This window comes from Kitasatospora sp. NPDC058190, from assembly GCF_042883685.1.
Taxonomy (GTDB): domain Bacteria; phylum Actinomycetota; class Actinomycetes; order Streptomycetales; family Streptomycetaceae; genus Kitasatospora.
On sequence record NZ_JBHVVI010000020.1, the window covers coordinates 48,970 to 101,864 of the forward strand.

A 52,895-nucleotide genomic window follows, 5' to 3' on the forward strand; every position below is an offset into this window, starting at 1 on the left:
TTCAACCGTGACCGTGACGACCGACGTGCCGGTGGCTTCGGTGGCGGCCGCGACCGCGACGAGCGCCGTTCGGGCGGCTTCGACCGTGACGAGCGTCGTTCCGGTGGCTTCAACCGTGACCGTGACGACCGTCGTGCCGGTGGCTTCGGTGGCGGCCGCGACCGCGACGAGCGCCGTTCGGGCGGCTTCGACCGTGACGAGCGCCGTTCCGGTGGCTTCAACCGTGACCGTGACGACCGCGGCGGCCGCTCCTTCGGCGACCGTCCGGCCCGCTCCTTCGGCGACCGCCCGTCCTTCGGCCGGGACCGTGACGAGCGCGGCGGCAGCAGCCGTCCGTTCTCGCGCCGCGACGACCACCGTTCCGGCGGCCGTCCGCAGGCCGACCGCGGTGGCTTCAACCGTGACCGTGGCGGCTTCGACCGCGACCGCGGTGGCTTCGGCGGTGGCCGCGACGACCGCAAGCCGCGCTGGAAGAACTGACGTCGTACGGCCGGTGGTGGACCGCCGGCCGGACTGACTGACTGACCGACCACACGAAGGGCCCGCTCCGTCCCCCGGAGCGGGCCCTTCGCGTTCCCCCGATACCCCCCCGACACCTCCGTGTGCACGCCCCCCGAGGCGTTGTTCTGGAAGTGAGAATAACCTGTGGCGCGGCACGGCGGTAGTCCCGTAGCGTCACGGACATGAGCAGCAGACTGCATGACGTGGCACGGGTGAACGAGGAGATCGCCGAGCGGGGGAGCTACCGGACGGCCGGCGGCGAACTCGTGCCGGTGGGGGAGCAGTTGACGGCGGCGAAGGCCGGCACGGTGTCGTACGCGCCGCGCGCGCTGGGCGAGTTGCTGGCTTCCGGGGAGCCCGGGCCGGGTCCGGCCGCCGGGCGGATCGAGGTGACGGCCGAGGGGAGCATCGAGGCCGCCCGGCGGCTGGTCGCGGCCGGTGCCGGGTCGGTCGGGGTGCTGAACTTCGCCTCCGCGCGCAACCCCGGCGGCGGCTACCTGCGCGGCGCCCGCGCCCAGGAGGAGGACCTGTGCCGCAGCGCGCTGCTGTACTCCTGCCTGCTGGAGGCGCCCGACTACTACGAGGCGCACCGGGCCTCGACCGACCTGCGGTACAGCCACCGGGTGATCGTCTCGCCGGACGTCCCGGTGATCCGGGACGGGCGCGGGGCCCTGCTGGCCCGGCCGTACCCGGTCACCTTCCTGACCTCGCCCGCGCCCAACGCCGGTCAGCTGGAACGGCGTTCGCCCGGTACGGACGTCCGCGAGGTGCTCGCCGAGCGGGCCGTCCGGGTGCTCGCGGCGGCGGCCCGGCACGAGGTCCGCGCCCTGGTGCTCGGCGCCTGGGGCTGCGGGGTGTTCCGCAACGACCCGGCCGAGGTCGCCGAGGCCTTCGAGGGCGCGCTGGCCCGGTACGGGGCAGCCTTCGAGCAGGTGGTGTTCGCGGTCTGGGACCGCTCACCGGTCTCGGCGAACCGGGCGGCCTTCGAGGCCCGGTTCGGCGCGGCGGTCCGGTAGGCGGGGGCCGACTACCGCTTGCGGGCGGCCAGCACCGTCGCGGCCGTGGAGGCGGCCGCGACCACACCGGTGACCGCGAAGACGGACGGCCAGGCGCCGATCCGCTTCGCCAGCGGGTGCGAGCCGCCGAAGGCCGCCACGTACAGGCCGGTGAGCGCCGCCGCGGTGGCCGTGCCCGCGCTCCGGCGCCACTGCGCGGCCGCCCCGGCACCGGCCACCGCCAGCACCGCGCCGCCCAGTTCGCGCCGGCCGCTCCAGCGGGCGACGCCGTAACCGCCGACCAGACCGCTCGCCGCGGTCAGCGCCGCGGGCGCGGCGGCCGAGAGCACGTTCGGGACCTTCGCCATCGTCGACTCCACTCGTCACTCATCACTCGTCGCGGCTGCGGCCGGAGGGGCCGCGGCCGGAGGGGCTGCGTCGGCTTCCGACCCTAACCCGGCGAACGCGACGGCCGGCCGGGGCCTCTACCCGAAGGCCCCCACCACCGACATCCCCGGCACCATCCGGGCCAGCAGCCGCGCCGCCTCCGCCGGGTCGAGCACCCGCTCCAGCCGCAGGTCGCCCGGGATCTCCTGGATGAACCGCCCGGCCGACCAGGTGCGCTCGTACGGCAGCGGCTCCAGCACCAGGGTGCGCACCCCGTCCAGCACCGGGATGTCGTCGGGCGTCCCCTCGTTCCAGAGCCAGGAGCCGTCCGGCGCGACCAGGTTGAAGGCGCCGGTAGCGATCAGCCGGCGGCCGTCCAGGAACTCGGTCCGGGCCAGCGCCACCACCTCCGGGTCCTGCGGGGTGCCGGGCAGGTGGCCGCCGCCGATCAGCAGGTCGGCGAGCAGGGTGTGCAGCTGGAAGGTGTCGCTCAGGCCGCTCATCCGCAGCAGGTAGCCGGTGCCGGTGGGGCGGTCGAGCACCAGCAGCGGCTCGTCGTCGAGCACCTGCGCCAGGTGGGCCAGGCCCTTGAGGTCGTGCTGCCCGCCCTCGTACCGGTCCGCCAGCTCCAGCAGTACGGCCGTGACGCCCGAGGCACGGGCCTCGGCCCGGACCGGCGCGTGCGCGTAGACCGCCCAGGCGGCCTGCTGCCACAGGTGCAGCGTCCACCAGGCGACCACGGCCAGGTGCGCGTTCCACTCGTCGAGGTGCGCCGGGTCCTCGATCCGGGCGTGCGCCTCGGCCGGATCGTCCTCCTCCCGGTCGGGCAGCGGGCCGCCACCCGTCTGCGCCCAGCGCTCGACCAGCCGCTGCGCGCCGGTCAGCGCCCCGCGCAGGCCGGCCAGCACCGGGCCGGAGCAGGCCACCGGGTCGGCGCCGTACTCCACGCAGGCGCCCGTGATCATGGCCAGGTGGGCCCGGGGGAACGGCGGGGCGTCCGGCAGCAGCGCGGCCAGCCGGGGTCCGGCCGCCTGCCGCTCGGCCGGCTCGGCGGGGCCGAACAGTCCGCCGACCAGGCTCAGGGCCGGGCCGAGGCGCTCGTCGTCCCCGGCCGCGACCACCGCCTCCAACTCGGCCACCGCGTCGAGGAGGGTGGGCTGCTGACGCTGCGACGGGACGGGACCGGGGGTCTGCTCGGTGGACATTCGTCGCAGCATAGGCGGCGCTGCCCGTCCACCGGAAACGCCCCCGCGCTTCTCCACGGTGACGGATACTCGCGGCGTGAACGCGTCGCCTGTCGCCCCTGGTGCCTCTGTTGCTTCCGATGCCCGTGAGACCTCCGAGCCGGCCCTGAAGGTGGCGCCGCTCGAACTCTTCCTGGACCTCGTGTTCGTCTTCACCATCACCCAGCTCACCGGCAGCCTGGCCCACCACCTCACCCCGGGCGGGTTCGCCCAGGTGCTGGTGATGCTGGGGGTGATCTGGTGGATGTACGACGCCTTCATCTGGCTGACCAACGCGATGCCGCCGCGCACCCACGGGCGGCGCGGGCTGCTGATGCTGGCGATGGGCGCCTTCCTGGTGATCTCGCTGTCGGTGCCGCACGCCTTCGAGGGCAGCGGCGCCGCCTTCGGCTGGGCCTACCTGGTCGTGGTCGCCCTGCACACCGGGATGTTCATCGCCGCCGGGGTGACGCCCGCCGCGGTGCTGGGGATGGGCGCGTCCAACCTGGCCAGCGGCGCCCTGGTGGTGGCCGGCGGCTACCTCGCCGGGACCCTCCAACTCGGCTTCTGGGTGGCCGCCTTCGCCATGCAGTACGTCACCCCGAGGGCGGCCCGGCTGCCCGAGTTCCGGCTGCGCGCGGACCACTTCGTGGAGCGGCACGGGCTGATCGTGATCATCGCGTTCGGCGAGTCGGTGATCGCCATCGGGGTCGGCGCGGGAGCCAGCGACCTCGGGCCCGCGCTGATCGCCGTCGCGCTGCTCAGCCTGACCGTCTGCGTCGGGCTCTGGTGGGCGTACTTCGGGCACGACGACGACGAGCGCGCCGAGCACCACATGGCCGCACTGCCCTCCGCGGAACGCAACCGGGCGGCGGTGTCCGTCTACTACCTCGGCCACCTCGGGCTGCTGCTCGGCGTGCTGCTGTTCGCCGCCGGGGTGAAGTCGGCGACCGCCCACCCCGCCGCCGCGATCACCCCGTCGCAGGCCGCCGCGCTGGCCGGGGGCATCACGCTGTACCTGGTGGTGAACACCGCCATCCGGCGCTTCTTCGGGCTGGGGCCCAACCTGCCCCGGCTGATCGGCGCCGCCGCGGTCCTGGCGACCGTCCCGCTGGGCACCGCGGCCTCGGCGCTGGACCAGGTGGGCGCCGTGGTGGCGGTGCTGGCCGCTGTATTCGGGTACGAGTCCGCCTGTCGGCGCCCGGTGGGAGACTTCGGACATGACTGACCGAGCGACTGGCCGAGCGACTGACAGCGCGGGTGACGGCGCGGCCGACCCCGCGATCACCGACGGCCGCTACCGGATCCGCAACGTCGGCAGCGGCCTGCTGCTGGAGGTCGCCGGGGGCTCCCGGCGCAGCGGCGCCCGCGTCCGCGTGGGCGCGGAGGACGGCTCCGAGGCCCAGCTCTGGCAGCTCACCGCCGTGCACCCGGGCGGCGCGCTGTTCCACATCGAGAGCGCCGCCGGCGGCAAGCGCCTGGATGTCACCGGCGCCTCCCCGGAGGACGGCGTCCCGATCCAGCTGTGGTCCGCCAACGCCTTCGGCGCCCAGGAGTGGCTGCTGGAGGCCCACGTCGACGCGCCGGGGACGTACACCGTCACCAGCTTCATCAGCGGCAAGCCGCTGACCGCCCCGGCGGAGCCGGACGCGGGCGTCCAGCAGTGGGAGGACGTCGACGCGCCGACCCAGTGGTGGCGCTTCGAGCGTCGGTAGGAGCGCCCTCCGCGGTCAGGAGCGCCCTGTGGTCAGACCGAGAGGTTGGCGCGCAGGGCGTCCAGCTCGGCCTCGGTGACGCCGTGGGCGTGGAGGTAGGCCGGGACGGTGCCGTGGTGGGTGCGGATCCAGCCGATGGAGGAGGCGATGTGCGCGGCGCTGACCGGGCGTGAGAGCCGCTCGGAGCCGGTCTCGTCGACGTACGGGACGGGGCCCTGGTCCAGGCCGAGGCCGAGGTTGGACAGCAGGAAGTCGGCGGTGATGTCGGCGTCGGAGGCGCCCAGCAGGGACTGCAGGACGGCGATGGTGAGCCCGGTGCGGTCCTTGCCGACCGCGCAGTGCACGAGCACCGGCAGCGCCGCCGGGTCGGTCAGGCGCCGGATGAGCGCGGCGAGCGAGGGGCCGGCGGTCTCCGGCATGAAGGTGTAGAGGTCGGCCTGGCCCTCGGGCCAGGGCCGGTCCACGTCCTCGCGGTTGGCGGGCAGGGTCGGCAGGCTGAGGGTCTCGTGGTCGAGGCCGTGCCGCTGGTCCGGCCAGACCTCCAGCTCGAACGGGCTGCGCAGGTCGATCACCGTGCGCAGGCCGAGGTCCTTGAGCTTCTGGGCGCCCTCCTCGGTGAGCGTGTGGAAGGACCCGGAGCGGTACAGCACGCCCCGGCGGAGGGCGCCGATTCCGCCCGCGTCACGGAAGTTGCGCACACCGGGGATGTCGATGAAGGCGTCGGTCATGGCCTCCACCGTACGGGCGGGGACGGATCGGCGGAAGGAAACCGGAGAGGGCCGTCCGCTGAAGCCCCGCCCCCTGGGTACCGCCGAGCCGGCCCGGCCGGCGGGGGCCTCAGCGGCCCCCGGCGACCTCCAGGAACGCCCCCGTGGTGTACGAGGCGGCCGGGGAGAGCAGGAACAGGATCGCCTCGGCGACCTCCTCCGGCTGCCCGCCGCGCCGCATGGGCAGGTTCGGCGCGACCCGTTCGACCCGCCCGGGCTCGCCGCCGAGCGCGTGGATGTCGGTGTGGATCAGGCCCGGGCGGACGCAGTTGACCCGGATGCCCTCGGCGGCGACCTCCAGTGCCAGCCCGCGGGTCATCGAGTCCACCGCGCCCTTGGCGGCCGCGTAGTCGACGTACTCGTTCGGTGAGCCGATCCGAGAGGCGGCCGAGCCGACGTTGACGATCGCGCCGCCGCGCCCGCCGTAGCGGGTGGACATCCGGCGGACGGCCTGGGCGGCGCACAGGAACGGGCCGGTGATGTTGGCGGCCCAGATCCGGTTCAGCCGGTCCTCGTCGATGTCCTCCAGCCGGCACTGCTTCTCCAGCGTGCCCGCGTTGTTCACCAGCCCGGTGAGCTCCCCGAGTTGGGTGTCCACGGTGGTGAACAGCCGCTCCACCTCGGCGGTGCGGGTGACGTCGGCCCGGACGGCGAGGGCGGTGCCGCCCTCGGCCCGGATCGCGTCCACCACGGCGGCCGCCGAGGCCTCGTCCGTACGGTAGTTGACGCAGACCCGGTAGCCGCGGCGGGCGGCCAGCAGGGCGGTGGCGGCGCCGATGCCGCGGCCGGCGCCGGTGACGATCAGGACCTCGTCGGTGGTGGTGGTCGACATGATCGGTACGCTACCCGGCAGGTCGGCCGCGGACACCCGGGGACGCCGCCCGCAGCGCCGCGATCCTCGGCGCGCGGCTCTTCGGCGAGTCCAGGCCGAAGCCGCGGGCGTCGCCGAGTTCGTCCCGGACGAAGGCCGAGGTCCGGGCGACCGCGTCGCGCAGCGCGTCGTCGGGCGGGACGAACAGCTGGTGGACGATCTCGGCGCGCTCGGTGTCGTACTCCCACAGGCCGACGATCCGGCCGCGGTCGAGCACCAGGTGGGTCTGCGGGTCGGCCTCACCGCCGAAGGTGCGCCCGGCCTTTCCGGCCGGCAGCGGGCGGGCCGCGTCGGCGGGGTCTAGCAGCCGGGGCAGGTCGCGGTGCAGCAGGTGGATGCCGTCGATGCCGGCCAGCAGGGTGTAGTGCGGATCCTTCGGCACCTCGAACCCGGCGAACCGCTCGGCGAGTTCGGGCGGCAGCAGGAACTCGGAGCCGGGTGCGAGCGGGGCCAGTCCGGCCTCGGCGACGGCCCGTCTGGCGGTGGCGGCGGTGAAGCCGGAGAACCAGCGGAAGTGCTTGAGGGTGGCCGGGCCGGCCCAGGAGAAGTAGCGGCGGGCGAGGTCGACGGCGTCGCCGCGGACCGGCTGGTCCCAGCCGACGTAGCCGTAACGCTGTTGGTCCAGACGGCCGTTGACCGGCACCCGACGGATCCGCCCGCGCGACTGCATCAGCCCGAGGGCGAGCGGCAGGGTGGTCGCCAGCCCGCGCTTGCGGCCCGCCTCGCCGAGCGGGCGGACGGCGTCGCCGACCGCCTCCCGGATCGCGGTCGGGTCCAGCGGCCGGTCCGCGGTCAGCACCCGTTCGACGGCCAGGCAGAGTTGCTCGACCTCGTCCCTGGCGACCCCCAGGTGCTTCTGGGCCGCGGCCAGTTCACCCGCCGGGGCGGCCGCGCCGGCCGCCAGGCCGAGCGCGAAGTCGGCGGCCGGCAGCACGTACGTACAGCCGCGCGCGGACGGCAGCTCGTGCACCTCCAGGGCGGCCACCGCCGCGTCCACCGCCGCCCGGCCGAGCCCGGCCCGGGCGAACAGGCCCAGGTACGGGGCCGCGCCGCCCACCGAGCGGGCCCAACCGGTGGCGGCCAGCACCTCGGCGGCGGAGGCCCCGGTACGCGGGCGGTCCAGCCACTGCCGGTGCGACCACCAGGCCCGCAGCTTCTCGACGTCGACGGCTTGCCGGTGGGGATCGTGCTCCATGGGGCCAGTATCGGCGGCCGGGCGGACCCCGGGCCGGAAATCGCTCGCCCGGCGCGGCCCGTTCCGGAGAGGATTCCGGAGCGGGTGCGGTAGTCGCCCGTCCGTTCGAGAGGAGTCCGTCCGTGTCCGCCACCCCCGGCACCGTCCTGCTGTCCGGCATCGTCGGCTCCACCGCGTACGGCTTCGCCCGGGCCGGCTCGGACATCGACCGGCTGGGCCTGTTCGCCACCCCCACCGAGGAGTTGCACGGCCTGCACCGCCCGGCCGAGTCGCACGTCACCACCGCGCCGGACGTCACCCTGCACGAGGCCGCCAAGTGGTGCCGCCTGGCGCTGTCCTGCAACCCGACCGCCTCCGAACTCGTCTGGCTGCCGGAGGACCTGTACGAGACCGTGACCCCGCTCGGTCGCGAACTGGTCGGGATCCGCTCGACGTTCCTCAGCGGGCCGGCCGTCCGCAAGGCCTATCTCGGTTACGCCGACCAGCAGTTCCGCAAGCTGCTGACCCGTGACACCGGGGACCCGGTCACCCGCCGCCGGGCCGCCAAGCACGCCCGGCACCTGGTCCGGCTGGTCGAGCAGGCCGTCCGGCTGCACGAGACCGGCCACCACCTGATCCGGCTGACCGACCCCGAGCACGTCCGTGACCTCGGCGAACGCATCGCCGACCGCCCGGATACCGCCGAATCCCTGCTCGCCGACGCCGCCGAACGCCTCGCCCGCCCCGGCGTCCTGCCCGACGCCCCCGACCCGCGCCCCGCCGAAGCCTGGCTCCGCCGCGTCCGCGCCGCCCACTACACCCCGCCTCAAGCCCCGCCCCGGGAACCCGGCGCGTCCACCCAATCCACTGGCGGAGCCCTGGGCCCCACCGGGTAGGATCGCCGTGGCCCTCCCCGCTCGGGACCTCCGGGATCCAGCCGGGGCGAAGGGCCACGGGCCACTAGCTCAATTGGCAGAGCTGCGGACTTTTAATCCGTAGGTTCAGGGTTCGAGCCCCTGGTGGCCCACTCCTCCCGGAGGCGTTCTCACCCCCGCGGACCTGCGAATCAGCGCCCTGACTCGGCTTTGCCGGGCAGGGCGTTTCCGCTTTCCCGGGTGCGGGCGAGCCCGGAGCGGGTCCGACGGTCTCGCCGACCGCCGCAGCGTCTCGAGGAGACGAGACCCTTCGAGTGAAGAACCGGAGCAAGGCCGCCTGATTGGCGGTTCGCTGGCTGCCGGGGAGTTTTCCAGACCATACCTTCAACTCCGGCGCTCACGGTGGCGGCGCTCGTGCGCGGAGTTCGTCGACACCTGCCACAGACCACAGACCACAGAGCCAGGAGGAACAGTCATGCGCCTGACCCGCGGCGCTCTCGCTGCTGCGACGGTGGCGGCTTCCGTCTCGGCCTTCGGCCTGCCCCTCTTCCTCATGGACCGGACCTCCCACGGTTCCGATGCCACGCGGGTCCGCATGGTCGGTGTCTCCGGCACGTCGCTGAGCAACGCCGAATCGTCCTGGCCACTCTCCGCGAATCCGGGCTCGCAGGAACCAGCGCGTCCCTGTCACAGCTACGGCGGCCCCTACTGCGGCTGGGTGGGAGCGTACTGGGGCGGCTGTGACAGGGAGTGGGGCCTGAGCTTCGGGATCAAGAACCCCAACTGGATCTGCCCCCACGACCCCCGCCCGAGCCCCTCGGCCACGGCGGACTCCACCGAAAGCAGCAGTCCCTCCTGACCGGTTCCGCCGGGAGGCCGGCCGTTCGCCATCGCTACGGCTGGGTCGGCGGCACCTCAGGCTCCTGAGGTGATGTGACGTCAGGGGTCGAAGGTGCTGCCGCTTCCTGTTCCGGCCGAGCGGCACGCTGCCGACGGCGTCGGCGGAGCCAGGCCGTGGCCAGCGCTCCCAGAACCATCAGCAAGCCGCCGGTCGCGATCCCGATGCGCTTCGCGCCCAGACGACCGACGCTCCCGCCGACAGCCGCATCATCGGGCGGAAGAGGAAGGCCGGTGCCTCCGGAGCCGAGAGCGGGTGACGGCGAGCCGGACTCCTGGGGCGACGGGGCGGCGGACGGGCCACCCCCGTCGGCAGCCGCACCATCGTGCTGACGATCGTGGTCATCCTGGTCACCGTCGTGGTGGCGGTGGTCGTCGTCGTAGTAGTCGTCGACGCAGTGGGCGGCTGCGAAGAAGAAGGATCGCTCGTGGCGGCCGAAGGCCTTCACGGTGAAGACCGGGTGCTCCCTGTAAAAGGCGCGAATCTGAAACTGATACAGGCCGCTGGTGTTGGTGGGATAGTCCACGTTCAGATACGTCGCAATGGTGAAGTTGCTCCATGGCGCGTCCGGCGACGAGGACGAGGACGAGGACGAGGACGAGGAGGACGAGGGGGACGAGGGGGACGAGGGCGAGGACGAGGACGAGGACGGCGGGTCCTGGATAACGAGAGCCTCCGGCCCACGCCGGTTGTTGATCAGAATCGCCCTGAGATTCTTGTCGATGAGCACGACACGGCGGGCACTGAAACAGTGGCGCCAGGGATTGTGGTGATGGTGGCGGCCTTCCCCCTCTCCCTCCCCCTCCCCATCCCATTCCGGGGACCACGGGGAGCCGGGCGCGTGCCGTGTGGACGCCTGCGCGGCGACGCCTGCGGGCGCGGATGCGAGGACGATGGCCGCACCCGCCAGCGATGCTGCAACCCAGGGTCGAAGATTCATCCGATGGCCTCCATGGGTGGCGGACGCGGGCAACCGCCCGCAGGGCGACACAGTGGGGTATCAGAAGAAGTTAAGAGGGCTCGACTCGTCACATCGTGAACATCCTCGGGGAGCCGCACCCTTGTCACTCAGCCGCAGCAGTACGCCGAGCTGCGGAAACAACAGCAGGCAGCCTGTTCCAGCCGGCCGCACCGTGCTCAGGACCGATCGTCCGATCCGTGGGTTCAGGGTTCGAGCCCCTGGTGGCCCACGCGATGGAACCGTGCCCGACCCGGGCGTCCCCCCTTCGGGGAGGGACGCCCTTCGTCATGTGGCCGAGCGGCGGGCTCCCACGTCGAGCCGGGAGTTCGCTGCGGCAGGGCGGGCGCGCGCCGGTCGTTCCGGCGGACCTCCCGTCCGTCGGGCGTCGCGCTCAGCGGTCGACGCCGACGGCGACGGACTCGATGACGCCCTGCCAGGCCCGGTGGTATCCCTCGCGGAGCGGGCCGCCGACGAGGTCCAGAATCGCCGAGGCGGCCTCGACCAGCGGCGCGGGGTCCTGCGAGGTGCCCAGCCGGGCGTAGGCGTCGAGCAGCGCGGTGCCGCGCTCGGGATCCGCCGCCAGCAGGCGCCGCGCCAGCCACTTGCCGCTGCCCGTCCAGGCTCGGTGGTGGTCGCACAGCAGGTCGGCAGCGGTGTTGACCACCACTCCGGCGGTGATCAGCTGTTCGACCGGAGCGGTGGCGTCGAGCAGGTCGTCCAGCGCGTCCGTCAGGCCGTAGCGCTTGGTCTCCACGGTCTCCGGTTCGAGTGCGGGCGGGCCCTGGCGCAGGTCTGCCGCCGCCAGGGCCCGGGCCCGCCCGGCCTCCCCGTCCACGTCGACCAGGACCAGGCCGGTCGCGTACATGTTCTGCAGCACGGCGCGCCGGGTGGCGAGGTCCACCGCGAAGAGGTCGCGGAGACCGGCCCGGGTGTGGACGAACAGCTCCACGACCCGCCCCTCGAAGCGGAGCGTCTCCCGGTAGGTCCCGCCCCCGTCGGCGATCAGGACCGCGAGGTCCAGGTCACTGTTCGCGCCTGCCCGCCCCGAGACGGTGGATCCCGCCAGGACCACGGTGAGCGCTCCGGGGAAGCGGTCTCGGACGAGGCGGCGTGCTTGGTCGATCGGATCATGGTGCATCCGGCCACGCTCCCACAGGCCCTGGGGCCGTCACACCACCGGAGCCGGGTCCCGGTAGACGCAGGCGCCGGGCGCCGGGACCCGCTCGACGGGGGCGCCCCGACCTGCGGTCGCGGGCGCCGCCCCCTGGGGAGACGGGGCTGGGGAGGTACCCGGTGGGAGTGAGCGACGGTGACTCAACTATCTTGAGACCATGGGACCTTTGAAGCCGGACATGGCTCAGCTCGTCGTCGGACTTGTCTGTTTCTTTCTGATATTCGGGGTTCTCGGGGCGCTGCTGCTTCCGCGCATCGAGAAGACCCTGGAGGAGCGCCGGGACGCCACCGAGGGTGGTGTCGAGCGGGCCGAGGAGGCGCGGGCCGAGGCCCAGCGCGTGTACGAGGAGTTCCAGGCGGAGCTCTCCGCGGCGCGGCACGAGGCGGCGCTGATCCGGCAGACCGCCACTGAGGAGGGGGCGGCGCTGATCGCGCAGCTGCGGGCCGAGGGGCAGCAGCTGCGGGACCGGATGCTGGCGGAGGCGAAGGTCCAGCTGGAGGCCGACCGGGTGCTGGCCGAGGCCGAGCTGCGGGAGGACGTGGCCCGGCTGGCCGGCGAGCTCGCGGGCCGGGTCATCGGCGAGCCGGTCGCCGAGCTGCCGCGCACGCGGGCGATCGCCGACGAGTTCTTCGCCGAGCACGACGCGAAGGCGGGCGCGCGCGCCTGAGGCCCCGCAGCTGTCGTACTTCCCCCTGACGGACCGGGCCCTGGTCGGTGGCACAGCCACCGACCAGGGCCCGATCCGTTCGCGGTCAGCTCTCGGTCGCGAGGGGGCGGGCGGGGGTGCGCGGGGCCGGGGCGGGGGTCGGGGCCTCGGTGGCGCGGGAGAGGCGGAGGGTGAGGGCGATCATGGCGAGGACGGCGGCGAGGGCGAGCCAGGTGGCGGCGGCCGCGGCGGTGGCGTGGGTGTGATGGTCGAGGACCGCGAAGTAGGTGCCGCCGATGGTGGTGACGCCGGTGACGGCGGCGAACTGCTGGGTGGTGGAGAGGGTGCCGGAGGCGGTGCCGGCGCGCTCGGGGGTGATGCCGGCCATCGGGGCGCCGATCAGGGAGGGCAGCACGAGGCCGTTGCCGATGCCCATCAGGCCCATGGTGATCAGCAGGACGGGGAGGGCGTGCCGTTCGCCGCTGGTCTGCAGGGCGAGCGCGGTCAGCAGGAGGCTCAGGGCGGTGATCGCCCCGCCGGCGACCGGGACGCGCAGCCCGTGCCGGGGGAGCAGGCGCTTGCCGGTCAGCGAGGAGGCCATGGCCAGGACGGCCATGGGGGTGAAGACCAGGCCGGAGCGCAGCGGGCTGTAGCCGAAGCCGGTCTGCACGGTGAGGCTGATGACGAAGACGAAGCCGGCGAAGAAGGCCATGAAGGCGGCGTTGACGGCCAGTCCGGTCCGGAAGACCCGGCCGCGGAACAGCTCCGGGTCGAGCAGCGGCTGCCCGCCACGGGCGGCGAGGCGGCTCTCCCAGCGCAGGGCGGCGAGGAAGGCGGGGACGGCGGCGGCGAGCATCGTCCAGGCCCAGATCGGCCAGCCGGCCTCCCGGCCGAGGACGAGCGGGACGAGGGCCAGGGCCAGCGAGCCGGAGACGGCGAGCACGCCGATGCCGTCCAGGGCGGGGCGGCGGCCGGTGGTGGTGCGCGGCAGGACGGCGGCGGCGACGGCGAGGACGATCAGGCCGACCGGCAGGTTGACCAGGAAGACGGCGCGCCAGCCGAGGCCGAAGAGGTCGCCGTCGAGCAGTACCCCGCCGAGCAACTGGCCGCAGACGCCGCTGAGTCCGCCGGTGACGCCGAACCAGGCCAGGGCGCGCGGCCGGCCCTCGGCGGGGACGACGGTGGTGATCAGGGCGAGCACCTGGGGCACCATGGCGGCGGCGGTGAGGCCCTGGAGCATCCGGGCGAGCACCAGCTGGGTGGGGGACTGGGCCAGCCCGCAGAGCACGGAGGCCACGGTGAAGGCGACCATCCCGGACAGGAACATCCGCCGGTGGCCGAGGACGTCGCCGAGCCGCCCGCCGAGGACGAGCCCGGTGGCGTAGCTGAACACGTAGCCGGCGACGACCAGTTCCAGCGCGGCCTGGCCGGCGCCGAGGTCGGCGCGGATGGCGGGCAGGGCGACGTTCACGACGTTGCCGTCGAAGCCGTACATGAAGAAGGCCGCCAGGATGACGGGCAGGAGGGGTGGGCGGAACGGGCCGGACAGGACGGACATTGGGTGCGACCTCCGGTGAGGGCAGTTATTGGTGAATGCGCCAAAAACTTGGGCGGAAAAAGCGCCGGGGGTCGCCCGGCGGGAAGGCTCAGGGGCGCAGGTCGTCGACGACGGCGTCGATGGTCGCGTGCAGCGACTCGGACTCGAAGCCGGCCTTGGCCTGCAGCAGCAGTCCGTGGAAGGCGGCCATCACCTGGCGGGCCAGCACGCGGGCGGGGCGGTCCGAGCGGATCTCGCCGCCGAGCCGGCCGTCCTCGACCGCCGCCGTCAGCCGGGCCTCCAGCGGGATGAACGCCTGACGCGCCAGATCAGCCAACTCCGGTTCGCGCAGGGCCAGTTCGGTGACAGTGTTGACCGCGAGGCAGCCCCGGTGGTCGGCTGTGGCCTGGTCCACCCCGGTGCGCAGCAACTGCCGGATGCGCTCCAGCGGCGGCTGGTCGTCCGGCATGGTGCGGTCGCCGCCCGCGCCACCCTCCCGGTAGCGGCGCAGCGCCAGCTCGAACAGCTGTCGCTTGCCGCCGAAGGCGTTGTACAGGCTGCCGCGCAGCATGCCGGTGCTTTCGGCCAGGTCGTCGGTCGAGGTCGCGGTGTACCCCTTGGTCCAGAAGGTGTTCATGGCCGCGTCGATCGCGGCCTCGGTGTCGAACTTCCGCGGGCGTGCCATGGTGAGGATCGTGGCAGTTATTGTCTGACTTGTCAAAAACTCCGTCAGATCGCGCCCGCCTGACCGGAAGTCGGTCGCCTCGGCTCCGGCACCCCGCGGGCCATGGCGGATGTCATGTCGGCCGGGTGCCCGCCGACACTGACGCGGCCTCAGGAGCGGGCCGTAGCGTGGTGGTCATGGAGATCGTGAAGAGCACCTCGACCCCGGTCCGTCGCACCGAGTGGAGCCTCGCCCTGCTGGGCGGGCTGAAGCACCGGGGCGAGTTCGAGGCCCGCGAGCGCACGGTGCACGTCGCCGCGCTCGGCGGTGCCAAGCTCGACCACACCGAGGCCGCGCTGCCCGCCGCCCCGACCCACCTGGTCAAGGCGGCCCTGGTCGGCGGTGCGGAGCCGGCCTACCCCGGGGGCGCCTCGGCCGAGGTGGACGCCTTCTCGGTCTTCGGCGGCGTCGACCTGACCGTCCCGGTCGGCACCACGGTCGAGGTGAGCGGCTTCTCCCTGCTCGGCGGCCGCAGCAAGGGCGTGACCGGTGAGCCCGGCGGCCCGGTGGTCAAGGTCCGCTCCTACTCGCTGGTCGGCGGCGTCAAGGTGCGCCAGAGCGCCTGACCGTTCCGGCCGGGGCAGGTCCAGGGGCCTGCTGGAGTGGTCCGAGCTGTCCGCCAGGCGTTTCGACGGGTGGCAATGTGACGGAGATTCACTTCAGCCGGGTTCGCCACCGACGAACCGAGCACCCCCGCCGCCCCGTGACGGGCGACCCGGCGGCCGATCCGCCCATGCGGACCCCGAGCGAGGCCCGGTCCGACAGCAGGATCCCCTGGCGTCTTCCGGGCGGCGCGGGCCTGTCCGAATCAGGCGTTTTCGGGTGCTATGTCGGCAAACTGTCGCGTGGTGTCGGGGGTTGTAGGTGTACCTGAGGGCTGTGATCGTCTTCGCTCTCCATATGATCGGAAGCCACGATGGTCGGTCTGTATTGACCTTCGTACGTGCAACCTGGGAGGGGCCTCGTCCGTCTCTTCTGTGTGCGGTGCGCCAGATCGTCCGGGGCGTCGCTTCCGTCGGTGAAAGGTACGCGCATGTCAGGTCGGAAGGGCGAGAGCCCGGCTCGGGGCGAGGACGTGCCCACGACGGAAGGCGCTACGGGCTCCGTGCCCGGGCCGCGCGGCGGCGGCCGGGCGGAGGCCCGCCGCGCCGCGCAGAGCAAGGGCGGCGGCGGTTCCGGGGCCGCGGGCGGCGGCCGGGCGGCGGCGCGCAAGAACGCCAAGCCCAAGAAGAACGTGAAGAAGATCGTCGCCTGGTCGGCGGCGGGCGTGCTGGTGCTGATCGCGGGCACCGGCGGCGCGATCTACTTCAAGCTCAACGCCAACATCAAGTCCTTCGACGCGGACGCGATATCCACCGACCGCCCGCCGGAGGCCAAGGCCGACGCGGACGGCAACAAGCCGGTCAACGTGTTGCTGATCGGCTCCGACAGCCGGGGCGGCAACAACTCCGACCTCGGCGGCGGCGAGGACGGCGGCGCCCGCTCGGACACCACGATCCTGCTGCACGTCTACGCCGACCACAAGCACGCCGTGGGCATCTCGATCCCGCGCAACACGATCGTCCCGATCCCGCCGTGCAAGCTGCCCAACGGCAAGTGGACCAAGGGCGGCAACGACCTGTTCAACGCCGCCTTCTCGGTCGGCGGCAGCGACAGCGGCAACCCGGCCTGCACCCAGAACACCGTGGAGAAGGTCACCGGCATCCGGGTCGACCACACCATGGTGGTCGACTTCAACGGCTTCGCCGCGATGACCAAGGCCGTCAACGGCGTGGACATCTGCCTGCCGAAGCCGATCTACGAGGGCGACATCAACCCCAACCTGCACAAGAAGGGCGACCTCGTCCTGCCGCAGGGCAAGCAGACCGTGGACGGCCAGAAGGCGCTCGACTACGTGCGCCTGCGGCACGGCATCGGCGACGGCTCCGACATCGGCCGGATGAAGCGCCAGCAGGCCTTCATGAGCTCGCTCGCCACCAAGATGAAGAAGGAGGGGCTGAGCCCCACCAACCTGCTGCCGCTGGCCGACGCGGCGACCAAGTCGCTGACCGTCGACCCGGGGCTGGACTCCGCGGACAAGCTGCTCTCCTTCGGCCTGTCGCTGAAGAACATCGACATGCACGACCTCAAGTTCGTCACCGCGCCCTGGCGCTACCGCACCCAGGACGCCAACATCGACCTGGTCCAGCCGGACGCCAACAAGCTCTGGGAGACCCTCAAGGCCGACCAGACCATCGACGGCCAGAACGCCACCGGCCAGCAGCCGGACGCCACCGCCAGCACGAGTGCCGCGCCGTCGCAGGCCGCGCCCAGCACCCCGCCCGCCCCGGCCGGGGACGCCACCAACTCCGCGATCAAGGTGGCGGTCTACAACGGGACGACCGTCAACGGCCTGGCCGGCAAGGCGACCGACCAGCTGAAGGCCGCCAAGTTCACCGCCAGCACGGCGGGCCAGGCGGCGAGCACCAAGCAGAAGACCACCACGATCGAGTACAGCTCCAGCCAGAAGGCGAACGCCGAGAAGGTCGCCGCGCTGTTCCCGGGCGCCAGCCTGGAGCCCAGCAGCGCGCGGGGCATCTCGGTGGTCGTCGGCCAGGACTTCGCGGCGGCCAACGGCATGGGGGCGGGCACACCCGCCGCGGGCGCCACCCCCGGCACCCCGTCGGCCCCGCAGCCGCTGCCGACCACCGTCACCAACGACGCCCGCTCGGCCGACGACGACATCTGCGCGAACACCACCTACGGCAGCGGCGGCTGACCGCCACCACCGGACAGTGCGGGGACGACCCCCGGGACCGGCGCCCTCCGGGGCGCGTGGCCCCGGGGGTCGTGCCATGGTGGGCCTGGGGCCTGTGCGCCCAGGGAGGGGACCACCACGGCACCGAAAGGCGGACCCCATGCCCGAGATCGCCATGCAGATCGACATCGCCGCGCCCCGGGACGTCGTCCTCGCCGCGCTCAACACCCACGACGGGCTGACCAGCTGGTGGACGACCGCCGTGGACCGCGAGGACGACGTGCTGCTCTTCGACTTCCCCGGCGTCCCCGAGCCCTTCCGGCTGCGCCGCGAGCGGGCCGACCTGGAGCGGGTGGTGTGGGCCAACGCCGGGGCCTTCCCGCCGCACTGGGCGGGCACCTGGATCAGTTGGGACCTCGCCGACCAGCCCGACGAGCCCGGGCGCACCCGGCTGCTGTTCCGGCACGGCGGGTGGCAGCCGGGCAGCGAGGAGGGCGTGCCGATGGTGGCCGGCACCTGGGCCGAACTGCTGGTCCGGCTCAAGGACTACGCGCAGAGCGGCAAGGTGCAGCCGTACTTCGTCACCGCCAAGCGGCACGACCCCGAGTGAGCCCCGGCGGCCGGTCCGTGCCCCGGTCCGTGCGCCGACCCGTGCCCCGGTGACGGGCCCCCGTCGGGGCGCCGGTCGCCCGCCAGGGCGCCGTCCGGTGGCGGGAACGCGTCGGCGGGCCGAAGGTGGGCGGTGTACCCCCGTCGTACGGCCGTCCGCGCGGACGGCCGGACCGGTCCCGGCCGGGCCGCCGCCCGACCGACCGACACACCACAGCCGGCCACCACCGCCTCCGGGAGGCCCAACGATGCCCGTAGTGACCGATCCGTACAAGCCCGGCACCCCGTGCTGGATCGACCTGATGGCGAGCGACCAGCAGGCCGCGCTCGACTTCTACCGCGACCTGTTCGGCTGGCAGGGCGAGATCGGCCCGGCCGAGTTCGGCGGCTACGCCGTGTGCACGCTCAACGACCGCCCGGTCGCCGGGATCATGGCGCAGTCCGCGCCCGAGGGCCAGCCGGTGCCGCCCGTCGCCTGGACCACCTACATCGCCTCGGACGACGCCGACGAGGCCAACCGGTCCATCGCCGCGGCCGGCGGCACGATCCTCTACGAGCCGATGGACGTCGGCACGATCGGCCGGATGATGGTCGCCGCCGACCCGACCGGCGCGGTGTTCGGCGTCTGGCAGGCGATGGACTTCATCGGCGCGGGCGTGGTCAACGAGCCCGGCGCGCTGGTCTGGAACGAGCTCAACACCACCGACACCGACGCGGCCGGTCGCTTCTACCAGCCGGCGCTCGGGCTGCGCCCGGCCACCATCCAGGGCATGGACGGCTACTTCTCGCTGAACGTCGGCGACCGCACCGTCGGCGGCATGCAGAAGGTCCCCGGGTACCTGGGGGCCGGCACGCCCTCGCACTGGATGACGTACTTCTCGGTGGACGACACCGACTCCGTGGTGGACGCCCTGGTCAAGGCCGGTGGTGTGGTGATCCAGCCGCCGTTCGACATGCAGTCCGGCCGGATGGCCGTGGTCCGGGACCCGCAGGGTGCCGTCTTCTCGGTGATCCAGGCGCCCGAGGCGCAGATGCCCGACTCGCCGTAGTGACGACGGGCCGGGGCGGCCGCGACGGCCCGCCGACCGGAAGCCGCCCTTCCCGCGACGCGCCGCCGGGAATGGGCGGCTTCCCCCGCGTTCCCGGGTAAGACTGCACCCATGCTGGGGCTACCGGACGACATCCGTGCTTTCCTCTTCGACCTCGACGGGGTGCTCACCCAGACCGCCACGGTGCACGCCGCGGCCTGGAAGGACACCTTCGACGCCTTTCTGCGCGCCGAAGCCGCCCGCACCGGCGGGCAGTTCGTCCCCTTCGACGCCATCGACGACTACGACACCTACGTGGACGGCCGTCCACGCCTCGACGGCACCCGGGCCTTCCTGCACAGCCGGGGCATCGACCTGCCCGAGGGGGCCGAGGACGACCCGCCGAACGCCCGTACCGTGCAGGGGATCAGCCGGGCCAAGAACGACACCGTGCTGCGGCTGATCCGCGAGCAGGGGGTCGAGCCCTACGAGGGCTCGGTCGCCTACGTGCACCGGCTGCGCGCGCTCGGACTGCCCAGCGCGGTGGTCTCCTCCAGCGCCAACTGCCGGGACGTGCTGCGCTCGGCGGGCATCCTGGAACTGTTCGACGTGATCGTGGACGGCGTGGTCGCCAAGCAGCAGGGCCTGCCCGGCAAGCCCGCCCCCGACACCTACCTGTACGCCGCCCGCGAGCTCGGCGTCGACCCCGCGCACGCCGCCGTCTTCGAGGACGCGCTCGCCGGGGTCGCCTCCGGCCGGGCCGGCGGCTTCGGCGCGGTGGTCGGGGTCAACCGCACCGGGCAGGCCGCCGAACTGCGCCGCGACGGCGCCACCGTGGTCGTCGACGACCTTTCCGAGTTGCTGGGGGGAAAGTCATGAGTGAGCGAATCATCGGAAGGCGCGTGTGGGCGAATGCCCCTGCCGAGCGTAGCGAGGTGGGCTCATGAGTCCCGCCGACAACTTCACCATCGATCCGTGGCAGATCACCGAACACGGCCTGGACCTGGCCGCGTTGGCCCGGGCCGAATCCGTCTTCGCCCTGTCCAACGGCCACATCGGCCTGCGCGCCAACCTGGACGAGGGCGAGCCGCACGGCCTGCCCGGCACGTACCTCAACGGCGTGTTCGAACTGCGCCCGCTCCCGTACGGCGAGGGCGGCTACGGCTACCCCGAGTCCAGCCAGAGCGTCATCAACGTCACCAACGGAAAGATCATCCGGCTGCTGGTGGACGACGAGCCCTTCGACCTGCGCTACGGGGAACTCCTCAGCCACAAGCGCTGGTTGGACTTCCGCGAGGGCATACTGCACCGCGAGGCCGAGTGGATGTCCCCGGCCGGGCGGACCATCCGGGTGCGCTCCTCCCGGCTCGTCTCGCTCACCCAGCGCGCCATCGCCGCCGTGGAGTACAGCGTCGAGGCGGTGGACGGGCCGGTGCGGATCGTGCTCCAGTCCGAGCTGGTCGCCAACGAGCAGCTGCCCGGCGGCCCCGAGGGCGACCCGCGCGCCGCCGCCGTCCTGGAGGCCCCGCTGCAGGCCGAGGCGCACCACGCCAGCGGCACCAAGGCCGTCCTGGTGCACCGCACCCGCTTCAGCGGCATCCGGGTCGCGGCCGGGATGGACCACGTCATCGAGGGCCCGGAGAAGCTCGACACCGTCGCCGAGGCCGAGGCCGACCACTGCCGGATCAGCGTCACCACCGTGCTCGGGGCCGGGCAGCGGCTGCGACTGGTCAAGTTCATGTCCTACGGCTGGTCCGGCACCCGCTCGCTGCCCGCCGTCCGGGACCAGGTGGAGGCCGCGCTGACCGCCGCCCGGTACACCGGCTGGGACGGCCTGGTCGCCGAGCAGGCCGACTTCCTCCAGGAGTTCTGGAGGACCAGCGACGTCGAGATCGAGGGCGACGTCGAACTCCAGCAGGCCGTCCGGTTCGGCATCTTCCACGTCCTGCAGGCCGGCGCCCGCAGCGAGGAACGGGCCATCCCCGCCAAGGGGTTGACCGGCCCCGGCTACGACGGGCACAGCTTCTGGGACACCGAGACCTTCGTCCTGCCGGTGCTCACCTACTGCCTGCCCAACGCCGTCAACCAGGCCCTGCGCTGGCGGCACACCACCCTCCCGCTCGCCCGCGACCGGGCCGCCCAACTCGGCCTGGCCGGCGCGGTGTTCCCCTGGCGCACGATCCGCGGCGAGGAGTGCTCCGGCTACTGGCCGGCCGGCACCGCCGCCTTCCACATCGGCGCCGACATCGCCGTCGCCGTCGCCCGCTACGTCCGGGCCACCGGGGACGAGGAGTTCGAGCGCGAGTACGGTCTCGAACTCCTGGTGGAGACCGCCCGGATGTGGCGCTCGCTCGGCCACCACGACACCGCCGGGAAGTTCCGGATCGAGGGCGTCACCGGCCCCGACGAGTACAGCGCCGTCGCCGACAACAACGTCTTCACCAACCTGATGGCGCAGACGAACCTGCGCGCCGCCGCCGAGGCCGCCGTCCGCCACCCGCGCGAGGCCGGCGCCCTCGGCGTCGACACCGAGGAGACCGCCGCCTGGCGCGACGCCGCCGCCGCGATGTACATCCCGTACGACGCGGACCTCGGCGTCCACCCGCAGGCCGACGGGTTCACCCACCACCAGCTCTGGGACTTCGAGAACACCGAGCCGGAGAAGTACCCGCTGCTGCTGCACTTCCCGTACTTCGACCTGTACCGCAAGCAGGTGGTCAAGCAGGCCGACCTGGTGCTCGCCATGCAGGTGCGCGGCGACGCCTTCACCGACGAGCAGAAGGCCCGCAACTTCGCCTACTACGAGCGGCTGACCGTCCGCGACTCCTCGCTCTCCGCCTGTACCCAGGCCGTCATCGCCGCCGAGGTCGGCCAACTCGACCTCGCCTACGACTACACGGCGGAGGCGGCGTTGATGGACCTGCACGACCTCGGCGGCAACACCCGCGACGGCCTCCACATGGCCTCGCTCGCCGGCGCCTGCATCGCCCTGGTGGCCGGCTTCGGCGGCCTGCGCGACCACGGCGAGACGCTCGACTTCCGGCCCCGGCTGCCCTCCGGGCTGATGAAGCTCAGCTTCTCGCTGATGGTGCGCGGGCACCTGCTCGGCGTGCAGATCACCCACGACGGGACGACCTACACGCTGCGCCGCGGCGAGGTGATCCACCTGCGGCACGACGGCGAGACGGTGCAGGTCAAGGCCGGCTCCCCGGTCACCCTGCCCACCACCTCCCCGCCCGCCCAGGAACGCTGCGCCCAGCCCCCCGGCCGTGAGCCGGCCCGCCGCCAGCCCCAGGCGGGGCTGGCCGCGGGCAAGCTGGGGCAGCAGGACCACCTGGCGGCGGAGTAGCCGCCGGGGCCGCCCCCGGGCCGCTCAGGGCCCGCTCCCGTCGCGCGGAGCGGGCCCTCGCCCGTCCGTCGCCCTCACCCGTTCGTCCCACCCCGAGTGCGCCGTTCCACGGCCCGTCGGAGGGTGCAGGTGTCCTGCGGCGACCGAAGGAGTACTCCCGTGGCGAGCGTGGCCGAACAGATGGTGGAGGTGCTCCGGCAGGCCGGGGTGGAGCGGGTCTACGGCGTCGTCGGCGACAGCCTCAACCCCGTCGTCGACGCGATCCGCCGCGCCGAGGGCATCGGCTGGGTGCACGTCCGCAACGAGGAGGCCGGCGCCTTCGCGGCCGCCGCCGAAGCCGAGCTCTCCGGCCGCCTCGCGGTCTGCGCCGGCTCCTGCGGCCCCGGCAACACCCACCTCGTCCAGGGCCTGTACGACGCCCAGCGCAGCGGCCTGCCGGTGCTCGCGCTCGCCTCGCACATCCCGTCCGGGCAGATCGGCACCGGCTTCTTCCAGGAGACCCACCCCGAGCGGGTGTTCACCGACTGCAGCAACTGGTGCGAGATGCTCTCCACCCCCGCCCAGCTGCCCCGGCTGCTCCGGATCGCGATCCAGCACGCGATCGGCTCGCACGGCGTCTCGGTCTTCGCCTTCCCCGGGGACGTCGCCGCCCTCCCCGCCGCCGGGCCGACCGGCACCAGCCACTTCCTCACCGAGCAGGCCGTCGCCGCGCCGCCCTGGTCCCAGGTGCAGGAACTCGCCCGGCTGCTCAACGCGGCCCGCCGGGTCGCCCTGTTCTGCGGCGCCGGGGTGCGCGGGGCGCACACCGAGGTGATGGAGGCCGCACAGGCGCTGAAGGCACCGATCGGGCACTCGCTGCGCGGCAAGGAATGGATCCAGTACGACAACCCGTACGACGTCGGCATGAGCGGCCTGCTCGGCTACGGCGCCTGCCACGAGGCGCTGCACTCCGCCGACCTGGTGCTGCTGCTCGGCACCGACTTCCCGTACGACTCCTTCCTGCCGCAGATCCGTACCGTCCAGGTCGACCACGACGCCACCCGGCTGGGCCGGCGCACCGCGCTGGAGCTGGCCGTGCACGGGGACGTCGCGGCCACCCTGCGGGCCGTCCTGCCGCTGCTGGACGAGAAGAAGGACCGCTCCTTCCTGGACGGCATGCTGAGGAAGCACTGCCGGGCGCTGGAGGACGTGATCGGCGCCTACACCCGGGACATCGAGAAGCACCTGCCGATCCACCCCGAGTACGTCGCCTCGGTGCTCGACGAGGTGGCCGCCCCGGACGCGGTGTTCACCGTGGACACCGGCATGAACAACGTCTGGGCCGCCCGCTACCTGCAGCCGAACGGCCGCCGCCGGGTGATCGGCTCCTTCCTGCACGGCTCGATGGCCAACGCCCTCCCGCACGCGATCGGCGCCCAACTCGCCTGCCCCGGACGGCAGGTGGTCGCGATGGCGGGCGACGGCGGGATCGGCATGCTGCTCGGCGAACTGCTCACGGTGGCCAAGCACCGGCTGCCGGTGAAGACGGTGGTGTTCAACAACGGCGCGCTCGGCATGATCAAGCTGGAGATGCTGGTCTCCGGCTACCCCGAGTTCGAGATCGACAACGGCGACGTGGACTACGCGGGCATCGCCCGGGCCATGGGCATCCCGGCCAAGCGGGTCGCCGAGCCGGCCCGGGTCCGGGAGGTCCTGGCGGAGGCGCTGGAGCGGCCCGGCCCGGCCCTGGTGGACGTGGTCACCGACCCCAACGCGCTGTCCATCCCGCCGTACATCACCGCCGCCCAGTTGAAGGGCTTCGCGCTGGCGGCCGGGCGCACGGTGCTCTCCGGCGGCGTCGGGCGGATGATCGACCTGGCCCGCAGCAATCTGCGCAACATTCCCCGGCCGTGAGCGGCGCGAAAGGGCATTCGGGCGGGCTTTGCCTCTGAGGCAAAATTCTTGCCCGTGCGGCACGTGAGGTGTCCACTGGTCACATGACCACCAGCCCCACCGGCACCCCCGCCGCGGGTGACCAGCTCGACGACCAGGAAGTCGCCGGCCTCGCCGCCCGCCTCCGCGAGCACCGGCTCAGCAGCCGGCTCACCCTGGAGGTCGCGGCGGCGCGGGTCGGACTCTCCCCAGCCTATCTGTCCCGGCTGGAAACCGGCCGCCGCCAGCCCTCCCTGCCCGTCCTCCTCGGCCTCGCCCGCGCCTACGGCACCTCGGTCTCCGGGCTGCTCGGCGAGACCATGGCCGAGCCCGACCCGGTGGTCCGCGGCGGCGCCATAGAGCCCGGCCGGGCCGGCGGCTGGGGCTACCGCCGGGCCGGCGCCCCCGGCCGCGCCATGCAGGCCCTGCGGGTGCACGTCCCGCCGGGCGTCCAGGACGCGGTGGTCCGGGTGCACCCCGGCGAGGAGTGGCTGTACGTCCTGCGGGGCGATCTGCGGCTGACCCTCGGCGACCGCGTCCACCACCTCGCCTCCGGCGACTCCGCCCACTACGACTCGCTCACTCCGCACTGCATCGCCGCCGAGTCCGACACCGGCGTCGAACTGCTCTTCATCCACACCCTGCTGCAGAGCCCCGGCGGCGAACTCTGCCTCGGCGGCGGCCCCGCAGCGAACCACTGACCTACCGTCAGACCCCTGGAGGAGATCCCCATGGACGATCCCACCACCATCACCACGACCACGACTGCCGCCGTCGCCGACACCCCCACCGGTCCGAAGACCATGGATGCCGGCAAGTGGGCCAACAAGCGGGTCTACCACCGCCTGGTGATCTACACCGCGGGCATCCACGTCTTCGCCGGGTTCATCATCCTGCTGTTCGAACTGGGCAGCCGCAACAAGTAGTCGGCGCGGAGCAGCGGAGCTTTCCGCTGCTCTCCCGCCGCGGGTCGGGCGATCGGGCGGGGGGTGGCGGATCCCCCCGCCTCATGCCCGGCGCAGCAGATCGCACAGGGCGTCCAGGGCTGCCGGGAAGGCGTGTTCCGGAGGGGTGGCGTAGCCGATCACCAGGGCCGGCGCGGCGGCCTCGTCGGCCGGGGCGGCACGGTGCCAGCCGAGGCCGCTGAGGGCGAGGCCGGCGGCTTCGGCGCGGGCCAGGAGTTCGGGCTCGGGGGTGGAGCCGGGCGGGAGTTGGAGGACGGCGTGCAGGCCGGCGGCGATGCCGGTGACCCGGACGTGCGGGGCGTGCTCGGCGAGGGCGGCGACGAGGCGGTCGCGGCGGCGCCGGTAGTGCAGACGGCAGCGCCGTACGTGCCGGTCGTACGTGCCGGAGGTGATCAGTTCGGCGAGGGTCAGCTGGTCGAGCACCGGGGACATGGTGTCGGCCAGCACCTTCAGCCGGGCGACGGGTTCGACCAGCGCGTCCGGCAGGGCGAGCCAGGCCAGCCGCAGGCCGGGGGCGAGGCTCTTGGCGGCGGTGCCCGCGTACACCACCCGTTCCGGGTCGAGCGCCTGCATCGCGCCGAGCGGCTGCCGGTCGTAGCGGAACTCCCCGTCGTAGTCGTCCTCGATCACGTACCGGCCCTGTTCGCGCGCCCACCGCACCGCGGCCGCCCGCCGGTCGGCGGACAGCGGGGCGCCGGTGGGGTACTGGTGGGCCGGGGTGAGCAGCACGGCGCCGTTGCGGGGGCCGAGGTGCTCGACCTGTGCGCCCTCGCAGTCGAGCGGCAGCGGCGCGGTGGTCAGCCCCGCGGCCCGGACGACGGCGTGTTGCGGCGGCAGTCCGTACTCCTCGACCGCGAGCGAGCGGGCCCCGCGCTCCCGCAGGGCGGCGCAGAGCAGGCCGAGGCCCTGCTGGACGCCGTTGCAGACGAGCAGGTGGTCCGGGTCGGTGCGCACGCCGCGGACCCGGGCCAGGTAGTGGGTGAGGGCTTCCCGCAGTTCGATCCGGCCGAGCGGGCCGCCGTAGCCGAGGGCCTCGTGCGGCGCGGTGGCGAGGGCGCGGCGGGCGGCGGCGAGCCAGGCGGTGCGGGGGAAGAGCGAGAGGTCGGGCCGCCCGGACATCAGGTCGTGCCGGACGGTCCGCCGCCGGGTCTGCGGCCGGGCCGGCCGTACGGCGGGCGAGGGCGCGGCCCGCCGGGCGACGGTGGTGCCGGAGCCCTGCCGGGAGCTGAGCCAGCCCTCCGCGGTGAGCTGGCCGTACGCCTCGACGACGGTGTTGCGGGCGATGCCGAGGTCCTCGCCGAGGGCCCGGGAGGACGGCAGCCGGGTGCCGGGGGCGAGCCGGCCGGCCTGGACGGCTTCCCGCAGGGCGTCCTCCAGGGCGGTCCGCAGCCCGGTGCCGGCGGCGCGCCGCTCGGTGAGGTCCAGGTGCAGGTCGCCGCCGAAGGAGGTCCAGGAGCCGTTCATGGGCTCCATTCTCGCCTGTCGTCGGTCAGTTCCAGGTGGCGCCGGCGGGCTCCTCGACGGTGGTGTTGAGGCGGTTGAAGAAGTTGGTCAGCGCGATCATCAGGATGATCGCGGAGAGCTGCTCCTCGTTGAAGTGGTCGGCGGCGGCGTCCCAGACGTGGTCCGGGACGGCCTTGCCGGTGCGGTCGGCGATCCGGGTGGCGGCCTCGGTGAGTTCGAGGGCGGCGCGCTCCTCGTCGGTGAAGAACGGGGCCTCGCGCCAGGCGGCGACGGCGTGCAGCCGCTCGTGGGTCTCGCCGTGCTTCCTGGCGCCCTGGACGCCCGCGAACACGCAGGCGCCGCAGCCGTTGATCTGGCTGGCGCGCAGGTGGACGAGCTCCAGGATCTGCGGGGAGACACCGCCCTGGGACATGGCCTTGTAGATGTTCTGGATGCCCTTCATGGCGTCCGGCAGGACCAGGGCGGGGTTCTTCATGCGGGCGGTAGCGCGGGCGGTGGTCATCGTGGGCTCCTCGGGGTCGGTTAGCGTCCGTCACTGGTCCGACGGATGCCGACGTGAGGATGTGACAGGTGAGCGAGGAATTTTCCGGGACGGATCTCCTGGCCGATCGCTTCGAGGCCGAGCGCCCCCAACTGCGGTCCGTGGCCTACCGGATGCTCGGGGCGGTGGCCGAGGCCGAGGACGCCGTCCAGGAGGCATGGCTGAAGCTGAACCGCAGCGACGTGAGCGAGGTGAGGAACCTCGGGGCCTGGCTGACCACCGTGGTCGGCCGGGTCTGCCTGGACCAGCTGCGTTCCCGGGCCTCCCGCCGGGAGGACCCGCTGCCCGAGCAGGAGGGGCAGGTACGGCTGCCGGACCCGGTGGTCAGCGGGCTGGCGGCGCTGGACCCGGTGCACGAGATCCTGGTCGCGGACTCGGTCGGGATCGCGCTGATGGTGATCCTGGAGACGCTCTCCCCGGCGGAGCGGGTGGCCTTCGTGCTGCACGACATGTTCGACGTGCCCTTCGACGCGATCGCCGAGGTGCTCGGCCGCACCTCGGCCTCCACCCGCCAGCTGGCCAGCCGGGCCCGCCGCCGGGTGCAGGACGCCACCCCGGCAGCCGACTCCGACACCGCCCGCAAGCGCGAGGTGGTGGAGGCCTTCATGGCTGCCTCCCGGGGCGGTGACTTCGACGCCCTGTTGGCCGTGCTCGACCCCGAGGTGGTGGCTCGTTCCGACGGCGGGACGCTGGTGCCGAGCGTGCTGCGCCGCGGCGCAGCCGACGTCGCCTCGCAGGCGATCACCTTCGCCCGCTTCGCCGCCGCGGGGCGCCTGGTGCTGGTCAACGGCTCGCCCGGGGTGGTCTCCTTCGCCGAGGGCCGCCCGCTGTCGGTCATGTCCTTCACCATCCACGACGGTCGGATCACCGCCATGGACATCCTCACCGACCCGACCCGCCTGGCCGCCCTGGGCCTCACCGCGTAGACGCGGAACGGGCCGTCCGGCAGCCTGCCGGACGGCCCGTCGGACGCGAGGACTCAGATCGACAGGTAGACGGCGCTGCCGACGCCGGCCAGGAAGCAGTAGACGGCGAAGGGCGTCAGGCTGCGGGTCTCGAAGTACTTGGTGAGGAAGCGCACCGAGACGTAGCCCGCGACGAAGGCCGCGACGCTGCCCGCGGCGACGGGGCCGAGGACGGCGGAGTTCTCCGGCTTGAACAGCTCGGGCACCTTGAGCACCGAGGCGGCCAGGATGACCGGGGTGGCGAGCAGGAAGGAGAAGCGGGCGGCGTCCTCGTGGTGCAGTCCGCGCAGGATGCCGGCGCTCATGGTGACGCCGGAGCGGCTGATGCCGGGGAAGAGCGCGAGGATCTGGGCGGCGCCGATCAAGGTGCCCTGGCCGAAGCTGAGCCTGGTCAGCCGGGCGTCGGAGGCGATCGCCGGGTCCAGGCCCGGCTCGTCGATCGGGGCGGCGTGCCCGGCCCGGCGGCGGCCGGTGCCGCCGCGCTTGAGCCGCTCGGCGCCGAGCAGCACGAGCCCGTTGAGGGCGAGGAAGACCGCTGCCGGGACGGGCTTGCCGAGCGCGTGCCGCAGCGCCTTCTCCAGGGCCAGGCCGGCCACTCCGACCGGGATGGTGGAGATGATGAGCAGCCAGGCGAGCTTCTCGTCCCGGGTCTGCACCCGGCGGTGCCGGGCGGAGCTGATCAGGCCGCTGACCACCCGGACCCAGTCCCGCCAGAAGAAGACCACCAGGGCGAGCGCGGTGGCCAGGTGCAGGGCGACCAGGGCGGCGAGGTAGGAGGAGCCGTCGGCGGTCATGTCGAGGTCCTGCTGGATCTTTCCGCCGATCACGGCGGGGAGCAGGATGCTGTGGCCGAGGCTGGAGACCGGGAAGAGTTCCGTCACACCCTGTAGCAGGCCGACGCCTATCGCTTCCGGGTAGGTCAGGGTGGACATCGCGCACCTTCGCTCGGGGGTCTGCGGCCGGCCGATTCCGGGGGCCCCCGCGAAGCTACTACCGGCATGTAGACGCCCGGCAGCCCTGCCGCCAGAAGTTCATCGAGCGTACGTCCGGGCGACACCGGCCCCGAGCCGGCGTACCAGCATCCCGGCCACGGCGCCCGGGACGGCGTCGGCCGGAACCACCTGGTGCACGGCGCCGCCGATCAGCATTCCGGCGGTCGCCGTGAGCGGGGCGCCCACCAGCGGCAGGGTGACGGCGAGGACGGCGGGCAGCAGGGCGCAGGGGCGGCGGGGGCGGTCCGTCGCGGGCGGGGCGGGCATCGTGGGCATCGCTGGCCTCCTGCGGGGGCGAGGGGTCGACAGAGGCCCACGATGCCGCCTGCCGCAGCGTCAGGTTCAAGTCCTTTTCCGCGCCGTCCGGTTCATGCCACCACCTGTTGCCACCCCGGCCCGTCCGCCGGCACCGGCGCGGTCGCGAAGTCGTAGCGCAGCAGCTCCGGCCCGAGGGCCAGCAGGGAGATCGAGGAGGAGCCCCAGATCCGTCCGTCGCCGAAGTCCCGCCGCTGGATCAGCGCGGCGTCCTCGTCCAGCGCCAGCCCGTCACCGGTGATGATCGGCAGCCACGCGCCCCAGGCCCCGGCGGCCGTCCCGTCGGCGGTCGGCTCCGGCCTGGGCGCGGCGGCGAAGCGGGCCCGGAAGTGGTCGGCGCGCGCGGCCATCAGGGTCCGGATCCGTTCGGAGGCGGTGCGGTTGGCGGCCGTCCCCTCCAGTCCGTCGTTGACCACCACGCTGAGGCCGGTGGGCAGTTGGTGCTGTTCCAGCCGTCCGCCGCCCCAGCTGGTGACCCGGGCGCCGTCCGGGCTGACCTGGACGAGGTGGAAGGGGTCGTACGGGGTGAGGTCGAGGTGCCCGATCCCGTCCTGTCGGACGGCGGTGAGCGGCAGTTCGCCGCGGCTGAGCCGGGTGTCGGCGGGGGCGAGCGGGCCGAAGCCGTTCAGCAGGCAGGCGGCGGTGCGCCGGGCCGGGTCGACGGCCAGCCAGGTGCCGCCGGCCGCGAGGTCCAGCCCGCCGAGCAGCCCGGGCCGGTCCGGCCAGTGGTGGTCGGGCGGCAGCCAGCCGCGCCCGAGGTACTCGTCCCGGACGGACAGCAGCAGCACCGGTACCGCCGCCCCCGGCTCGATGCTGACGAACGCCGTGCACACGGTCCCGTCTCCCCCTACTCTCGTCCTGCCGGGGATCCCGGCGGGGACCCCCCTCAGCGATCATCGCACTCCTGTTCGCGCACCGGAAATGGCCCAAGGAACCCGGCGCCGAATGCACCAGGACGGCAGGCCACTGCGCTCCTACGCTGGTAGTCATGACGACGACGAACGAGACCCCGAACACCACCGACGGCCCGGTGCCGGCGCCGGAGCAGCGTCTGGCGATGCCGAGGCTCGCGCCCGACTACTACCAGGCCATGATCGCCGTGGACCGGGCGTCCCGGCAGGGCGTCGACCCGGTGATCGCCGAGCTGGTCAAGGTGCACGCCTCGATGATCAACGGCTGCGCCTTCTGCATCGACATGCACGCCACCGACGCCCGCAAGAACGGCGAGCAGGACCACCGTCTGGTCTCCCTCCCCGCCTGGCGCGAGACCCCCTGGTTCACCGCCCGCGAGCGCGCCGCGCTGGCCCTCACCGAGTCGGTCACCCTGCTGACCCAGGGCCACGTGCCGGACGCGGTGTACCAGGAGGCCGCCGCGCAGTTCGACGAGACCGAACTCGCCCAGCTGATCGCCCTGATCGCCACCATCAACGCCTGGAACCGGATCGGCGTGTCCACCCGCATGAGCCCGGCAGCGAAGTGAGCGGAGCCGAGATGACCACCCAGCAGGACAGGGCCCGGCTGCTCAAGGAACTGCACCGCCCTGGCGAGCCGGTGGTGCTGGCCAACGTCTGGGACGCGGCGAGCGCCCGGCTGGTGGCCGCGGCCGGGGCGAAGGCGGTGGCGACGGCCAGCGCCAGTGTCTCCTGGTCCCTCGGCAGCCCGGACGGCGGCGCCGACCGCGACCAGGTGCTGGCCCGGACCGCCGAGGTGGTCCGCTCGGTCGGCCTGCCGGTCACCGCGGACCTGGAGAGCGGCTACGCGGACACCGCCGCCGGGGTCGGCGAGACCGTCGCCGCGCTGCTCGCCACCGGCGCGGTGGGCGTGAACCTGGAGGACGCCGAGTACGCCCCGGAGCAGGCCGCCGAGCGGATCGCGGCCGCCCGGGCGGCGGCCGGGGCGGCGGGCGTGCACCTGTTCGTCAACGGCCGTACCGACGTGTTCCTGCACGGCCTGGGCGAGCCCGAGGGCCGGCTCGACGAGGCGGTCCGCCGACTGCGGATGTACGTCGAGGCGGGCGCGGACGGCGTGTTCGTCCCCGGCGTGGCCGACCCGGAGACCATCGCCGCCCTGGTCGCGGCCGTCCCGGCCCCGCTGAACGTGCTGGCCGCCCCCGGCTCCCCGTCGGTCGCCGAACTGGCGAAGCTCGGCGTGGCCCGGATCAGCCTGGGCCCCGGCCTGGCCAAGGCGGCGTACGCGGTCGTCCGCCGCGCGGCCGAGGAGGTGTACGCGAGCGGCACGTACACCTCCCTGGACGGCGGACTGACCTACCAGGAGCTCAACGCCCTCTCCGAGGGCTGAGCGGCGGAGGCGACCGGCTGACCGGACGGGGGTCGGTCAGCCGGTCACCGACCATCAGCCGATCTGTCCGCTGAGCCCCGGGTGGGACATCTGGTTGGTGCCGACGGCCTCCACCTCGTGGGCGGGGTGCCCGACCACCGGGAGCTTGCTCGCGGTCTGGAGGGCGATGTCGGCGGGGGACAGGTTGAGACCGTCGGTGAGGCCGCCGGTGGCGTCCGGCGAGCTGGCGGTCTGGGTGGTGGCGGAGGCCGCCGGGGCGGCGAGGGCGAGGCCCGCCATGGTGAGGGCGGCCAGGGTGGCGAGTTTCTTCATGCCCTGCCGAACGACCCGGGCCGCCCCCAGGTAACCGGGTGGCACGGACCGTCACCCTCCGAACACCGTCACCCTCCGAACACCGTCACCGTCCGGACGCCGTCACCGTCCGGACGCCGTCACCGTCCGGACGCCGTCACCGTCCGGACGCCGTCATCCTCTGGACGCTCAGAACCCTCAGGCCGTCACCCACAGCGTCCGCACGCTGTTGCTGACGAACGACCCGATCGGCTCGTTCACCCGCCCCGGCGCCGCCGCCAGCCCCGGGAACCGCGCGAACAGGTGCCGCAGCGCCGTCTCCGCCTCCAGCCGGGCCAGCCCCGAGCCGAGGCAGAAGTGCGGGCCGTGGCCCAGCGACAGGTGCCGGGCGGGCTGCCGGGTCAGGTCGAAGCGGTCGGCGTCCGGGTAGTGCCCGGCGTCGCGTCCGACCGCCGCGTAGGAGGCGAGCAGCGCCTCGCCGCGCCGGATCACCACGTCGCCGACCTCGATGTCCTCGCTCGCGTAGCGCAGCGGGAACTGGCCGACCGGCGAGTCGTGGCGCAGCGTCTCCTCCACCACCGCCGACCACGGCTGCGCGCCGTCCAGGACCAGCCGCAGCTGGTCGGGGTGGGCGAGCAGGGCCCGCACGGCGTTGGTGATCAGGTTGAGCGTGGTCTCGTGCCCGGCCACCAGCATCAGCAGCAGGGTGCCGACGAGTTCGGCCTCGCTGAGCCCCTCCCCGGCCTCCCGGGCGGCGATCAGGTCGGTGGTCAGGTCGTCGCCGGGATCGGCCCGCTTGGCCGCCACCACAGAGGCCAGCAGCGCGTTCAGGTCCCGCTGGGCGGCGACGGCCGCGGCCGGGGTGGCCGAGCTGGAGACCAGGGTGTCGGACAGCGCGTGCAGTTCGTCCTGCTGCTCCACCGCCAGGCCGAGCAGCTCGCCGATCACCTGCATCGGCAGCGGGTAGGCGAAGTGCTCGCGCAGGTCGAACGCGCCCTCCCGCTTCGCCACTTCGGCGAGCGAGTCGAGCAGCGCGACCGTCCGGGCCTCGATCGCGGGCGCCAGCGCGGCTATGCGGCGCGGGGTGAAGGCCTGGCTGACCAGCCCGCGCAGCCGCCGGTGGTCCTCGCCGTCGGCGGTGACCATGCCCGGTACGGTGACGAAGTTGAGCAGCGGCCAGCCCTCCGGCAGCCGCCCCTCCCGGAAGTCCGTCCAGAGCCGGGCGTTCTTGCCGACCCGGGGGTCGGCCAGCAGCGACTGCAGGGTGTCGTGGTGGGTTACCGCCCAGACCACCACCCCACCAGGGAGTTCCACCAGGACCGCTGGGCCGGCTGCCCGGAGTCGGGCGTTCTCTCCGTGCTGGTCGCGGCCGAAGGGGTCGAGCCGGACGGGTTCGGGGCGGGCTCCGGGGGAGCCGTCGGTGGTGTCCATGCGGGCCTCTCGGGGGCGGGCGGGCGGGGCGGGGTGAAGGCGCTGTACAGCACCGGCAGGGCGACCAGCGCCCGCGACCACGGGGACGGCCGCCAGGCCAGTTCGACCGACGGGACGGCGAGTTGGAGGTCCGGCAGGCGGTGCAGCAGGGTCTCGACGGCGGTCTCGACGATGATCCGCGCCGGGTGCTGGGCCGGGCAGACGTGCCGGCCCGCGCCCCAGGCGAGGTGCGCCCGGTTGCCGCCGAGCGAGCCCTGGGCGGCGGAGGCGGTGCCCTGGGCGGCCGGGTCGGCGTTGGCCGCGGCCAGGCCGAGCACCAGCATGTCGCCGGCGCTGATGTACTGGCCGCCGAGCACGGTGTCGCCGGTGGCCCAGCGGCCGGGGAAGTTCTGCGTCGGCGGGTCGCGCCAGAGCACCTCCTCCAGCGCGTCGGAGACGGTCAGCCGTCCACCGGTGAGGGTGGCCCGGAAACGCCGGTCGGTCAGCAGCAGCCGCAGGGTGTTGCCGATCCAGTTGATGCAGGTCTCGTTGCCCGCGACCATCAGCACCACCAGGTGGTGCACCGCCTCCTCGTCGGTCAGCCCGGCCGGGTGGGCGAGCAGCCAGGAGGTGAGGTCGGCGCTGGGCGCGGAGCGGCGGCGGCGCACCAGGTCGGCCAGGATCTCCTGGAACTCCCCGGCGGCGCGCACCGATTCGGGCCCGCTGTCCACGAAGTGGCTGATCAGCTCGATCATCCGCGGTCCGGCCCCGGTGGGCAGGCCGACCAGCTGGGTGGAGACCAGCAGCGGCAGCGCCCGGGCGTACTGGCCGATCAGGTCGGCGGTGCCGTCCGGACCCCAGCTGTCGATCAGGCCGTCGGCGGCGGTCTCGGTGGTCTCGCGCAGCTGCCGGTGGTCGATCTGGGCCAGGGTGTCCGAGACGGCGGCGCGCAGCCGCTGGTGCTCGGCGCCGTCCAGGTTGAGCAGGGTGGGCCGCCAGGCGGTCATCGGCTGGAGCCGCGAGTCGGGGGCGAGCCGGCCCTCGGCGGGTACCCGCCAGTGCCGCGAGTCCTTGGAGAACAGGGCCTCGTTGCGGGTGAGTTCGAGCAGCTCGCCGTAGCCGAGGACGAGCCAGGCCTCCACCCCGGGCTCCAACTCGATCGGCGCGACCGGCCCGTAGCGCTCGCGCAGCCGGGCGTACAGGCCGTGCGGGTCGTCGGCGACGGCCTGCCCGTACAGCGGGGTCAGCGGCACGCCGACCGGCAGCCCGCCGCCGTACGTGGCCGCGCCGTTGGAGACCCCGCCGTACGCCGCGCCGTTCGAGGCGCCGACGTGCGGGCCCCCGCCGTGCGCGACCGGGCAGCCGGCGGCCTGCGGCGGCTCGGGGGCGGTCATCGCTGCAGCTCCAGGAGTGAGCTGCGGTGCAGGTGGTCCACGAAGTCGATCAGCAGGTCGTAGGACTGTCGCCGGTCACGCGCGTCGCAGTAGAGGATCGGCACCTCCGGCAGCACGTCCAGCGCCGAGCGCAGCTCCTCCTCCGGGTAGGTCGGCGTGTCCGGGAAGGTGTTGACCGCCACCGCGAAGGGGATGTGCTGCTCCTCCAGCCGGCCGAGCACGTCGAAGCTCTCGTCCGGCCGCCGCAGGTCGACCATCGCGATGGCACCCAGCGCCCCGCGCGACAGGTCGTCCCACAGCGGCCAGAACCGCTGCTGCCCGGGCGTGCCGAACAGGTACAGCGCGAGCCGGGAGTTGAGCGTGATCCGGCCGAAGTCCAGCGCGACCGTGGTGGTGGTCTTGCCGCTGTGCCCGGTCAGATCGTCCACGCCGCTGCTGGCGGCGGTCATGGTCTCCTCGGTGCGCAGCGGGGTGATCTCGCTGAGCGAGCCGACCAGGGTGGTCTTGCCGACCCCGAACGGGCCGGTGACCAGGATCTTCACCGCGCCCTGCACCGAGGCCGGCAGGTACTGCGGCTCGGCCGGCACGTCGGCGGTGGCTTCAGCGGAGTTGGCGGAGGCCAACGAGCACCTCTTCCAGGAGGGTTGTGGGCAGGCGTTCGGCCTGCGGGACGGGCGGGAGCACCTGCACGGCGCCGAGGTCCCAGAGGTCGCCGACCAGCACCTTGACGACGCCGAGCGGCAGCCCCAGGTGGGCCGCCACCTCGGCGACGGAGAGCAGGCTGTGGCAGAGCCCGAGGATGCGCCGGTGCTCGCGGTTGAGCAGAACGTGCTCGGGCGGTTCCGGGGGGTCGGATAACGCGCTGACCAGGCTCTCGATGGCCAGGTCGGCCCGGGTGGGGCGGCTGCGTCCGCCGGTGATGACGTAGGGCCGGACGGGCCCGTTCACCGGTGGCCCCCCGCCGCGTGGTCGACCCGCGGCGGGCTGGTGAGGTGGGTTCCGATCCGCTCGACCAGGACCTGCATCTGGTACGCGACCAGCCCGGCGTCCACCGCCTCGCTGGTCACCACGGCCAGGTGCGCGCCGGCCCCGGCGGCGACGATGAAGAGGTAGCCGCCGCCGTACTCGATGATGATCTGGCGGGTGGCGCTGCCCGGTCCGCCGAAGCCCGCCGCGACGCCGCGGGCCAGCGACTGCAGTCCGGAGCAGGCGGCGGCGAGCCGTTCGGCGTCCTCGCGGGGGATGCCGGCGCTGCGGCCGATCTCCAGGCCGTCGTTGGAGACGACGACGGCGTGCTGGACCTGCGGGACGGCGATGATGTCGGCGAGCAGCCAGCCGAGATCAGGGGTGGTGGTCATGGAACTCTCCGGAGGGCTGGGGAAGTCGGGGGGACGGGGGGAGCAGGGCGGGAGGGGTCAGTGGGGGCCGGGCGGGGTCTGGGCCCGAGCCTGGGCGGCCGATCGGCCGCTGGCGGTCCCGGCCTGGAACATCGCCATGAACGCCTGCGCGTCCCGGGCCGAGCGGTACGGCGGGGCGGGCGGCGGGGGAGCGGCGTGCTGGGCGGGCCGGTTTGCGCGGTCGCGCCGGTGGCTCCGGCGGGGCAGGGGCGGCGGGGTGTCGCCGGTGGCGGGGGGCCGGCCGGTGGGCGGGGTCTCCACCAGCGGGTGGCCGGCCGTCGGGTGGCCGGCGGGAGCGGCCGGCCGGAAGTCGGGGCTGAACGCCCGGTCGTCCGGCCCGAGGCCGGGGACGGTGGGCGGCAGCGGCTCGGTGAGCAGGGCGTTCGGCAGCAGTATGACGACGCGCACGCCGCCGTACGGTGAGGGCGCCGAGCTGAGGGTGACCCGGAAGCCGTACTGCTCGGCGAGCCGGCCGACGGCGGCCAGGCCCAACTGCGGTACCTCGCCGAGCCGGGAGACCTCCAGGGTGCTGCCGCCGGCGAGCGCGGCGGCGGCCTTGGCGACGGCCTGTTCCGGCATGCCGACGCCGCCGTCGTCGATCTCGATCACCGCGCCGTTGTGCACCGGCATCAGGGTGACGAACACCTGGGTGCTGGGCGGGGAGTAGCGGGTGGCGTTGTCCAGCAGCTCGGCGATGGCGTGGATCAGCGCCTCGGCGGCGGCGCCGACCACCGCGGTCTCGATCCGGCTGCGGACCACCACCCGCTGGAACGGCAGGATCCGCGACTGGGCGCCGCGCACCACGTCCTCCAGCGTGACCGGTTCCGGCCAGTGCCGTCCGGCCCGGGCGCCGCACAGGACGGCCAGGGTCTGGGCCAGCCGCGCCTGTTGGGCGGCGGCGTGGTCGGCCTTGAGCAGGCCTTCCAGCAGGGCCGGGTCGTCGTGGGTGCGTTCCATCTCGTCGAGCAGGGCCTGCTGGTCGTGGGCCATGACGAGGATGCGGCGGGCGACGCTGAGGAAGGCCCGCTGGGTGGAGGCGGTGAGCTCCTGCTCCTGCTGGACGGCGGCCAGGTCGGCGCCCCGGCGGGAGAGTTCGGCGGTCAGCTGGTCCTGGAGCCGGGCGAGTTCCTCCTGCAGCCGGTCGGCCCGGCCGCGGTGGGTGACGGACACGGCGTGGTACCGCGCGGCGGCCACGAGGGCGAGGACGGCGAGTACGCCGGTTGCCGTTACGGACCACTGAGTCATCGTCACGCCGCGAATTCTAGGGTGATGATCCTACGTAGGCATGAACGGATCCCGCCAAGTGACCGGATCTCGTCAATATCGAGTCAATACACCGTCAATCCAGCGTCCTTCGCCCCCGATCGCGGGAGTCCGACGAGGTCCGTCATCGTTCGTCCAGGGTCTTCCGGCCCGGGTCGGCGGTACGGGTGATGGCTGATTCGCGTCCCGGGATGTGAGGGGCGCGTGTGCACGGTGTTGCGGAACGGACGGGGTCCGGTGCGGGAGCAGCGGCGCCACGTCGTCCGGCCGGGACCGGCGCCACCCGTTGCGGCCCCGTGCGGCTCAACCGGTCACGGCCGGACCGGCCGTACCGAGCCGCCGCACCAGTACCAGGGTGCGGTCGTCCGCGACGTCCTGCGCCACGGTGCGCACCAGCCTGCTCGCCGCGCCCCGGGCCAGCTGCTGCTGCGGCCGGTGCGTGCGCACCTCCGGCTCGGCGGCGGCCAGCAGCCGGCCCACCCCCTCGTCCAGGTCCCGGCCCGGCACCTCCACCAGGCCGTCGCTGAACAGCAGCAGCGAGTCGCCGTACCCCAGCCGCCCGGACACCGGCGGGTACGGTGCGCCCGGCACCAGGCCCAGCGCCGGGCCGCCGTGCTCGGAGGGCTGCCAGCCGTTCCTCCGGCAGTACCGCACGGGCGGCGGATGGCCCGCGTTGAACAGCCGGTAGCGGCCGGTCGCCGGGTGCAGCGCCAGGTGGACGGCGGTGGCGAAGTCGTCCTCCCAGCCCATGCGGACCAGGTGGTCGTTGGCGGCCGGCAGGAACGCCTCCGGCGGCACCCGGCCCAGCAGCATCGCGAAGGCGCCCGACAAGTGGGTCGACCGGGCGGCCGCCCGACTGCCCTTGCCCGACACGTCCACCAGCACCAGCTCCAGCAGGTCCTCCTCCGGGCGGTGGGCGCAGAGCAGGAAGTCCCCGGAGAAGGAGGCGCCACCGACCGGGGCCAGCTCGCTGTCGAAGTGCCAGTCCAGCAGCCGCTCCGGGAGGCGGGCCAGCGTCCGGTTGTGCTCGGCCAGCTCCAGCAGCATCGTGTCGCCCTGGGTGCCGCGCAGCCCCAGCCGGTGCCGGAACCGGTTCGCCGCCAGCACCGTCGCCCCCGTCGCGGCCAGCACCACCGTCACCCCCAGCCGCACCCCGCGCGGGTCCTGCACCGCCGCCCCCAGCCCGCTGCCCGCCAGCGCCGCGCACACCAGCACCAGCAGTTGGCCCCGCCGCAGCACCAGCCCGCCACCCACCACCGGCAGCACCAACGCCGACGGCGGCCACCCGTACGGCATCAGGATCGGCAGCACCCCCAGCACCACCGTCACCCCGAGCAGCGCCGCCAGCGCCACCCGCCCCGCCCGTATGTCCCCGTCCAGCAGCCGCCCGTACCACCGCCGCACCCTCGCTGTCAGTGCGGGCATCGGGACCTCCGCCAAACGTGGGCGGTCCCCTGTCATGACCACCGGTCAGCCCGCCACACTAGCCCGTCCACCCCCACTACCCCCCCAACCCCACGCGCCCCGCACCAGAACCCGGCTCACCCACCGGCTGGCTGTGCGCAGGAAGTCGGCCCGCCCGACTTCCTGCGCACAGCCGCCCCTCTCGACTGCGGGCTTTCCGGCTGTCCCGCGCAGGAAGGCGGCGGGCCCGACTTTCCACGGGCTTCCCTGCTCCGCCGGGCTTCCGGACGCTTCGGCGCCAGCCCGGCCCGGGTGTGCGTGGTCCGTCACCCGCCTCGCCCCTCTGGCGCCCCGCTGCCGCGCGAAGCCGGCCGGTTCGACTTCCTCGTACGTGCTCGGTGTCCCCGCTCCGCCCGCTCCGGCCGCGTGGCTGCGGGTGCGCCACCTCGGCCTTGCTGCGATGCCTGCCTTTCCGTGCCTCGCGGCCTCGCGCAGGAAGTCGGCGGGCCCGGCTTCCTACTCCTCCTCCTCCTCCTCCGCCTTCGGCCAGGTGCGGAGGCCGGTGGTGAGGGTGGTGATGAGGCGGTCGTGGGTGGTGGTGAGGTCTTCGGCGAGTTGGAAGGCGCCGGTGATGGAGAGGGAGGCGAAGCCGTGGGCGAGGGAGCGGACGGTGCGGGCGGCGTGGATGGCCTCGGGGCCGTCGAGGCCGTAGGAGCGGAGGACGGCGATGATGACGCCGACGAGGCGGGTGGCCGCGCGGGTGAGGTCGTCGTCGGGCTGGGGGGCCTGGGGGAGGGCGGTGTAGCGGTGCGGGTGTTCGGTGGCGTAGGCCTGGTAGGCGCGAAGAACGGCGGTGACGGCGTCGTCGCCGCTGCGGCCGACCGCGGCCTCGGCGAGCCGGTCGGCCAGTTCCTCGGTGACCCGGACGGCGATCAGCCGGCGCAGTTCGGCCAGGCCTCCGCTGACGTGCTTGTAGAGGGAGGGGGTGGCGACTCCCGCGCGGGCGGCGACGGAGGCCAGGGTGAGGGCCTCGGCGCCCTGCTCGTCGATGAGGGCGAGGGCGTGGTCGACGACCTGGTCCGGGGTCAGTCCTACTCGGGGCATGGGCTCGGTTTCTCCGTACGGCTGCGGTTCGGCGGGCTCGGCGGGATCGGCGGGTTCAGGCGAGCTCGGCGAGGAAGGGCAGCAGGGCGTCGGCGACGGCCTGCGGGTTGTCGGCCATCGGGTAGTGGCCGGACCCCTCGATCATCACCTTCCGGGTGCCGAGCGCCGCGGCCTGACGCTCGGCGACGGCCGCCGGGTCCGGGAAGTCGGGGTCCTTGCTGCCCATCAGGACGAGCGAGGGGCAGCGGACGGCCGCGCACCAGCCGATCGGCGCGGAGTCCCCGGTGACGTGTCCGCGGGTGGCGGTCTTGCGCCCGGGGGTGCGCAGGTCGGCGACCAGCCCGGCCACGTAGGTGTCGAGGTCGGCGGGCCGGGGGCCGGGGAAGGCCATCTTGCGCAGGTAGAAGCCCCAGACGGCGGGCCAGTGGACCATCGCGCTGCCCATGACGGCCATCACGCCGCGCATCAGGGCGTTGGCCTGGTGCTCGACGAAGGCGTCGATCAGCGCGATTCCGGCGACCCGCTGGGGTGCGTCCCCGGCGAGCTTGACCACGGTCGCCCCGGTGTAGGACTGCCCGACCAGGACGGCCCGCTCGATGCCGAGCTGGTCGAGCAGGGCGAGGACGTCGGTGGCGACGGCGGCCGGGCTGTAGTCGTCCCAGACGATCGAGGACTCGCCGAAGCCGCGCACGTCCATGGTGATGACCCGGCGCCCGGCGGTGGCGAGCAGCGGGTGCAGGTGCCGGTAGGCGCGGCGGCTGTCGAGCATTCCGGGGAGCAGGACGACGGGGGTGCCGTCGCCCTGCCGGGTGTCGTCGAAGGCGATCCGGCCGCCGGGGACGTCGAGGTACTGGGTGCTCGGGGTGATGGTGCCGTTCACGGTGGTCCTCCACGGGGTCGGTGCTGCCGATAGCCATAAAGCTATGGCTAATAGCCTTAGCCGTCAACCCCTTCCCCCGGTCTCCCGGGAACGGCTCAGGCCCCCTCGACCCGGAACGGGTCGTGCTCGCTGAGCAGCTTCTCCAGTCGGGCCTGGTCGACCCGGGCGACGGTGTCCGAGGACTCCTGCCGGTCCCGGATCACCTTGGCCAGCGTGAAGGCGGAGGTGACGGTGTAGAGGAGGCCGATCCCGAGGAAGGCCCTGGTCCACCCGCCGACGGGCAGGCAGGCGATCCCGACGGCGAGGGCCGAGCCGGAGATCGCGAACGAGAGGACGGCCTGGACGAAGTACGCGGCCGTGGTGCGTGACTGCATCGGTGCGCTCATGCCGTCAGGATGCGGCGGCGCGGCCGGGCCGCACATGAGTAGGAGTACTCAGATGGGCTGGGCGAACGACGGATCGTTCGTCGGCGTCCGGTCACCTGGCCCCCAGCCGTCCCGGACGGATGGCTTGGAATCAGGGCCTCCTAGGATTAACGTTTGATAACGCAGCGCGGTCGTCAATGCCGTACCCAGACGGCACCGTGCGCCGTCGCCTAATCCCGCCGACCGGCCTCCGGGCAGGTCAGGGAGCCGGGGAACCACGTTCCCTGGGGTGAATCGGCGGGGCCCCGGCCCGGCCGTAGGAGACCTTCCTGCTCCGAACCCGTCAGCTAACCCGGTAGGCGCGAAGGAAGGAAAGGAGCGCGCCTCCGTGGCGTCGACGCACACCCCGGCACACCCGGCCGGCCCCGCAGCCGGTACCCAGCTCCTCGACCCCCCCGGCCCGGACGGAACCGAGTCGCTCGGCACCGACGACTTCGCCCCGGAGGCCGAGGCCAACCGCCACCGGATGCCGCGTCAGACCCGCGGGGCCTCCCCGCTGCTCGGCGTCACCGCCGTCGCCGCCACCCTGGGTGCCACCGGTTTCGCCTCCGCCACCCCGGCCGCCGCGCCCGCCGTCGAGGCCGCGGACGAGGCCCCGGTCACCCTCGCCGCCGACCCCGGCCTCGCGCTCGCCGCCCGCATCCAGCAGCAGGCCGACAGCCAGCGCACCGCCGCCGAGGAGAGCGCCCGCCTGCAGGCCGCGCAGGAGGCCGAGGCGAAGGCCGCCACCAAGGAGGCCGACGCCAAGCGCGCCGCCGACGAGGCCGAGCGCGCCAAGGCCGCCGCCCTCACCCTGCCGGTGAAGGACTACAACCTCTCCGCCCACTACGGCCAGAGCGCCCGCTACTGGGCCCACCTGCACACCGGGCTGGACTTCGCCGCCGACACCGGCACCCCGGTCTACGCGGTGGGCCAGGGCACCATCACCTCGGCCGGCTGGTCCGGCGCGTACGGCTACCGGATCGTCGAGACCCTGCCCGACGGCACCGAGATCTGGTACTGCCACCTCTCCTCGATCATCAAGGGCTCCGGTGCGGTCGGTTCCGGCCAGCAGATCGGCAAGGTCGGCGCGACCGGCAACGTCACCGGCCCGCACCTGCACTTGGAGGTCCGCCCGGGCGGCGGCGCCCCGGTCGACCCGGAGACCTGGCTCCAGCAGCGCGGCCTCACCCCCTGACGGGAGCCCCCGACGAGAACCGGGAGCCCTGACGCGACGCCCGAGGGCCCCGGACACCCGGGGCCCTCGGCCGATCACTGCGCCGACTCCGCCGGCAGCTGCGCCAGGTAGGCGTCGATCTCCTCCGCCCCCGGCTCCGGCGCGAGCTCCGGGAACTCCTCGACCAGCAGCCGCGGCAGCCCCGGCACCGTCCACTCGCCGATCAGGTCGAGCGCCACCTCGGCCGCCGCCGTCTCGAACTCCCCGAAGTCCCCGGCCAGTTCGTCCGGCATCGGCCGTCCCAGCGCGTTCAGCTCGGCCAGGTTGCGGTAGCTGCGCCGCATCAGGCCCTGTTCCAGCAGCCGCCGCGCGCCGTCGGTGGCCATGCCGACCGACAGCACCCGGCCCGGTCCCCAGCCCTGCTCGTCCGGTTCGTCCAGCCAGCCGGTCGGCACCAGCGCCTCGAACCCGGCCAGCCGCTCCTCCTCGCCGAGCCCGGCGAAGCCGGCCAGCCAGTCCCGCACCGCCGCCCCGTCCGTGGTGTCCACCCCGTGGGCGTGCAGCAGCACCGCGTACAGCCGCGGCCAGGTGACCAGGTCGGCGCGGCGCAGCAGTCCGGCCGCGACCTCGCCCTGCCACTCGGCCTCGGCGTGCAGCCGCTCCTGGCGCTTGGCGTTGAGCCGCTTCGCCGCCCGCTGGTGGTCGACCAGCAGCCGTACGGCGTCGCCGTACGCGAGCGGGTCCGCTTCCGGGGCGGGTTGGACGTAGAGGTGGAGCCGCTCGTACAGCAGGTGCTCCACCGCGTTGGAGGTCAGTTCGGGCCAGCCGTCGTGCATCCTGCCCTCGCCCAGTTCCAGCAGCGCCAGCACCGTGCGCAGCGGCTCCTCGGCCACCGGCGCGCGGTCCTGCTCGGCCGCCCAGTCGAGCAGGTCGGCGGCCCTGGTGCGCGGGGCGAGCCGCAGGTCTTCGTCGTTCATGTTCCGAACGGTAGCCGTCGGACGGGGGTAGGGTCGGCAGCCATGGTCCCCGTACGCCTCACCGGCCCCAGGCTCGCCATCCGCGAGTACCACCACACCCCGGAGGAAGTGGACGCGCTGCACGCGCTGTACGGCGACCCGGAGGTGACCCGCTACCTCCCCTTCGAGCCGCGCGACCGGGAGACCTGCGCCGACCAGATCGAGCTGTACCTGGAGGAGGCGATGGCCGAGGAGCGGGACACCTACCGCCTCGCCGTCGTCCGGCGGGAGGACGCCGAGGACCCGGCGGACGCGCTGCCGATCGCGCACGCCAGCCTCACCCTCGGCAAGTACCGCTCCGCTCACCTCGGTTACGTGCTGAGCCGCGGGGTGTGGGGCCGCGGCTACGCGGGCGAGACCGCCGGGCTGCTCTGCGAGCTCGCCTTCGGCCTGCTCGGGTTGCACCGGCTGGCCGCCCGGGTCGACGTGGACAACACGGCCTCCGCCAAGGTGCTCACCAGGCTCGGCTTCCAGCTGGAGGGGCGGGTGCGGCACGACCTGTACAAGGGCGGCGTCTGGTCGGACTCGTACCTGTACTCGCTGCTCGTCGACGAGTGGCCCGGCCCTTCGGTGTCGTCCTGACCCCGGAAGCGGACCGGGCCGGGGGTTAACCCCACCCCCGATCCGCCGGTCCCCCGGATGCCCCCTGAGCTGCGGCTCGGCCAGACTATGGGGCGTCAGGGAGTACGAACGACCGCGAGAACGAGGGGCCGGGGCCGGAGATGAGCAGCAGCCGAAGCATGCTGGACCAGGAGTGGGACGTCCACGGTGGTTACGGCGACGACGGCCCGCACACCGCCCGGGCCCGCCGCACCGAGCGGCCGCCGGCCTTCTGGCGGGCGCCGTTCTCCGCGCACTACTACCGCGAGATCGGCTACGTGCTCACCGGCCTGCCGGTGGCGATCGCCGGCTTCACCGTCGCGATCACCCTGTTCTGCTTCGGCCTCGGCACCGTCGTCACCGTCCTCGGCCTGCCGGTGCTGGCCGGCCTGACCAACATCGCCCGCGGCCTGGGCCGGGCGGAGCGGGCCCGGGTGCGCGGCATGCTCGGCCTGGACGTGCCAGGCCCGGCGCCGGTGCGGCCGGTCCGCCCGGGCAACTGGGGCGGGATCACCGCGCGGCTGGCGGACGCGGCGGGCTGGAAGGCCGTGCTGTACCAGGTGGTGATGTTCCCGTGGGCGGTGTTCAGCTTCGCGGTGACGCTGACGTTCCTGCTGCTCGGCTGGCTGATGGCGCTCTACCCGCTCTACCAGTGGGTCTTCCCGACCTACACCCCCTGGCGCGGCTACCAGCTGTTCGACTTCACCGACAGCCACCACGTCCGGCACGTCCACTACGTCGAGGGACCCTGGCAGATCGCCGCGTTCTCGATGGTCGGGGTGCTGCTGGTCTTCCTCACCGCGCGGCTGGTCCGCGGCCTGACCAACGTCAACCGGGCCGCCGCCCTGGGCCTGCTCGGGCGCTGAACCCGCCCGCCGTCCGGACCCGCCCGCCGGCCCGTCGGCCAGGCCCGGTCCACCGTTCGAGGCCCCGCCCGCGCTCCGGATGCGGTCGGGGCCGGCCCGTGTTCGGATGGCCGGGTGGCCGCCGCACGGACCTCCGCGCCGAACCCCGACATCCTGATCACCTCCCGTCCGCTGGACGAGTACTGCGCCATGTTCGGCCTCACCCGCGCCCTGCTCGCCGCCCTGCCCGGGCCGCTGCTGGACTGCCCCGGCGGCGCGGCGGGCCTGGCCGCCGAGGCGCGTGAGCTGGGCTGCCGGGTGATCGCCGCCGACCCGGCGTACGCCCTGCCGCTGCCCGAGGTGGCGGACCACGCCCTGGCGGCCCGGGACTCGATGGCCGCCGCGATGGCGGCCCGCCCGCACCTGTACCCGGCGACCGGCCGCTGCCGGTCGGAGCGCTACCTGCGCAGCTGGGACCGCGCCCGCCGACTGTTCACCGCCGACTCGGCCACCCACCCGCAGCGGTACGTGGCCGCCGCGTTGCCCCGACTGCCCTTCGCGGACGGCGCCTTCGCCCTCACCCTGAGCGGCTACCTGCTCTTCGCCTACCCCGAACTGTTCGTCCCCGAGGGTCAGTTGGCCGCACTGACCGAGTTGGTCCGGGTCACCGCCGCGGACGGCGAGGTCCGCGTCCAGCCGCTGTACGACGGGTACGGGCGCCGCTGCGGGTACCTCGACCGGCTGCGGTACGCGCTCGGCGAGCACCGGATAGCCAGCGAGGTCCGCCGCGTCCCCCGCGCGGACGGCCGCACCCGCCGGGTGCTGGTGCTGCGGGCCGCCGACCACCGCCGCCGGGAGCTCGGCGGCCGCCGGAGCGGTAATAGTCACTAGCCCCATTTGGTCCTATACTCGCCCGCATGAGCGAGACCACGATCCGGCCCGCCGGGCGGGCCGACGCCGACCGGCTCACCGCGCTGATCCAGGCCTCCAGTGCCTACCGCGGCGCGTACTTCGCGATGATCGACGGCTACGTCGTGACACCCGACTACGTGGAGCGCCACGAGGTCCGGATGGCCGTGACCGACGACGACCGGCTGCTCGGCTTCTACGCGCTGATCCGCGAACCGGCCGAACTGGACCTGATGTTCGTCGCGGACGAGGCCCAGGGGCTCGGCATCGGACGGCACTTGATCACCGACATGCTCGACCGCGCCCGCGAGACCGGGATCGCGGCGGTCAAGGTCGTCTCGCACCCGCCCGCCGAGGGCTTCTACCGGCAACTGGGCGCCGAGCGCACCGGTACCCGCCCACCGCGGGCCAAGACCCCCTGGGAGCAGCCCGAACTGCGCTTCACCGTCTAGGAGTCGTCGCCGGCCGGCGGAACGCCCGGTGCTGCCGGCGCTGACGGCACCGGCGGAGCGGGCGGTGTCGACGGTGCCGCCGGCGAAGGCGCCGAAGCCTGCGCCGGGACGAGGGCCGCCACCTGCAGCCGGGACAGGATCTTCTCCGCCAGCCAACTGCGGTCCGACCCGTACGGAATCCCCCGCGGGTCGACCAACTGCGCCGCCACCGCGTCCCGCAGCCGCTGCGCCTCGGTGCCGGGCAGCCGGGAGAGCAGGCCCCGGGCGGCCAGCAGCGCGTGGTACTGCTCGAAGCCCGAACGCGGGTGCTCGATCGCGTCCAGCACGCTCGGCAGATCCGCCAGCGACGGGTCGCCCTGCATCAGCGCGAGCGCCTGGATCCGGCGGCCCTCGGAGCCGTCCGCGAAGAGGTCCCGCACCTGGTCGACGGTCAGCGCCGAGCGCTTCGCGGTGGAGCGGACCTCGGCGACCACGCCCTCCGGCCCGGCGGGGGAGCCCGAGGACGGCGGCAACTGCGCGGCCAGCGCGGCCGGTTGATCGGCACTGCCGCCGAGCAGCCCGAGGTGCTGCATCGCGCGCACCCGCAGGTCGTCCGCGCCCACCTTGTCGCCGTGCCGGTCGCGGTCCTGCCCGGCCAGGAAGAGGTCCAGCGCCTGGTCCGCGTCGGTCAGCACCTGCGGCAGCGCGAGCCGGGTCACCAGCCAGCCGGCCAGGAAGCCGAGGACCAGGAAGTACAGCACCAGCGCGGCCGCGAACGGCACCGCCGCGTCCTCCCCGCCGAGCGCGGGCGCCAGGGCCGTACCGAGCTGGTGCAGTCGCTCACCGAGCGAACCGAGCTGGGTCAGCCCGACGCCCAGCAGCACCTTGGTCAGCCAGTCCGACACCTGCTCCAGGTTGGTGTTCGGCGCGTACGAGCCCTGCGGCTCGCCGGAGCCGCTCTTCACCCGGGGCACCCCGAACAGGAAGCCCAGCGCACCGCCGACCACCGTCGAGGCCCCGGACACCACCAGCCCGCCGCCGAGCGCCTGCCAGGCGTGCTCCCGGCCGAGCGCGAACAGCAGCAGCCCGAGCAGTCCCGTCCCGCCGAGCACCCCGGCGCCCGCCCGCTGCGCTGTCCGCAGCGCCGACGTGCCGGCCCGTCGCGCCTTCGCCATCGCCCACCCCCAGTGTCCGCGCCGCTCCGCTGCGCCCCGTCGTTCCCGTGGTGGGGCCGCGCCGACTCTAGCGCCGCGGCCCCACCACCGGGACCGCCCGGGGGGGCCCCCGCGACGACCGGGCCGCGCCCGGAAAAAAAGAACACCCCCCGGGGGGGGCGCGGTTCCCGCCCGTGCACTGGCCTGGCACCGAGGCACCGGGGATGTTCCGGTGAGCCCGCGGGCTGGGTGACTGCTGTGGATTTCGCCTGCCGGAGGCCAGGGGCCTCACCCTGCGCAGGCAGGGGCGGCTCTAGCGAGCAGCCACCTCACGCATCCTGATGGAACTCAATTCAGGATCACCTCCTTTCAGTGTGCCGCCACTGTAGGCAGCCCCCTGTCGGGAGGGCAACGGATTATTCGCGGCCGTTGCTCAGGCGGTCTTGATCTGCTCCTTGAACTTCGAGAAGTCGATCGTGTTGTCGGCCGGCGGGGCCTGGACGGTCAGTGGCTTGTCGAAGTCGGTGAGGTTGATCGTGGTCTTGCCGTCCTTGGCCGAGTCCGTCTCGATCTGGACCGGGTAGGGCTTGCCCTCGGTGGCGATGTGGAGCGTCGACAGCTCGCCCGAGTCGTCGGTGACCTTGAGGCTGAAGGTCTTCAGGCCGTTGATGTTGCCCGGAGTGCCCTTCTCGGCCTTCTTGGTCTTGCCGTCGGCGATCTGCTTGCTGAAGTCGGTGAGGTTGCAGAAGCTGGTCATCATCTTCATCTTCGGGTCGCTGTCGAACCCGGTCAGGTAACGACCCTTGAAGAGCTCGGCGGCCTTGCCGCCGTCCTTGCCGCCGACGGCCGTCCAGAAGGCGCTGTCCCCCTTGATGTAGGAGGCCTTGCCGTCGTTGATGATCTCGATCTTGCCCATGCCCGGCAGGGACATGGTGCCCTTGCACTGGCCCTTGTTGTCCATGGCCAGGTCCATGTCCATGTTGCCGTCCTGGTCGGCAATGGTGCCGGACATCCTGAGGGCGGTGGTGGCGGCCAGCGCGTCCTTGGCCTGCTTCTCGATCTCCTGCGCGGTCAGCTTGTCGGTGTCCAGCGTCGGGACGGTCGGGGTCGGCGTCGGCGTAGCGGTCGGAGTCGCGGCGGCGGTGGTCGCGGCGGCGGTCGCGGGCGCGGCGGCCTTGTCCGCGGACTTGTCCTTGTTGTCGCCGCAGGCGGCGGTGCCCGCTCCGAGCAGAAGGCAGATCGCGGCGGTGCTGACCAGGCGCTTCGACAGCATGAGGTGGTTCCTGTCCCGGGGCACGGCCCTGCCGCCCCCAACTGGATGAATTTTTCCTCAGCAGTATGGGGGAGGCCTCGGACAGCAGATCTTGGATCCGGCCCCTGTTACAGGTTCGTGGCAGGAACGTGCTCTGCCCGTACCCGGGAACGCGAAAGGCCCGGAGGAAGAATCCTCCGGGCCTTTCTGCTACTGAGTAGCGGGGACAGGATTTGAACCTGCGACCTCTGGGTTATGAGCCCAGCGAGCTACCGAGCTGCTCCACCCCGCGTCGGTGAACACAACAATACGTGGAAGTCGCCGAGATGGGAAATCGGTTCTCCGGGCGCCTGAGCCGGCGGCGCCGAGCAGGGCTCTCAGACCGCCCCGGCCACCCGCCGCCCGCGCCGCGAGCCATGCCGGGCCGCCCGGGATCTCGCCCAGGCCGCGAAGCAGACCAGCGCCGCGAAGCAGGGCACCATCAGCGCCCCGTAGACCACCAGGAACCCGTCCGTCCCCAGGTCGGCCGCGGCGTTCCAGGTGCCGTGCAGCACCACCGCCAGCAGCAGCCCGGCCGGCGCGGCCAGCCGGGCCAGCCAACGCCGCCCGGTGGTCAGGGCGACGGCCAGGCCGATCCCGGTGAGCGCGGTGAACAGCGGGTGGGCGAAGGGGGAGAGCAGGGCGCGCAGCACGAAGGTCTGCACGGTGCTGTCGAAGTCCCGCAGGCTGGGCCGGTCGCCCAGGCCGATGTTGTCCAGCCGGTTCCGCTGGTCGGTGGCGAAGGCCCGGCCCAGGTAGAGGACGTTCTCGACGAAGGCGAAGCCGCAGGCCGTCATCCCGCCGAGCACCACGCCGGCGGCCAGGGTGCGCGGCCGGGAGCGGCGGTGCGGGGTGCCGCCGGAGAGCGGGGCCGGGCACAGGTACGGCAGCGGCCGCAGGTAGGGGCGCAGCCGCAGTCGGCCCCGGGCGTGCGGCCCGGCCGGGCGGCGCTCGTACGGGCGGGGGCGCCGGGGCGCGGGCGACCGTTGCAGCAACGGCGCGCAGGGCCGCCCGGTGCGGCGGCCGTGGCAGCGCAGCCGTTGGCCGAGCGGCAGGAGCAGCACCACCAGGGCGGTGGCCTTGGCGCTCTCCTCGATCAGCGGGGTGGCGATCCCGGCGCCGAGCAGCTCACCGAGCCGGCCCGGATGCGCGGTCAGGTAGTCGGCGGTCCAGTTGTTGGCCAGGATCGCGACCGTGGTGGCCGCGCAGGCGCCCCAGCCGAGGCAGAACACGGTGTGCCGCAGCGGCACCCGGGCGGTGAGGTTGAGCCAGGCCAGGCCGCCGAGCACGAAGGGCAGCGGCACCATCGCCAGGCCCAGGCCGACCAGCAGCCCGACCGTGCCGGTCTGCCGCTGCACCAGGTGCAGGATCAGCACCCCGCAGCCGATCAGGATCAGCACGGCGGTCGCGGTGACCGAGGAGAGCGCCATCGAGCGGCCGCGACCCGGCGGCGGCGCGGACGTGCCCGTCACGGCGGGAGAGGCGGGAGAGGCGGGAGCTGCGGAGCCGGCCGGCGGTAACGCGGCGCCCGGCCGGGGCAGCAGCCGGTGGGCCCGGCGCCCCCGGGGCCCCGGGATGGTCCGGGTGCCGCCGGTGCGCGGGGCCGTCCCCGGTACGTCGGCGGCGGCGCGTCCGGGCGTCCGGAACCCGCCGCCGGACGGGCTGCCCATGCGGCACAGGGTAGGCCACGGCAGCCGCCCGTCGGGAGGACTCGGGACGAACCGTCCGCCGGCCGCGCGACGGTCCACTCAGTCGGCCGCCGCCTGTTCGAACGGCGGCCGGGGGCTCAGCGGCGGCGGAACAGCAGGTCGTGGACCACGTGGCCCTTGGCGATCCCGGCGCGCTCGAACTTGGTGACGGGTCGCCAGGCCGGTCGCGGTGCGTAGCCGGGGATGCTGCCGTCCGGGTGGTCCGCGGGCTCCAGCCAGCCGGTGCCGTCACCCTCCGGGTGCAGGTTCTCCAGCTCCGGCGAGGCGGACAGCACGGTGAGCATCTGCTCCGCGTACGGCTCCCAGTCGGTCGCGCAGTGCACCAGGGCGCCGGGGGCGAGCCGGGGCAGTACGAGGTCGAGGAAGGACGACTGGATCAGTCGGCGCTTGTGGTGCTTGGGCTTGGGCCACGGGTCGGCGAAGTAGACCCGCAGCCCGGCCAGCGAGGCGTCCGGCAGCATGTCGCGCAGCAGGATGACGGCGTCACCGGCGGCCAGCCGGACGTTCTGCGAACCGTCGCGCTCCAGCAGACCGAGCAGGTTGCCGTGGCCCGGGGTGTGCACGTCGGCGGCGAGGATGCCCGTCGACGGGTCGGCGGCGGCCATCGCGGCGGTGGTCTCGCCCATGCCGAAGCCGATCTCCAGGGTGACCGGCAGACCGCCGAACAGCTCCCGCAGGTCCAGCGGGCTGCCGTCGATCGGGATGCCGTACGTCTCCCAGCTGCGGTCCAGGGCGCCCGCCTGGGCGTTGGTCATCCGGCCCCGGCGCGGCTGGAAGCTGCGGATGCGCCGCTCGCGGTGCTGAGCCTCGGTGGCCTTGTGCGGGTACATCGGCGCGGGGTAGGCGGCCGGCGCGGCGGACATCCGGGCGGACGGCGATTGCTGGGGGATCGGGGCGGTGGCAGTCACAATCACCCGAGTCTACGGGGCCGTGCGGGGCACCCGTCGGGGTGTGTGACGGGGCTCATTCGGGCTGCGGCCGCGGGGCTCATCCGCGGCTTCCGGCCGGCCGGTCCGTCCCGGTCCGTCCCAGCCCGTCCTGGTCCGTCCCGGCCCGGTCGGGAGCGGCTCAGCCGCCCGCCTCCAGCGCGGCCAGCGCCCGGCGGGCCACCTCGCGGCCGATCGGCAGCGAGGCCGTCGCGGCGGGGGAGGGGGCGTTCAGCACGTGGACGGTACGGCGCGGGGAGCGCGGGTCCTCCGGGTCGAAGCCGGCGAAGGCGAAGTCGTCCAGCAGCGAGCCGTCCCGGGCCACCGCCTGGGCCCGTACCCCGGCGGTGGTCGGCACCAGGTCGGCGCCGGTCACGGCGGGCAGCAGGCGCTGGACGGCGGTGGTGAACGCCCGCTTGGACAGCGAGCGGTGCAGCTCGCCGACCTCGTAGCGCCAGTGCCGGCGCAGGATCCGCCAGGTGCCGGGGAAGGCGAGGGTGTCGGCCAGGTCGCGCGGGTGGACGGTGCGCCAGTCGTAGCCCTCGCGGGCCAGCGCGGGCACCGCGTTCGGGCCGACGTGGACGTCCCCGTGGACGCCCCGGGTGAGGTGCACGCCGAGGAAGGGGAAGGCCGGGTCGGGCACCGGGTAGACCAGGCCGCGCACCAAGTCCCGCCGCTTCTCGGTCAGTTCGTAGTACTCGCCGCGGAACGGCACGATCCGCACGCCGGGGTCGTCCCCGGCCAGCCGGGCGATCCGGTCGCTGTGCAGCCCGGCGCAGTTCACCAGCACCCGGGCGCGCAGCTCCCCGGCGGCGGTGCCGACCGTCACGCCGTCCCTCCGCCTGGCCACCGTCCGCACCTCGGTGCCGGGCCGCAGCTCGGCGCCCGCCTCCCGGGCCAGCCGGGCGTACGTCGTCGCGACGGCCGGGAAGTCGCAGATGCCGGTCGTCCCGACGTGCAGTCCGGCCAGGCCGCTGACCTCCGGCTCGTGCCGGGCGATCCCGGCCCGGTCCAGCTCGGTCACCGGGATGCCGTTCGCCCGCCCCCGCTCGGCCAGCGCGGACAGCCGGGGCAGCTCGGCGGCGTCGGTGGCCACGATCAGCTTGCCGGTCACCTCGTACGGGATGCCGTGTTCGCGGCAGAACGCCACCAGCTCGGCGGCGCCCGCGACGGCGAACCGGGCCTTGTACGAACCGGGGCGGTAGTAGACGCCGCTGTGGATCACCCCGCTGTTGCGCCCGGTCTGATGGGCCGCGAAGCCGGGCTCCTTCTCCAGTACGGCGATCCGCAGACCGGGGTCGGCCAGGGTCAGCGCATGGGCCGTGGCCAGCCCGACGATCCCGCCACCCACGACCACGACATCGAACTCGCCCGCCACTTCGCGCTCCTGTCTGCCGCCCGGCCCCGTCTGCCGCCGATGCTGCCACGGGGACGGGTGGGGGTCGAGAGTGCGTCGTGCCGTCGGGCGGAGCCGCCTCTCCGCACGCCGGTCGGCCCGTGAAGGCTCCGCCGCGCGGCTGTCTGGTCCCCCGCCCGTTCGCGTGCCGGGCGCCCGGCACACCCGGGGGGGGCGGGAGGTGGGGGCCGCCCCCCCCCGGGGGGGGGGGCCCGCCCCCGGGGGGGGCCCCGCCCCGCGGGGGGGGCGGCCCGGCCCCCCCCCCCCCCCGC

Annotated in this window: 55 protein-coding genes, 2 tRNA genes, 1 pseudogene and 1 riboswitch; of the genes and pseudogenes, 26 read left to right on the plus strand and 32 right to left on the minus strand. The window is 73.8% G+C overall.

Features of this window, described 5'->3' with window-relative positions:
- Both ACFVWU_RS12460 and ACFVWU_RS12465 read left to right on the plus strand, forming a co-directional pair.
- A pseudogene (locus ACFVWU_RS12460) lies at positions 1-480 on the plus strand (RNA helicase); the annotation flags it as partial.
- 203 nt (positions 481-683) lie between these two features.
- On the plus strand, positions 684-1,517 hold the full coding sequence (locus tag ACFVWU_RS12465; RefSeq protein ID WP_387618732.1) for a TIGR02452 family protein: 834 nt from the start codon (positions 684-686) through the stop codon (positions 1,515-1,517).
- Positions 1,518-1,528: 11 nt separating this feature from the next.
- Here ACFVWU_RS12465 and ACFVWU_RS12470 read toward each other — a convergent pair whose 3' ends face one another.
- Both ACFVWU_RS12470 and ACFVWU_RS12475 read right to left on the minus strand, forming a co-directional pair.
- The gene (locus tag ACFVWU_RS12470) at positions 1,529-1,864 is read right to left on the minus strand and encodes a hypothetical protein (RefSeq protein ID WP_380609057.1); all 336 of its coding nucleotides are present in this window, start codon (positions 1,862-1,864) and stop codon (positions 1,529-1,531) included.
- 117 nt (positions 1,865-1,981) lie between these two features.
- The gene (locus ACFVWU_RS12475) at positions 1,982-3,088 is read right to left on the minus strand and encodes a hypothetical protein (protein ID WP_387618736.1); all 1,107 of its coding nucleotides are present in this window, start codon (positions 3,086-3,088) and stop codon (positions 1,982-1,984) included.
- A gap of 76 nt (positions 3,089-3,164) precedes the next feature.
- On the opposite strand from ACFVWU_RS12475, the gene ACFVWU_RS12480 reads away from it, so the two are divergent.
- Together ACFVWU_RS12480 and ACFVWU_RS12485 are read left to right on the plus strand one after the other, a co-directional pair.
- Positions 3,165-4,334 carry a low temperature requirement protein A gene (locus ACFVWU_RS12480; RefSeq protein WP_387618738.1) on the plus strand — a complete coding sequence of 390 codons (1,170 nt, stop codon included), beginning with the start codon at positions 3,165-3,167 and terminating at the stop codon, positions 4,332-4,334.
- The gene (locus ACFVWU_RS12485) at positions 4,327-4,821 is read left to right on the plus strand and encodes an RICIN domain-containing protein (protein WP_387618740.1); all 495 of its coding nucleotides are present in this window, start codon (positions 4,327-4,329) and stop codon (positions 4,819-4,821) included. The genes ACFVWU_RS12480 and ACFVWU_RS12485 overlap by 8 nt, the downstream gene beginning before the upstream one ends.
- 32 nt (positions 4,822-4,853) lie before the next feature.
- Here the strand turns inward: ACFVWU_RS12485 and ACFVWU_RS12490 are convergent, their stop codons facing one another.
- From ACFVWU_RS12490 to ACFVWU_RS12500, 3 genes are all read right to left on the minus strand, one after another.
- Entirely contained in the window at positions 4,854-5,549 is a 696-nt protein-coding gene (locus ACFVWU_RS12490) for a tyrosine-protein phosphatase (protein WP_387618743.1), read from the minus strand.
- A gap of 109 nt (positions 5,550-5,658) precedes the next feature.
- Positions 5,659-6,420: an SDR family oxidoreductase gene (locus tag ACFVWU_RS12495; protein ID WP_387618745.1), complete on the minus strand. Its 762-nt coding sequence runs from the start codon at positions 6,418-6,420 to the stop codon at positions 5,659-5,661.
- Between the two features lie 10 nt (positions 6,421-6,430).
- Positions 6,431-7,654, minus strand: a complete 1,224-nt coding sequence (locus ACFVWU_RS12500) for a DNA glycosylase AlkZ-like family protein (RefSeq protein WP_387618748.1) — start codon at positions 7,652-7,654, stop codon at positions 6,431-6,433.
- A 122-nt stretch (positions 7,655-7,776) separates the two neighbouring features.
- Between ACFVWU_RS12500 and ACFVWU_RS12505 the strand changes: the two genes are divergently transcribed.
- The 3 genes from ACFVWU_RS12505 (at position 7,777) to ACFVWU_RS12515 (ending at position 9,367) form a co-directional block, all read left to right on the plus strand.
- The gene (locus tag ACFVWU_RS12505) at positions 7,777-8,529 is read left to right on the plus strand and encodes a DNA polymerase beta superfamily protein (RefSeq protein WP_387618750.1); all 753 of its coding nucleotides are present in this window, start codon (positions 7,777-7,779) and stop codon (positions 8,527-8,529) included.
- Between the two features lie 58 nt (positions 8,530-8,587).
- Positions 8,588-8,660 (plus strand) — tRNA-Lys (locus ACFVWU_RS12510).
- 323 nt (positions 8,661-8,983) lie between these two features.
- Positions 8,984-9,367, plus strand: a complete 384-nt coding sequence (locus ACFVWU_RS12515; RefSeq protein WP_387618753.1) for a hypothetical protein — start codon at positions 8,984-8,986, stop codon at positions 9,365-9,367.
- A gap of 34 nt (positions 9,368-9,401) precedes the next feature.
- On the opposite strand, the gene ACFVWU_RS12520 is transcribed toward ACFVWU_RS12515, so the two are convergent.
- Positions 9,402-9,932 (minus strand): hypothetical protein, encoded by a 531-nt coding sequence (locus tag ACFVWU_RS12520; RefSeq protein WP_387618756.1) that lies wholly within the window; start codon positions 9,930-9,932, stop codon positions 9,402-9,404.
- A gap of 16 nt (positions 9,933-9,948) precedes the next feature.
- On the opposite strand from ACFVWU_RS12520, the gene ACFVWU_RS12525 reads away from it, so the two are divergent.
- Positions 9,949-10,179, plus strand: a complete 231-nt coding sequence (locus ACFVWU_RS12525) for a hypothetical protein (protein WP_387618759.1) — start codon at positions 9,949-9,951, stop codon at positions 10,177-10,179.
- Positions 10,180-10,758: 579 nt separating this feature from the next.
- Here the strand turns inward: ACFVWU_RS12525 and ACFVWU_RS12530 are convergent.
- A complete protein-coding gene (locus ACFVWU_RS12530) occupies positions 10,759-11,505 on the minus strand; it encodes a nucleotidyltransferase domain-containing protein (RefSeq protein WP_387618762.1) in 747 nt (248 codons plus the stop codon).
- Positions 11,506-11,719: 214 nt separating this feature from the next.
- On the opposite strand from ACFVWU_RS12530, the gene ACFVWU_RS12535 reads away from it, so the two are divergent.
- The gene (locus ACFVWU_RS12535) at positions 11,720-12,208 is read left to right on the plus strand and encodes a hypothetical protein (protein ID WP_387618765.1); all 489 of its coding nucleotides are present in this window, start codon (positions 11,720-11,722) and stop codon (positions 12,206-12,208) included.
- Positions 12,209-12,293: 85 nt separating this feature from the next.
- Here the strand turns inward: ACFVWU_RS12535 and ACFVWU_RS12540 are convergent, their stop codons facing one another.
- Entirely contained in the window at positions 12,294-13,745 is a 1,452-nt protein-coding gene (locus ACFVWU_RS12540; RefSeq protein WP_387618767.1) for an MFS transporter, read from the minus strand.
- Positions 13,746-13,833: 88 nt separating this feature from the next.
- Entirely contained in the window at positions 13,834-14,409 is a 576-nt protein-coding gene (locus tag ACFVWU_RS12545) for a TetR/AcrR family transcriptional regulator (RefSeq protein ID WP_387618770.1), read from the minus strand.
- Positions 14,410-14,585: 176 nt separating this feature from the next.
- On the opposite strand from ACFVWU_RS12545, the gene ACFVWU_RS12550 reads away from it, so the two are divergent.
- The 9 genes from ACFVWU_RS12550 to ACFVWU_RS12590 all read left to right on the plus strand — a co-directional run bounded on the left by ACFVWU_RS12550 (position 14,586) and on the right by ACFVWU_RS12590 (position 25,008).
- The gene (locus ACFVWU_RS12550) at positions 14,586-15,014 is read left to right on the plus strand and encodes a hypothetical protein (protein ID WP_387618773.1); all 429 of its coding nucleotides are present in this window, start codon (positions 14,586-14,588) and stop codon (positions 15,012-15,014) included.
- A gap of 467 nt (positions 15,015-15,481) precedes the next feature.
- Positions 15,482-17,206 carry an LCP family protein gene (locus ACFVWU_RS12555; RefSeq protein ID WP_387618776.1) on the plus strand — a complete coding sequence of 575 codons (1,725 nt, stop codon included), beginning with the start codon at positions 15,482-15,484 and terminating at the stop codon, positions 17,204-17,206.
- Positions 17,207-17,345: 139 nt separating this feature from the next.
- On the plus strand, positions 17,346-17,795 hold the full coding sequence (locus ACFVWU_RS12560; protein WP_387618778.1) for an SRPBCC domain-containing protein: 450 nt from the start codon (positions 17,346-17,348) through the stop codon (positions 17,793-17,795).
- Positions 17,796-18,042: 247 nt separating this feature from the next.
- The gene (locus ACFVWU_RS12565; RefSeq protein WP_387618781.1) at positions 18,043-18,843 is read left to right on the plus strand and encodes a VOC family protein; all 801 of its coding nucleotides are present in this window, start codon (positions 18,043-18,045) and stop codon (positions 18,841-18,843) included.
- A 111-nt stretch (positions 18,844-18,954) separates the two neighbouring features.
- On the plus strand, positions 18,955-19,701 hold the full coding sequence (locus ACFVWU_RS12570; RefSeq protein WP_387618783.1) for an HAD family hydrolase: 747 nt from the start codon (positions 18,955-18,957) through the stop codon (positions 19,699-19,701).
- A 64-nt stretch (positions 19,702-19,765) separates the two neighbouring features.
- Positions 19,766-22,171, plus strand: coding sequence for a glycoside hydrolase family 65 protein (locus ACFVWU_RS12575; RefSeq protein ID WP_387618786.1), 2,406 nt, complete (start codon positions 19,766-19,768; stop codon positions 22,169-22,171).
- Positions 22,172-22,351: 180 nt separating this feature from the next.
- Positions 22,352-24,064 carry a pyruvate dehydrogenase gene (locus tag ACFVWU_RS12580; protein ID WP_387618876.1) on the plus strand — a complete coding sequence of 571 codons (1,713 nt, stop codon included), beginning with the start codon at positions 22,352-22,354 and terminating at the stop codon, positions 24,062-24,064.
- Between the two features lie 83 nt (positions 24,065-24,147).
- A complete protein-coding gene (locus tag ACFVWU_RS12585) occupies positions 24,148-24,783 on the plus strand; it encodes a helix-turn-helix domain-containing protein (RefSeq protein WP_387618788.1) in 636 nt (211 codons plus the stop codon).
- 30 nt (positions 24,784-24,813) lie between these two features.
- The gene (locus tag ACFVWU_RS12590) at positions 24,814-25,008 is read left to right on the plus strand and encodes a DUF6126 family protein (protein WP_387618792.1); all 195 of its coding nucleotides are present in this window, start codon (positions 24,814-24,816) and stop codon (positions 25,006-25,008) included.
- 81 nt (positions 25,009-25,089) lie between these two features.
- On the opposite strand, the gene ACFVWU_RS12595 is transcribed toward ACFVWU_RS12590, so the two are convergent.
- Entirely contained in the window at positions 25,090-26,511 is a 1,422-nt protein-coding gene (locus tag ACFVWU_RS12595; protein WP_387618795.1) for a PLP-dependent aminotransferase family protein, read from the minus strand.
- A gap of 25 nt (positions 26,512-26,536) precedes the next feature.
- Entirely contained in the window at positions 26,537-27,013 is a 477-nt protein-coding gene (locus tag ACFVWU_RS12600) for a carboxymuconolactone decarboxylase family protein (protein ID WP_387618797.1), read from the minus strand.
- 68 nt (positions 27,014-27,081) lie between these two features.
- Here ACFVWU_RS12600 and sigJ point away from each other — a divergent pair, with 68 nt between their 5' ends.
- A complete protein-coding gene (sigJ, locus tag ACFVWU_RS12605; RefSeq protein ID WP_387618800.1) occupies positions 27,082-27,978 on the plus strand; it encodes an RNA polymerase sigma factor SigJ in 897 nt (298 codons plus the stop codon).
- A gap of 53 nt (positions 27,979-28,031) precedes the next feature.
- Here the strand turns inward: sigJ and ACFVWU_RS12610 are convergent, their stop codons facing one another.
- The 3 genes from ACFVWU_RS12610 to ACFVWU_RS12620 form a co-directional block, all read right to left on the minus strand.
- Entirely contained in the window at positions 28,032-28,949 is a 918-nt protein-coding gene (locus ACFVWU_RS12610; RefSeq protein WP_387618803.1) for an undecaprenyl-diphosphate phosphatase, read from the minus strand.
- A 99-nt stretch (positions 28,950-29,048) separates the two neighbouring features.
- A complete protein-coding gene (locus ACFVWU_RS12615; protein ID WP_387618806.1) occupies positions 29,049-29,285 on the minus strand; it encodes a hypothetical protein in 237 nt (78 codons plus the stop codon).
- A gap of 92 nt (positions 29,286-29,377) precedes the next feature.
- Positions 29,378-30,157 (minus strand): NRDE family protein, encoded by a 780-nt coding sequence (locus tag ACFVWU_RS12620; protein WP_387618808.1) that lies wholly within the window; start codon positions 30,155-30,157, stop codon positions 29,378-29,380.
- A 155-nt stretch (positions 30,158-30,312) separates the two neighbouring features.
- On the opposite strand from ACFVWU_RS12620, the gene ACFVWU_RS12625 reads away from it, so the two are divergent.
- Both ACFVWU_RS12625 and ACFVWU_RS12630 read left to right on the plus strand, forming a co-directional pair.
- On the plus strand, positions 30,313-30,804 hold the full coding sequence (locus ACFVWU_RS12625) for a carboxymuconolactone decarboxylase family protein (protein ID WP_387618811.1): 492 nt from the start codon (positions 30,313-30,315) through the stop codon (positions 30,802-30,804).
- A gap of 11 nt (positions 30,805-30,815) precedes the next feature.
- Complete coding sequence (locus ACFVWU_RS12630; protein ID WP_387618813.1) at positions 30,816-31,622, plus strand: isocitrate lyase/phosphoenolpyruvate mutase family protein; 807 nt, start codon at positions 30,816-30,818, stop codon at positions 31,620-31,622.
- A gap of 54 nt (positions 31,623-31,676) precedes the next feature.
- Here the strand turns inward: ACFVWU_RS12630 and ACFVWU_RS12635 are convergent, their stop codons facing one another.
- The 11 genes from ACFVWU_RS12635 to ACFVWU_RS12685 form a co-directional block, all read right to left on the minus strand.
- The gene (locus ACFVWU_RS12635; RefSeq protein ID WP_387618816.1) at positions 31,677-31,979 is read right to left on the minus strand and encodes a hypothetical protein; all 303 of its coding nucleotides are present in this window, start codon (positions 31,977-31,979) and stop codon (positions 31,677-31,679) included.
- A 132-nt stretch (positions 31,980-32,111) separates the two neighbouring features.
- On the minus strand, positions 32,112-33,206 hold the full coding sequence (locus tag ACFVWU_RS12640) for a cytochrome P450 (RefSeq protein WP_387618819.1): 1,095 nt from the start codon (positions 33,204-33,206) through the stop codon (positions 32,112-32,114).
- A complete protein-coding gene (locus tag ACFVWU_RS12645) occupies positions 33,191-34,717 on the minus strand; it encodes a cytochrome P450 (protein WP_387618822.1) in 1,527 nt (508 codons plus the stop codon). The genes ACFVWU_RS12640 and ACFVWU_RS12645 overlap by 16 nt, the downstream gene beginning before the upstream one ends.
- Positions 34,714-35,340 carry an ATP/GTP-binding protein gene (locus ACFVWU_RS12650; protein WP_387618825.1) on the minus strand — a complete coding sequence of 209 codons (627 nt, stop codon included), beginning with the start codon at positions 35,338-35,340 and terminating at the stop codon, positions 34,714-34,716. The genes ACFVWU_RS12645 and ACFVWU_RS12650 overlap by 4 nt, the downstream gene beginning before the upstream one ends.
- Positions 35,318-35,665 (minus strand): DUF742 domain-containing protein, encoded by a 348-nt coding sequence (locus ACFVWU_RS12655; protein WP_387618827.1) that lies wholly within the window; start codon positions 35,663-35,665, stop codon positions 35,318-35,320. The genes ACFVWU_RS12650 and ACFVWU_RS12655 overlap by 23 nt, the downstream gene beginning before the upstream one ends.
- Positions 35,662-36,075: a roadblock/LC7 domain-containing protein gene (locus ACFVWU_RS12660; protein WP_387618830.1), complete on the minus strand. Its 414-nt coding sequence runs from the start codon at positions 36,073-36,075 to the stop codon at positions 35,662-35,664. Before ACFVWU_RS12660 ends, ACFVWU_RS12655 begins: the two co-directional genes overlap by 4 nt.
- A 57-nt stretch (positions 36,076-36,132) precedes the next feature.
- Positions 36,133-37,359, minus strand: a complete 1,227-nt coding sequence (locus ACFVWU_RS12665; RefSeq protein WP_387618878.1) for a sensor histidine kinase — start codon at positions 37,357-37,359, stop codon at positions 36,133-36,135.
- Positions 37,360-37,680: 321 nt separating this feature from the next.
- On the minus strand, positions 37,681-38,802 hold the full coding sequence (locus tag ACFVWU_RS12670; protein WP_387618832.1) for a PP2C family protein-serine/threonine phosphatase: 1,122 nt from the start codon (positions 38,800-38,802) through the stop codon (positions 37,681-37,683).
- Positions 38,803-39,297: 495 nt separating this feature from the next.
- Entirely contained in the window at positions 39,298-39,885 is a 588-nt protein-coding gene (locus tag ACFVWU_RS12675; protein ID WP_387618834.1) for a TetR/AcrR family transcriptional regulator, read from the minus strand.
- Between the two features lie 55 nt (positions 39,886-39,940).
- On the minus strand, positions 39,941-40,765 hold the full coding sequence (locus ACFVWU_RS12680) for an alpha/beta fold hydrolase (protein ID WP_387618837.1): 825 nt from the start codon (positions 40,763-40,765) through the stop codon (positions 39,941-39,943).
- Positions 40,766-40,860: 95 nt separating this feature from the next.
- Positions 40,861-41,151, minus strand: coding sequence for a YiaA/YiaB family inner membrane protein (locus ACFVWU_RS12685; protein ID WP_387618840.1), 291 nt, complete (start codon positions 41,149-41,151; stop codon positions 40,861-40,863).
- Between the two features lie 196 nt (positions 41,152-41,347).
- Positions 41,348-41,506: riboswitch (cyclic di-AMP (ydaO/yuaA leader) on the plus strand.
- A 12-nt stretch (positions 41,507-41,518) separates the two neighbouring features.
- Between ACFVWU_RS12685 and ACFVWU_RS12690 the strand changes: the two genes are divergently transcribed.
- Positions 41,519-42,367 carry a M23 family metallopeptidase gene (locus ACFVWU_RS12690; protein WP_387618843.1) on the plus strand — a complete coding sequence of 283 codons (849 nt, stop codon included), beginning with the start codon at positions 41,519-41,521 and terminating at the stop codon, positions 42,365-42,367.
- A 74-nt stretch (positions 42,368-42,441) separates the two neighbouring features.
- On the opposite strand, the gene ACFVWU_RS12695 is transcribed toward ACFVWU_RS12690, so the two are convergent.
- A complete protein-coding gene (locus ACFVWU_RS12695) occupies positions 42,442-43,323 on the minus strand; it encodes a hypothetical protein (protein WP_387618846.1) in 882 nt (293 codons plus the stop codon).
- A 42-nt stretch (positions 43,324-43,365) separates the two neighbouring features.
- On the opposite strand from ACFVWU_RS12695, the gene ACFVWU_RS12700 reads away from it, so the two are divergent.
- From ACFVWU_RS12700 to ACFVWU_RS12715, 4 genes are all read left to right on the plus strand, one after another.
- Positions 43,366-43,944: a GNAT family N-acetyltransferase gene (locus tag ACFVWU_RS12700; protein ID WP_387618849.1), complete on the plus strand. Its 579-nt coding sequence runs from the start codon at positions 43,366-43,368 to the stop codon at positions 43,942-43,944.
- A gap of 140 nt (positions 43,945-44,084) precedes the next feature.
- Positions 44,085-44,828 (plus strand): sensor domain-containing protein, encoded by a 744-nt coding sequence (locus tag ACFVWU_RS12705; protein WP_387618852.1) that lies wholly within the window; start codon positions 44,085-44,087, stop codon positions 44,826-44,828.
- 114 nt (positions 44,829-44,942) lie between these two features.
- The gene (locus ACFVWU_RS12710; RefSeq protein ID WP_387618856.1) at positions 44,943-45,698 is read left to right on the plus strand and encodes a hypothetical protein; all 756 of its coding nucleotides are present in this window, start codon (positions 44,943-44,945) and stop codon (positions 45,696-45,698) included.
- A 26-nt stretch (positions 45,699-45,724) separates the two neighbouring features.
- Positions 45,725-46,168 (plus strand): GNAT family N-acetyltransferase, encoded by a 444-nt coding sequence (locus tag ACFVWU_RS12715; protein ID WP_387618859.1) that lies wholly within the window; start codon positions 45,725-45,727, stop codon positions 46,166-46,168.
- Here the strand turns inward: ACFVWU_RS12715 and ACFVWU_RS12720 are convergent.
- The 6 genes from ACFVWU_RS12720 to lhgO form a co-directional block, all read right to left on the minus strand.
- Complete coding sequence (locus ACFVWU_RS12720; RefSeq protein ID WP_387618862.1) at positions 46,165-47,322, minus strand: hypothetical protein; 1,158 nt, start codon at positions 47,320-47,322, stop codon at positions 46,165-46,167. The genes ACFVWU_RS12715 and ACFVWU_RS12720 overlap by 4 nt on opposite strands.
- A 412-nt stretch (positions 47,323-47,734) precedes the next feature.
- Positions 47,735-48,574: a hypothetical protein gene (locus ACFVWU_RS12725; RefSeq protein WP_387618865.1), complete on the minus strand. Its 840-nt coding sequence runs from the start codon at positions 48,572-48,574 to the stop codon at positions 47,735-47,737.
- Between the two features lie 197 nt (positions 48,575-48,771).
- Positions 48,772-48,845 (minus strand) — tRNA-Met (locus ACFVWU_RS12730).
- A gap of 85 nt (positions 48,846-48,930) precedes the next feature.
- A complete protein-coding gene (locus ACFVWU_RS12735) occupies positions 48,931-50,262 on the minus strand; it encodes a PrsW family intramembrane metalloprotease (protein ID WP_387618867.1) in 1,332 nt (443 codons plus the stop codon).
- A 116-nt stretch (positions 50,263-50,378) separates the two neighbouring features.
- Positions 50,379-51,164: a tRNA (guanosine(46)-N7)-methyltransferase TrmB gene (trmB, locus tag ACFVWU_RS12740; protein WP_387618881.1), complete on the minus strand. Its 786-nt coding sequence runs from the start codon at positions 51,162-51,164 to the stop codon at positions 50,379-50,381.
- 205 nt (positions 51,165-51,369) lie between these two features.
- A complete protein-coding gene (gene lhgO / locus ACFVWU_RS12745; RefSeq protein WP_387618870.1) occupies positions 51,370-52,605 on the minus strand; it encodes an L-2-hydroxyglutarate oxidase in 1,236 nt (411 codons plus the stop codon).
- Positions 52,606-52,895: the final 290 nt, after the last annotated feature.

What these genes read in the sequence shown, in the direction of transcription:
- ACFVWU_RS12720 (WP_387618862.1), bottom strand. Translation starts at nt 47,322, where the DNA reads ATGGCGAAGGCGCGACGGGCCGGCACGTCGGCGCTGCGGACAGCGCAG.
- ACFVWU_RS12600 (WP_387618797.1), bottom strand. Translation starts at nt 27,013, where the DNA reads ATGACCACCGCCCGCGCTACCGCCCGCATGAAGAACCCCGCCCTGGTC.
- ACFVWU_RS12645 (WP_387618822.1), bottom strand. Translation starts at nt 34,717, where the DNA reads ATGACCGCCCCCGAGCCGCCGCAGGCCGCCGGCTGCCCGGTCGCGCAC.
- ACFVWU_RS12490 (WP_387618743.1), bottom strand. Translation starts at nt 5,549, where the DNA reads ATGACCGACGCCTTCATCGACATCCCCGGTGTGCGCAACTTCCGTGAC.
- ACFVWU_RS12695 (WP_387618846.1), bottom strand. Translation starts at nt 43,323, where the DNA reads ATGAACGACGAAGACCTGCGGCTCGCCCCGCGCACCAGGGCCGCCGAC.
- ACFVWU_RS12660 (WP_387618830.1), bottom strand. Translation starts at nt 36,075, where the DNA reads ATGACCACCACCCCTGATCTCGGCTGGCTGCTCGCCGACATCATCGCC.
- ACFVWU_RS12590 (WP_387618792.1), top strand. Translation starts at nt 24,814, where the DNA reads ATGGACGATCCCACCACCATCACCACGACCACGACTGCCGCCGTCGCC.
- ACFVWU_RS12675 (WP_387618834.1), bottom strand. Translation starts at nt 39,885, where the DNA reads ATGCCCCGAGTAGGACTGACCCCGGACCAGGTCGTCGACCACGCCCTC.
- ACFVWU_RS12555 (WP_387618776.1), top strand. Translation starts at nt 15,482, where the DNA reads ATGTCAGGTCGGAAGGGCGAGAGCCCGGCTCGGGGCGAGGACGTGCCC.
- ACFVWU_RS12715 (WP_387618859.1), top strand. Translation starts at nt 45,725, where the DNA reads ATGAGCGAGACCACGATCCGGCCCGCCGGGCGGGCCGACGCCGACCGG.
- ACFVWU_RS12565 (WP_387618781.1), top strand. Translation starts at nt 18,043, where the DNA reads ATGCCCGTAGTGACCGATCCGTACAAGCCCGGCACCCCGTGCTGGATC.
- ACFVWU_RS12570 (WP_387618783.1), top strand. Translation starts at nt 18,955, where the DNA reads ATGCTGGGGCTACCGGACGACATCCGTGCTTTCCTCTTCGACCTCGAC.
- ACFVWU_RS12735 (WP_387618867.1), bottom strand. Translation starts at nt 50,262, where the DNA reads ATGGGCAGCCCGTCCGGCGGCGGGTTCCGGACGCCCGGACGCGCCGCC.
- ACFVWU_RS12475 (WP_387618736.1), bottom strand. Translation starts at nt 3,088, where the DNA reads ATGTCCACCGAGCAGACCCCCGGTCCCGTCCCGTCGCAGCGTCAGCAG.
- ACFVWU_RS12725 (WP_387618865.1), bottom strand. Translation starts at nt 48,574, where the DNA reads ATGCTGTCGAAGCGCCTGGTCAGCACCGCCGCGATCTGCCTTCTGCTC.
- ACFVWU_RS12550 (WP_387618773.1), top strand. Translation starts at nt 14,586, where the DNA reads ATGGAGATCGTGAAGAGCACCTCGACCCCGGTCCGTCGCACCGAGTGG.
- ACFVWU_RS12470 (WP_380609057.1), bottom strand. Translation starts at nt 1,864, where the DNA reads ATGGCGAAGGTCCCGAACGTGCTCTCGGCCGCCGCGCCCGCGGCGCTG.
- ACFVWU_RS12580 (WP_387618876.1), top strand. Translation starts at nt 22,352, where the DNA reads ATGGTGGAGGTGCTCCGGCAGGCCGGGGTGGAGCGGGTCTACGGCGTC.
- ACFVWU_RS12575 (WP_387618786.1), top strand. Translation starts at nt 19,766, where the DNA reads ATGAGTCCCGCCGACAACTTCACCATCGATCCGTGGCAGATCACCGAA.
- ACFVWU_RS12610 (WP_387618803.1), bottom strand. Translation starts at nt 28,949, where the DNA reads ATGTCCACCCTGACCTACCCGGAAGCGATAGGCGTCGGCCTGCTACAG.
- ACFVWU_RS12540 (WP_387618767.1), bottom strand. Translation starts at nt 13,745, where the DNA reads ATGTCCGTCCTGTCCGGCCCGTTCCGCCCACCCCTCCTGCCCGTCATC.
- ACFVWU_RS12535 (WP_387618765.1), top strand. Translation starts at nt 11,720, where the DNA reads ATGGCTCAGCTCGTCGTCGGACTTGTCTGTTTCTTTCTGATATTCGGG.
- ACFVWU_RS12530 (WP_387618762.1), bottom strand. Translation starts at nt 11,505, where the DNA reads ATGCACCATGATCCGATCGACCAAGCACGCCGCCTCGTCCGAGACCGC.
- ACFVWU_RS12585 (WP_387618788.1), top strand. Translation starts at nt 24,148, where the DNA reads ATGACCACCAGCCCCACCGGCACCCCCGCCGCGGGTGACCAGCTCGAC.
- ACFVWU_RS12705 (WP_387618852.1), top strand. Translation starts at nt 44,085, where the DNA reads ATGAGCAGCAGCCGAAGCATGCTGGACCAGGAGTGGGACGTCCACGGT.
- ACFVWU_RS12700 (WP_387618849.1), top strand. Translation starts at nt 43,366, where the DNA reads ATGGTCCCCGTACGCCTCACCGGCCCCAGGCTCGCCATCCGCGAGTAC.
- ACFVWU_RS12500 (WP_387618748.1), bottom strand. Translation starts at nt 7,654, where the DNA reads ATGGAGCACGATCCCCACCGGCAAGCCGTCGACGTCGAGAAGCTGCGG.
- ACFVWU_RS12495 (WP_387618745.1), bottom strand. Translation starts at nt 6,420, where the DNA reads ATGTCGACCACCACCACCGACGAGGTCCTGATCGTCACCGGCGCCGGC.
- ACFVWU_RS12665 (WP_387618878.1), bottom strand. Translation starts at nt 37,359, where the DNA reads ATGACTCAGTGGTCCGTAACGGCAACCGGCGTACTCGCCGTCCTCGCC.
- ACFVWU_RS12630 (WP_387618813.1), top strand. Translation starts at nt 30,816, where the DNA reads ATGACCACCCAGCAGGACAGGGCCCGGCTGCTCAAGGAACTGCACCGC.
- ACFVWU_RS12625 (WP_387618811.1), top strand. Translation starts at nt 30,313, where the DNA reads ATGACGACGACGAACGAGACCCCGAACACCACCGACGGCCCGGTGCCG.
- ACFVWU_RS12560 (WP_387618778.1), top strand. Translation starts at nt 17,346, where the DNA reads ATGCCCGAGATCGCCATGCAGATCGACATCGCCGCGCCCCGGGACGTC.
- ACFVWU_RS12685 (WP_387618840.1), bottom strand. Translation starts at nt 41,151, where the DNA reads ATGAGCGCACCGATGCAGTCACGCACCACGGCCGCGTACTTCGTCCAG.
- ACFVWU_RS12615 (WP_387618806.1), bottom strand. Translation starts at nt 29,285, where the DNA reads ATGCCCACGATGCCCGCCCCGCCCGCGACGGACCGCCCCCGCCGCCCC.
- ACFVWU_RS12485 (WP_387618740.1), top strand. Translation starts at nt 4,327, where the DNA reads ATGACTGACCGAGCGACTGGCCGAGCGACTGACAGCGCGGGTGACGGC.
- ACFVWU_RS12545 (WP_387618770.1), bottom strand. Translation starts at nt 14,409, where the DNA reads ATGGCACGCCCGCGGAAGTTCGACACCGAGGCCGCGATCGACGCGGCC.
- ACFVWU_RS12515 (WP_387618753.1), top strand. Translation starts at nt 8,984, where the DNA reads ATGCGCCTGACCCGCGGCGCTCTCGCTGCTGCGACGGTGGCGGCTTCC.
- ACFVWU_RS12465 (WP_387618732.1), top strand. Translation starts at nt 684, where the DNA reads ATGAGCAGCAGACTGCATGACGTGGCACGGGTGAACGAGGAGATCGCC.
- ACFVWU_RS12670 (WP_387618832.1), bottom strand. Translation starts at nt 38,802, where the DNA reads ATGCCCGCACTGACAGCGAGGGTGCGGCGGTGGTACGGGCGGCTGCTG.
- trmB (WP_387618881.1), bottom strand. Translation starts at nt 51,164, where the DNA reads ATGTCCGCCGCGCCGGCCGCCTACCCCGCGCCGATGTACCCGCACAAG.
- ACFVWU_RS12525 (WP_387618759.1), top strand. Translation starts at nt 9,949, where the DNA reads ATGGTGAAGTTGCTCCATGGCGCGTCCGGCGACGAGGACGAGGACGAG.
- ACFVWU_RS12595 (WP_387618795.1), bottom strand. Translation starts at nt 26,511, where the DNA reads ATGAACGGCTCCTGGACCTCCTTCGGCGGCGACCTGCACCTGGACCTC.